The 57671-nt window shown below is 55.0% G+C and carries 53 protein-coding genes (1 of these 53 running past the window's edge); 19 read left to right on the top strand and 34 right to left on the bottom strand.

From position 1 onward, the window contains the following. From acpS to ASE07_RS22990, 22 genes are all read right to left on the bottom strand, one after another. Positions 1–63: the start of a holo-ACP synthase gene (gene acpS, locus ASE07_RS23090; RefSeq protein ID WP_057293175.1), read on the bottom strand. Its footprint begins 330 nt before the window's first position; only the first 63 of its 393 coding nucleotides appear in the window; it begins with the start codon at positions 61–63; the stop codon falls past the left edge of the window. Next, a complete protein-coding gene (gene pdxJ / locus ASE07_RS23085; RefSeq protein WP_057293174.1) occupies positions 60–827 on the bottom strand; it encodes a pyridoxine 5'-phosphate synthase in 768 nt (255 codons plus the stop codon). The genes acpS and pdxJ overlap by 4 nt, the downstream gene beginning before the upstream one ends. A gap of 14 nt (positions 828–841) precedes the next feature. Then, a complete protein-coding gene (gene recO, locus ASE07_RS23080) occupies positions 842–1702 on the bottom strand; it encodes a DNA repair protein RecO (protein ID WP_057293173.1) in 861 nt (286 codons plus the stop codon). A 45-nt stretch (positions 1703–1747) separates the two neighbouring features. Next, positions 1748–2650 carry a GTPase Era gene (gene era, locus ASE07_RS23075; protein WP_057293172.1) on the bottom strand — a complete coding sequence of 301 codons (903 nt, stop codon included), beginning with the start codon at positions 2648–2650 and terminating at the stop codon, positions 1748–1750. After that, positions 2647–3636, bottom strand: a complete 990-nt coding sequence (rnc, locus tag ASE07_RS23070) for a ribonuclease III (protein ID WP_057293171.1) — start codon at positions 3634–3636, stop codon at positions 2647–2649. The genes era and rnc overlap by 4 nt, the downstream gene beginning before the upstream one ends. Before the next feature lie 36 nt (positions 3637–3672). After that, entirely contained in the window at positions 3673–4062 is a 390-nt protein-coding gene (locus ASE07_RS23065) for a DUF4845 domain-containing protein (RefSeq protein WP_057293170.1), read from the bottom strand. Between the two features lie 25 nt (positions 4063–4087). Continuing rightward, complete coding sequence (gene lepB / locus ASE07_RS23060; RefSeq protein WP_057293169.1) at positions 4088–4999, bottom strand: signal peptidase I; 912 nt, start codon at positions 4997–4999, stop codon at positions 4088–4090. Next, positions 4996–6789: a translation elongation factor 4 gene (gene lepA / locus ASE07_RS23055; RefSeq protein WP_057293168.1), complete on the bottom strand. Its 1794-nt coding sequence runs from the start codon at positions 6787–6789 to the stop codon at positions 4996–4998. Before lepA ends, lepB begins: the two co-directional genes overlap by 4 nt. A gap of 165 nt (positions 6790–6954) precedes the next feature. Beyond that, positions 6955–7215, bottom strand: coding sequence for a glutaredoxin family protein (locus ASE07_RS23050; RefSeq protein ID WP_057293432.1), 261 nt, complete (start codon positions 7213–7215; stop codon positions 6955–6957). Between the two features lie 227 nt (positions 7216–7442). Beyond that, positions 7443–8924, bottom strand: a complete 1482-nt coding sequence (locus ASE07_RS23045; protein ID WP_057293167.1) for a DegQ family serine endoprotease — start codon at positions 8922–8924, stop codon at positions 7443–7445. Positions 8925–8943: 19 nt separating this feature from the next. Further along, a complete protein-coding gene (locus ASE07_RS23040) occupies positions 8944–9951 on the bottom strand; it encodes a MucB/RseB C-terminal domain-containing protein (protein WP_057293166.1) in 1008 nt (335 codons plus the stop codon). Between the two features lie 5 nt (positions 9952–9956). Beyond that, the gene (locus ASE07_RS23035; RefSeq protein ID WP_235548582.1) at positions 9957–10640 is read right to left on the bottom strand and encodes a sigma-E factor negative regulatory protein; all 684 of its coding nucleotides are present in this window, start codon (positions 10638–10640) and stop codon (positions 9957–9959) included. A gap of 26 nt (positions 10641–10666) precedes the next feature. Continuing rightward, positions 10667–11269, bottom strand: a complete 603-nt coding sequence (rpoE, locus tag ASE07_RS23030; protein ID WP_057293164.1) for an RNA polymerase sigma factor RpoE — start codon at positions 11267–11269, stop codon at positions 10667–10669. A gap of 89 nt (positions 11270–11358) precedes the next feature. Continuing rightward, complete coding sequence (locus ASE07_RS29100; protein WP_327196070.1) at positions 11359–11865, bottom strand: protein YgfX; 507 nt, start codon at positions 11863–11865, stop codon at positions 11359–11361. Between the two features lie 53 nt (positions 11866–11918). Continuing rightward, a complete protein-coding gene (gene fabF, locus ASE07_RS23025; RefSeq protein ID WP_057293163.1) occupies positions 11919–13166 on the bottom strand; it encodes a beta-ketoacyl-ACP synthase II in 1248 nt (415 codons plus the stop codon). A gap of 31 nt (positions 13167–13197) precedes the next feature. Further along, positions 13198–13437 carry an acyl carrier protein gene (gene acpP / locus ASE07_RS23020; protein WP_040041346.1) on the bottom strand — a complete coding sequence of 80 codons (240 nt, stop codon included), beginning with the start codon at positions 13435–13437 and terminating at the stop codon, positions 13198–13200. 122 nt (positions 13438–13559) lie between these two features. Further along, entirely contained in the window at positions 13560–14306 is a 747-nt protein-coding gene (gene fabG, locus ASE07_RS23015) for a 3-oxoacyl-ACP reductase FabG (RefSeq protein ID WP_057293162.1), read from the bottom strand. Then, positions 14303–15235, bottom strand: a complete 933-nt coding sequence (gene fabD, locus ASE07_RS23010; RefSeq protein WP_057293161.1) for an ACP S-malonyltransferase — start codon at positions 15233–15235, stop codon at positions 14303–14305. The genes fabG and fabD overlap by 4 nt, the downstream gene beginning before the upstream one ends. 35 nt (positions 15236–15270) lie before the next feature. Beyond that, positions 15271–16257 carry a beta-ketoacyl-ACP synthase III gene (locus ASE07_RS23005; RefSeq protein WP_057293160.1) on the bottom strand — a complete coding sequence of 329 codons (987 nt, stop codon included), beginning with the start codon at positions 16255–16257 and terminating at the stop codon, positions 15271–15273. Then, on the bottom strand, positions 16254–17345 hold the full coding sequence (gene plsX / locus ASE07_RS23000) for a phosphate acyltransferase PlsX (RefSeq protein ID WP_057293159.1): 1092 nt from the start codon (positions 17343–17345) through the stop codon (positions 16254–16256). Before plsX ends, ASE07_RS23005 begins: the two co-directional genes overlap by 4 nt. A 146-nt stretch (positions 17346–17491) precedes the next feature. Continuing rightward, positions 17492–17674 (bottom strand): 50S ribosomal protein L32, encoded by a 183-nt coding sequence (rpmF, locus tag ASE07_RS22995; RefSeq protein ID WP_057293158.1) that lies wholly within the window; start codon positions 17672–17674, stop codon positions 17492–17494. A 116-nt stretch (positions 17675–17790) separates the two neighbouring features. Further along, positions 17791–18288 (bottom strand): YceD family protein, encoded by a 498-nt coding sequence (locus ASE07_RS22990; protein WP_057293157.1) that lies wholly within the window; start codon positions 18286–18288, stop codon positions 17791–17793. A 106-nt stretch (positions 18289–18394) separates the two neighbouring features. Here ASE07_RS22990 and ASE07_RS22985 point away from each other — a divergent pair, with 106 nt between their 5' ends. Continuing rightward, positions 18395–19006, top strand: a complete 612-nt coding sequence (locus ASE07_RS22985) for a Maf-like protein (protein WP_057293156.1) — start codon at positions 18395–18397, stop codon at positions 19004–19006. Between the two features lie 22 nt (positions 19007–19028). Beyond that, a complete protein-coding gene (locus ASE07_RS22980; RefSeq protein WP_057293155.1) occupies positions 19029–19781 on the top strand; it encodes an SAM-dependent methyltransferase in 753 nt (250 codons plus the stop codon). A 342-nt stretch (positions 19782–20123) separates the two neighbouring features. Here ASE07_RS22980 and ASE07_RS22975 read toward each other — a convergent pair whose 3' ends face one another. Genes ASE07_RS22975 through ASE07_RS22960 form a run of 4 tightly spaced genes read right to left on the bottom strand, consistent with a single transcriptional unit; the run spans position 20124 to position 23243 of the window. After that, positions 20124–21119 carry a S49 family peptidase gene (locus tag ASE07_RS22975; protein WP_057293154.1) on the bottom strand — a complete coding sequence of 332 codons (996 nt, stop codon included), beginning with the start codon at positions 21117–21119 and terminating at the stop codon, positions 20124–20126. A 23-nt stretch (positions 21120–21142) separates the two neighbouring features. Then, positions 21143–21514 (bottom strand): Rieske (2Fe-2S) protein, encoded by a 372-nt coding sequence (locus tag ASE07_RS22970; protein WP_057293153.1) that lies wholly within the window; start codon positions 21512–21514, stop codon positions 21143–21145. 6 nt (positions 21515–21520) lie between these two features. Continuing rightward, complete coding sequence (locus tag ASE07_RS22965; protein WP_057293431.1) at positions 21521–22180, bottom strand: HAD-IIIA family hydrolase; 660 nt, start codon at positions 22178–22180, stop codon at positions 21521–21523. Between the two features lie 55 nt (positions 22181–22235). Beyond that, positions 22236–23243: an RluA family pseudouridine synthase gene (locus ASE07_RS22960; protein ID WP_057293152.1), complete on the bottom strand. Its 1008-nt coding sequence runs from the start codon at positions 23241–23243 to the stop codon at positions 22236–22238. Between the two features lie 693 nt (positions 23244–23936). On the opposite strand from ASE07_RS22960, the gene ASE07_RS22950 reads away from it, so the two are divergent. The 3 genes from ASE07_RS22950 (at position 23937) to moaA (ending at position 29651) form a co-directional block, all read left to right on the top strand. Further along, positions 23937–26936, top strand: a complete 3000-nt coding sequence (locus ASE07_RS22950; protein WP_057293150.1) for an Rne/Rng family ribonuclease — start codon at positions 23937–23939, stop codon at positions 26934–26936. A 217-nt stretch (positions 26937–27153) separates the two neighbouring features. Next, positions 27154–28500 (top strand): chromate efflux transporter, encoded by a 1347-nt coding sequence (gene chrA, locus ASE07_RS22945; RefSeq protein ID WP_057293149.1) that lies wholly within the window; start codon positions 27154–27156, stop codon positions 28498–28500. Positions 28501–28535: 35 nt separating this feature from the next. After that, a complete protein-coding gene (moaA, locus tag ASE07_RS22940) occupies positions 28536–29651 on the top strand; it encodes a GTP 3',8-cyclase MoaA (protein ID WP_057293148.1) in 1116 nt (371 codons plus the stop codon). Between the two features lie 14 nt (positions 29652–29665). On the opposite strand, the gene ASE07_RS22935 is transcribed toward moaA, so the two are convergent. The 4 genes from ASE07_RS22935 to ASE07_RS22920 form a co-directional block, all read right to left on the bottom strand. Continuing rightward, entirely contained in the window at positions 29666–31669 is a 2004-nt protein-coding gene (locus ASE07_RS22935; protein ID WP_057293147.1) for an acyl CoA:acetate/3-ketoacid CoA transferase, read from the bottom strand. Positions 31670–31837: 168 nt separating this feature from the next. Next, positions 31838–33151 carry a hemolysin family protein gene (locus tag ASE07_RS22930; protein WP_057293146.1) on the bottom strand — a complete coding sequence of 438 codons (1314 nt, stop codon included), beginning with the start codon at positions 33149–33151 and terminating at the stop codon, positions 31838–31840. A 175-nt stretch (positions 33152–33326) separates the two neighbouring features. Continuing rightward, positions 33327–34781 carry a DNA recombination protein RmuC gene (rmuC, locus tag ASE07_RS22925; RefSeq protein ID WP_057293145.1) on the bottom strand — a complete coding sequence of 485 codons (1455 nt, stop codon included), beginning with the start codon at positions 34779–34781 and terminating at the stop codon, positions 33327–33329. An 81-nt stretch (positions 34782–34862) separates the two neighbouring features. Then, entirely contained in the window at positions 34863–35264 is a 402-nt protein-coding gene (locus ASE07_RS22920) for a group II truncated hemoglobin (RefSeq protein ID WP_057293144.1), read from the bottom strand. A gap of 466 nt (positions 35265–35730) precedes the next feature. Between ASE07_RS22920 and ASE07_RS22915 the strand changes: the two genes are divergently transcribed. The 14 genes from ASE07_RS22915 (at position 35731) to ASE07_RS22850 (ending at position 52959) form a co-directional block, all read left to right on the top strand. Then, a complete protein-coding gene (locus ASE07_RS22915; protein ID WP_235548581.1) occupies positions 35731–37092 on the top strand; it encodes an undecaprenyl-phosphate glucose phosphotransferase in 1362 nt (453 codons plus the stop codon). Between the two features lie 129 nt (positions 37093–37221). Next, positions 37222–37626, top strand: a complete 405-nt coding sequence (locus ASE07_RS22910; RefSeq protein WP_162256940.1) for a VanZ family protein — start codon at positions 37222–37224, stop codon at positions 37624–37626. 28 nt (positions 37627–37654) lie between these two features. Beyond that, positions 37655–38653 (top strand): UTP--glucose-1-phosphate uridylyltransferase GalU, encoded by a 999-nt coding sequence (galU, locus tag ASE07_RS22905; RefSeq protein WP_082584437.1) that lies wholly within the window; start codon positions 37655–37657, stop codon positions 38651–38653. A gap of 71 nt (positions 38654–38724) precedes the next feature. After that, positions 38725–39837 carry a GDP-mannose 4,6-dehydratase gene (gene gmd / locus ASE07_RS22900; protein WP_057293430.1) on the top strand — a complete coding sequence of 371 codons (1113 nt, stop codon included), beginning with the start codon at positions 38725–38727 and terminating at the stop codon, positions 39835–39837. 76 nt (positions 39838–39913) lie between these two features. Continuing rightward, positions 39914–40879, top strand: coding sequence for a GDP-L-fucose synthase (gene fcl / locus ASE07_RS22895; protein WP_057293141.1), 966 nt, complete (start codon positions 39914–39916; stop codon positions 40877–40879). Positions 40880–41185: 306 nt separating this feature from the next. After that, a complete protein-coding gene (locus ASE07_RS22890; RefSeq protein ID WP_162256939.1) occupies positions 41186–42622 on the top strand; it encodes an O-antigen ligase family protein in 1437 nt (478 codons plus the stop codon). Further along, a complete protein-coding gene (locus ASE07_RS22885) occupies positions 42609–44102 on the top strand; it encodes an oligosaccharide flippase family protein (protein WP_162256938.1) in 1494 nt (497 codons plus the stop codon). Before ASE07_RS22890 ends, ASE07_RS22885 begins: the two co-directional genes overlap by 14 nt. 11 nt (positions 44103–44113) lie before the next feature. Next, a complete protein-coding gene (locus ASE07_RS22880) occupies positions 44114–45358 on the top strand; it encodes a glycosyltransferase family 4 protein (protein ID WP_057293138.1) in 1245 nt (414 codons plus the stop codon). Positions 45359–45371: 13 nt separating this feature from the next. Next, positions 45372–46133, top strand: a complete 762-nt coding sequence (locus ASE07_RS22875; protein ID WP_057293137.1) for a glycosyltransferase family 2 protein — start codon at positions 45372–45374, stop codon at positions 46131–46133. Next, the gene (locus ASE07_RS22870; protein ID WP_057293136.1) at positions 46130–46987 is read left to right on the top strand and encodes a glycosyltransferase family 2 protein; all 858 of its coding nucleotides are present in this window, start codon (positions 46130–46132) and stop codon (positions 46985–46987) included. Before ASE07_RS22875 ends, ASE07_RS22870 begins: the two co-directional genes overlap by 4 nt. A gap of 494 nt (positions 46988–47481) precedes the next feature. Continuing rightward, on the top strand, positions 47482–48624 hold the full coding sequence (locus ASE07_RS22865) for a glycosyltransferase family 4 protein (RefSeq protein WP_057293135.1): 1143 nt from the start codon (positions 47482–47484) through the stop codon (positions 48622–48624). A 75-nt stretch (positions 48625–48699) separates the two neighbouring features. Continuing rightward, positions 48700–49869: a glycosyltransferase family 4 protein gene (locus ASE07_RS22860; RefSeq protein ID WP_057293134.1), complete on the top strand. Its 1170-nt coding sequence runs from the start codon at positions 48700–48702 to the stop codon at positions 49867–49869. After that, positions 49859–50626: a WecB/TagA/CpsF family glycosyltransferase gene (locus tag ASE07_RS22855; protein WP_057293133.1), complete on the top strand. Its 768-nt coding sequence runs from the start codon at positions 49859–49861 to the stop codon at positions 50624–50626. The genes ASE07_RS22860 and ASE07_RS22855 overlap by 11 nt, the downstream gene beginning before the upstream one ends. A 326-nt stretch (positions 50627–50952) precedes the next feature. Continuing rightward, positions 50953–52959, top strand: a complete 2007-nt coding sequence (locus tag ASE07_RS22850; RefSeq protein ID WP_162256937.1) for an acyltransferase family protein — start codon at positions 50953–50955, stop codon at positions 52957–52959. Positions 52960–53224: 265 nt separating this feature from the next. Here the strand turns inward: ASE07_RS22850 and ASE07_RS22845 are convergent, their stop codons facing one another. From ASE07_RS22845 to ASE07_RS22830, 4 genes are all read right to left on the bottom strand, one after another. After that, positions 53225–53989: a polysaccharide deacetylase family protein gene (locus ASE07_RS22845; RefSeq protein ID WP_082584407.1), complete on the bottom strand. Its 765-nt coding sequence runs from the start codon at positions 53987–53989 to the stop codon at positions 53225–53227. 183 nt (positions 53990–54172) lie between these two features. After that, on the bottom strand, positions 54173–55303 hold the full coding sequence (locus ASE07_RS22840) for a glycosyltransferase family 4 protein (RefSeq protein ID WP_057293130.1): 1131 nt from the start codon (positions 55301–55303) through the stop codon (positions 54173–54175). Positions 55304–55488: 185 nt separating this feature from the next. Further along, a complete protein-coding gene (locus ASE07_RS22835) occupies positions 55489–56625 on the bottom strand; it encodes a GNAT family N-acetyltransferase (protein WP_057293129.1) in 1137 nt (378 codons plus the stop codon). A 647-nt stretch (positions 56626–57272) separates the two neighbouring features. Further along, positions 57273–57671 (bottom strand): glycoside hydrolase family 16 protein (locus ASE07_RS22830; RefSeq protein ID WP_156396921.1); only part of this gene is annotated, 399 nt, incomplete at its 5' end.

Genomic DNA, 57671 nt, shown 5'->3' with positions numbered 1-57671 from the left:
CCGTTGCAGAGCAGATTCAATCCGGGAAATCTGGATAATATCGGTTCCGATGCCGTAGATCATTTCTTGTGAATACCAAGGCGTGCTGCAATCATGATTGCCTTCATTTCCTTGACGGCATTCTGCCAGCCGACAAAGATGGATTGCGCAACAATCGCGTGGCCGATATTGAGTTCTGCAATTTCCGCGATCGCAGCGATGGCCTGTACGTTGGTGTAGTGAAGGCCATGTCCGGCATTCACCTTCAGCCCATAACGCATTCCTTCCAGGACTGCCCGCTGGACGCGCTCCAATTCATGCTGGATTTCAGTGTCGACCGTCGCATCCGCATAGCGGCCGGTATGGATTTCGATCACCGGCGCTCCGCATTCGGCTGCCGCCTTGATTTGCGTCGCGTCCGGATCGATGAAGAGGCTGACCCGGATTCCTTCGCGCTGCAATTGGCGAACGGCCGCCTGGACATCGGTAAAGTACTTGACGACATCAAGGCCTCCTTCCGTCGTCACCTCGTTGCGTCGCTCCGGAACCAGGCAGACATCCTGGGGTTTGATGCGGCAAGCGAAGTCCAGCATTTCCGAGGTCACGGCGGACTCAAGATTCATACGCGTACGGAGTTGCGGAAGGATCGCTTCGACGTCGGCATCGCGAATATGCCTTCGATCTTCACGCAGGTGCAAGGTAATGCAGTCGGCGCCGGCTTCTTCCGCCAGCAGGGCGGCCTGAACCGGATCTGGATAAACGGCTCCGCGCGCATTACGAACGGTTGCGACATGATCAATATTGACGCCAAGGTCAATGACGGGTGTATGGGGATGTAGGAGGCTCATGGCAAAGGCAAGGACTAAAGTTGCATCAAATCTAACAGAATTTGCCGCGTATTGAGCGGCGTACCGCCTAGGTGATGCGACAGCAAGAAGCGCATCAGGAATTTGCTTTGCAACTGAGTCGTCGCATCGGAATAGTCCTCGCCTTCCATGTCGATCAGGGTCTTGCCTGAAACACGTGGAAAGGTATCCGCAGGAAGCGCATGACGAGGACCCCGCTCCGGGTCGACGACGTACGTCTCGTCAGGACTAACCGGCTCACCGGACAGTGCATTAATACTCAATCTGCCGCCGACGCCGGTTTCCTTCAATAGGGCCCGCTCAAATTTACGGAGCACAATTGGCGGTGGCTCATCGTGGGCAAGCTGGTTCAGGGTCGATACATAGTGATCGAACAACGCCGGATGCGGATCATCGCGGGCAAGCAGTTTGACAAGCAGCTCGTTGAGATAAAAGCCGCAAAGCAGTGCTGACTTCTCCAATGGCAAGAGACCGCCAATCCATTCAGCTTCAGTAAGCGTACGAATTTCGGATTTTCCTGTCCATCCCACGGATAACGGCTGGAAAGTCTGCAGTACACCACGAAGTTTCGAATGTGGACGTTTGGCCCCCTTGGCAACCAGTGCTATACGGCCGTAGTCGCGTGTAAATACGTCGACGATCAGACTCGTTTCTTTATAGGGATAACTGTGGAGGACAAAACCCGGCTGACCCGTGATGCGGGTCTCCTTTTCCGCCGGACGGCGTCTTTCTGCCGTTGCGGTACGTCGTCCCCGGCTAGTTTGTGGTGCCTGATCTATGGTCGCCGGGACAGACGAAGCGGTTTGAGCAGTGTCGTCACCCGGTTGTTCATCGACATGTGTTGATGGCAGGGACATCAGGTATCGGTTTGGAGTCGGCGCCCGGACGAGGCGCAAGTCAGGTTATTCGTAACCGTAGGCGCGCAGGCCGGCTTCGTTATCCGCCCAGCCGGATTTCACCTTTACCCAAATTTCAAGATAGACTGGACCGCCAAAAAGTTTTTCCATATCAAGCCGGGCCTGCGTCGAGATTTCTTTCAGACGAGCGCCCTTTTGACCGATAACCATTGCCTTGTGTCCGTCGCGTTCTACCAGAATCGCTGCGAAGACACGGCGCAGGTCACCTTCTTCCTCGAACTTTTCAATAAGAACAGTGCTGGTGTAAGGTAGCTCATCGCCGACGAAGCGAAATACTTTTTCCCGGATAATTTCTGCTGCAAGAAACTTCTCGCTGCGGTCCGTGATGTCGTCTTCTCCAAACATCGGCGCATTTTCGGGTAAATACTTTTCGATTTCCTTTTCAAGGATATCAAGTTGAAAGCGCTGCTTGGCTGACACCGGAACAATGGCGGTAAAGTCACGCTGCGCAGCCACTTGCTGGGCAAAAGGCATCATGACCGCCTTGTCCTTCATGCGATCGGCCTTGTTGATGACAAGTATGCACGGAACATTGGCGGGCAAGAGGTCAAGCACCTGCTTATCAGGTTGTCCGAACGTCCCTGCCTCAATGATGAACAGAATGACGTCAGCAGCCGTCAAGGTGTTGGTCACCGTTCTATTGAGTGTCTTGTTGAGAGCATTCGCGTGTCGCGTCTGGAAGCCTGGCGTATCGACATAGACAAACTGCGCAGACTCCTTGGTCTGGATACCGGTAATTCGATGACGCGTCGTTTGCGCTTTGCGCGACGTAATGCTGACTTTGGCGCCGATCAAGGCGTTCATGAGTGTCGATTTACCGACATTGGGACGGCCAACGATGGCGATATAACCGCATCGGAAACCGGGAGAAGCGTCAGGTAATGTCATGCAGTTTTCGATTCAGGTGATGCTGTGTTCTGACCAGTTGTACTGCCTTTGGGTTGTGCCGATGTGCCGGTATTTTTGCCATCAACAGGTGCGCTTTCGGCTTTGCTATCAGATTTTAAATCCAGCCTGCTTTGCTTTGTATCCGTCTTTGCCTCTGCACCGGATTCCACCTTGTGATCAGACTTGGCAGAAATCTTGGCGGGTTTTCGCGCTTCTTCTTCGACGGGGGCATCAGGTTGGATCGTGGCGATTCCTGCAAGTTTCAGCTGTGAAGCACGGGGACGCGCCTTGCGCCCCGACGCGGTTGTTTTCACAAGCGCGCTTTGTACAGCTTCCAGGGCCAATTTAGCGGCTGCCTGTTCACCTGCCCTACGACTGCCGCCCGTGCCGAACACCTGAATATCAAGCTTCGGGACCAGGCACTCAATTTCAAATTCCTGATTATGCGCCGCGCCATGCGTCGCAACGACGTTGTATTGTGGCAAGGCCAATTTTTTGCCCTGCAAATACTCTTGCAACAGAGTCTTGGCGTCTTTGCCCAAGGTTTTTGGATCGACGGTATCGAGAATGGGTATGTAGAGCGAGCGAATTACATCACGGGCCGCGTTGAAACCAGCGTCGAGAAAGATTGCCCCAAACAAGGCTTCCAGGGTGTCGGCAAGAATCGAAGGACGTCGGAAGCCGCCCGATTTCAGTTCACCTTCGCCGAGTCGCAGGAACTGCGACAACTCAAGACGTTGAGCAATTTCATACAGCGACTGCTGCTTGACGAGGTTGGCGCGAAGCCGGGACAAATCACCTTCGTCGATCTTGTTATAGCGTTCGAACAAAAGCGAGGCGACGACGCAATTCAGCACGGAGTCCCCAAGAAACTCCAGCCGCTCGTTATGCACGCTGCTGTGGCTGCGATGTGTCAGGGCTTGCTGCAATAAAGCAGCATCCTTGAACGTGTGGCCCAGCCGATCTTGCAATAACTTGAAATCCATCTCGCTCCGTCGCCTAATTCCTCTTGGTACTTCTTATTACTGCGCCGTTTCTGCGGCCGGTCCCTTGCCTGTGGAGGCTACATAGTCAATGACCAGGCTAGCAGGCCCGACTAAGGGAATACGTTTCTCATATTCGATGCTGACATCGAATCCATCACCGGTCTTGATAATTTCAAGATCCTTGCCGCTAACCGAATCGATATACGCTGTCGTGCGCTGCTTTTCAAAAGAATCCTGAATTTCACGGGCAGTCGTTCCGCTGTTCTTTGCAGTCACAATTGCCTTCTTGATTGCTGAATACTCGACTACCGTGGGCACGACCTTCAGGCCCAAGACCGCCAGCATTGCGACAATGACAATAACGAATAGAAACCCAATCAACGACAAACCGCGCTCTACGTCGCGTGTGTACGTGCGTACCCTCATTCTCCGCTCCCTAGTTTCGAATTATTTACTGAAAACTACCGATCCGACGAATGTTGCTGAAATTCATCCATACAAAAAAAGCTTTTCCAACAATATTTTCATCTGGCACAAATCCCCAATAACGACTATCGAGGCTGTTATCCCGATTATCACCCATCATGAAGTAATGTCCAGTGGGGACGGTACAGGTGAAGCCTTCTAGGTTATATGTACAACGGTCGTGCATCGGAAAAGGATCCGGGTTTTGTACATACGCTGGAGCCCTGTCGTCATTCAGAATCTTGTGTTGAACTCCTGTCAACTGTTCGACGTATTGCTTTGAGTAGCTCAAATGTTCTTCATCAAGATAATCTGGTAGAGGTTGATAAGAAACTTCTTTACCATTGATAGTTAAACGTTTGTTTTTATAGACGATTTTATCACCGGGAACGCCAATAACACGTTTGATGTAGTCCAGAGATGTGTCCTTGGGGAATTTGAAGACCATTACATCACCGCGTTGTGGGTCGTTGATGCTGATGATTTTCTTATTGATCACCGGAAGCCGAATTCCGTACGTGAATTTATTCACCAGGATCAGGTCTCCAATGACAAGCGTCGGCACCATCGAGCTGGACGGGATCTTGAACGGCTCATAAAGAAAGGATCGCAGGAAAAATACCAATGCGATCACAGGGAAGAAACTTCCGGAATACTCTATCCATGTGGGCTGCCGAAGAATCTCCGCTTCAATCTTCGCGCGACCACTATCGTCAGTTTTGATGCCATCGGCTTTTAGCTTGGCATGCCGGGCATCGAACTCGGCCAACGCCTGATCGGCCTTTGCGCGACGTACGCGGGAGAAATGGAACACATCCAGGAACCAGATAATTCCTGTCGCGATGGTCAGTATGAAAAGGATTAACGCAAAATTGCCGAGAATCGCTTGCAGACTCATTTATCTTCCACTTGTAAAATCGCCAGGAATGCTTCCTGAGGCACTTCAACCGCACCGACCTGTTTCATCCGCTTCTTACCTGCCTTCTGCTTCTCAAGTAATTTACGTTTACGCGAAATGTCGCCGCCATAGCACTTGGCCAGAACGTTCTTGCGCATCGCCTTGACGTTTTCGCGCGCGATGATATTGGCACCGATGGCGGCCTGAATCGCGACGTCGAACATCTGGCGTGGAATCAGTTCGCGCATTTTCGCAGCTACCGCTCGACCGCGGTACTGACTGTTGGCACGATGCACGATGATGGCGAGTGCATCGACTTTTTCGCTGTTGATCAACATGTCGACCTTCACCACATCGGCAGCACGATATTCCTTGAACTCGTAATCCATCGACGCGTAGCCGCGTGAAGTGGACTTCAGTTTGTCAAAAAAGTCGAGAACGATTTCCGCCATCGGCATTTCATAGGTCAGCATGACTTGCTTGCCGTGATAGGTCATGTTGATCTGCACGCCACGCTTCTGCGTGCATAACGTGATCACTGAACCGACATACTCCTGCGGCATGTACAGGTTGACCGTGACGATAGGCTCCCGAATCTCTTCGATCTTGGAGGGATCCGGCACCTTCGACGGATTGTCGACCATGATGATGCTGCCATCACGCTGCACGACTTCATAAATTACAGTCGGTGCCGTCGTGATGAGATCCATGTCGAACTCGCGTTCGAGGCGCTCCTGCACGATTTCCATGTGCAACAAACCGAGAAAGCCACAACGGAAACCGAAGCCCAGCGCTTGCGACACTTCAGGCTCGTATTGCAGAGCCGCGTCGTTGAGTTTGAGCTTTTCCAGTGAATCGCGCAGAGCATCATACTGGTTCGCCTCAACCGGGAACAAACCTGCAAATACCTGCGGCTGCACTTCCTTGAAGCCAGGGAGCGGCTCGGTAGCAGGCTTGGATGCGAGGGTAATGGTGTCGCCAACGCGTGCCGCCTTCAACTCCTTGATGCCGGCAATGACAAAGCCGACCTGACCGGCAGACAGGGACTCCTTTGCCAACGATTTCGGCGTGAACACGCCCACGCTTTCAGCGAGGTACTGAGCTCCGGTTGCCATCAGCGAAATCTTGTCTTTCGGCCGCAGGGTTCCGTTGACGATCCTTACCAGCATCACCACGCCAACATAATTGTCAAACCAGGAGTCGATAATCAGTGCCTGCAAGGGTTGGCTCGCATCGCCCTTCGGCGGCGGCACTTTTGCGATCAAAGACTCAAGCACATCTTCGACACCCAAACCGGTCTTGGCCGAGCAGCGCACTGCATCAGTAGCGTCGATCCCGATCACGTCCTCAATTTCACTGATCGCGTTTTCCGGGTCTGCGGATGGAAGATCAATCTTGTTCAGGACGGGGACGACTTCAACGTTGAGGTCCAGCGCCGTATAGCAGTTCGCCACTGTCTGTGCTTCGACGCCTTGGGAGGCATCAACGACAAGCAGCGCGCCTTCGCATGCCGACAGCGAGCGGCTGACTTCATAGCTGAAGTCGACATGACCCGGGGTGTCGATCAGATTGAGGTTATAGACCTTGCCATCGCGTGCCTTGTACGACAGGGCTGCGGTTTGGGCTTTGATGGTAATACCTCGCTCACGCTCGAGATCCATGGAGTCGAGGACTTGCGCTTCCATTTCCCTGTCCGACAGACCTCCACAAATCTGGATGATGCGGTCTGCGAGGGTTGATTTGCCATGATCGATATGCGCGATGATGGAAAAATTGCGAATGTTGTCCATTGACTAAGTTGCAACTACAAAAAAGGCGCTCTGAGCAAGGGGTTAGCCCCTAAGCGAGCGCCTTATGACAGAAGGTTGTTCGATGTGGGGCATTTTACCGGATTTCGAAGGGGAAAGCCCGTAAAACTGCCTCGGAAAGATGCAGAGAGGTCTGTTTCGAAATGCTCAGGCCTGAGGCGTCGTAACCAGAAATTCCCTTACCTTATGCTCGTCAAGAAAATAATGGCAGAGTTCGATCGCATCGCCTTGGCCTTTCCGACCAAACAGAACAGGAACGAGTTCATCAAATTGCGCAATCAGTGCCTCGTCGGTATCGACGTCAATGATTTCTGTTGTGAACGGATATTCACTACTCAGGGATTGTAAGGCCTCGAGCATATCGTCGCAGAGATGGCAGTACGAGCGGGAATACAGGGTGAAATGAATCACGTTTTACGCCTGTCCAGGTAGAGGGTTATTCCAACCACAGGTTCGATACTTGGTACGTTCCAGTATAACGCCTAGGCCGATATGGGCGACTGACATCATGCTTGACCCACGCCGACTTGGCACGACATTTAAAAATGAAAGGATTGGTAGGTCGCAAACCACGCTTGAATGCGACCTACCGCGAATTTCCAGTCGCTTTTCTGGTTGTCTTCTTTGACGTGTGCTTACTGTCCGTTTGGACGAATAGGAACAAATTGCGATGCGTCACCTCGGCGAACGAGGACGACTGCAGTCTTTTTTGGCTCCAGTTTGGTGACAAGGGCGTTGAACTGCTTTGCATCTTTCACATCGCTGTTGTTTAAACGAAGAATGACATCGCCAGCGCGCAAGCCGGCACGGGATGCGGCACCCTCTGCAGAGTCAACCAGTACACCGCCATCGATCTTGAGTTCTTTCCTTTGTGCATCCGAGAGGTCACTGACCACCAATCCCAGCGCGTTGGCCACCTGTTCCGGCTTTTGCTTGCGCTCTTCCTTCTTGGCCACCTTTTCAGGTTCAAGTTCGGCCACCGACAAGGTCACGTCCTTGTTTGCACCCTTGCGCCAAATCGTCACCGTCGAACGCGTACCTGGCTTAGTGGCACCTACCAGGCGCGGCAGGTCGGAAGACTTTTCAATGTTGGTTCCGTTGAACTTCAGAATAATGTCGCCGGCCTCAAGGCCACTCTTCTCTGCTGGACCGCCCGGCTCGACGCGCTGAATAAGCGCGCCTTGAGCGCGTTGCATGCCGAGCGATTCCGCGACATCCTTGGTGACTTCGCCGATTTGAACGCCGATTCGACCACGCGTTACACGACCGGTCGTTCTGAGTTGTTCAGCGACTCTCATTGCCTCGTCAATCGGCACAGCGAATGAAATTCCCATGTAACCGCCAGAGCGGCTATAGATCTGCGAATTAATTCCAATCACTTCGCCACGCATATTAATGAGCGGACCGCCAGAGTTACCCGGATTGACAGCTACGTCAGTCTGGATAAGCGGTAGATATTCGCCCGTGTCTCGCGCCTTGGCAGAAATAATTCCTGCCGTAACGGTGTTTTCCAGACCGAATGGCGAGCCGATGGCAATGACCCATTCACCTACACGCAGGCGGTTTGGATCACCGATAGTGAGGCGAGGCAAATTATTTCCCTCAATCTTGACTACCGCTACATCCGTGCGTTTGTCGACGCCGATGATCTTGGCCTTGAACTCACGCTTATCGGTCAGCGTAACGTACATTTCGTCGGCCCCATCTACAACATGTGCATTAGTCAGCACATAACCGTCGGGTGAAATAATGAAGCCCGATCCGACGCCACGCGGCACCTCCTCTTCCTGTTGTGGCATCTGCTTACGACCATTACGCGGCGTTTTGTCCGGTTGCTGTTTGGGCATGGGGACACCGAAGAAGCGCCTGAAAAATTCCTGCATTTCTTCGTCATCTGCACCAGGGATGCCTCCCTGACCAGGTTTAATCCGTTCAGTGGTGCGAATATTAACAACAGCCGGCCCTGTCTTCTCGGCCAAATCCGCAAAATCAGGCAGACCAGCAACCGATGCCACCTGCGCCGTGGCAAGACTCATTGACGGCGGATAAACCAAGCTGCCCAAGGGACTAAGCAAGGCTGCGAGCACGACGTTACGGGCGATGGAAACAGTTTTCATGGAATCCTATTATTGTTGGCTATTTAGATTTGAATTCAATGGAATTGGCGACCTGCCTAATTGCTGTTGAGGGTACCTCACCAACAATGGTAAGCCAAAAATCACCGTGTCGCTTGCCGATAATGTTCATTGCACCCTGCTGCGTCGAACCTTCCGTCCTACTTTGCGTGCCTGGTTCGATAAAGACAGAAATGGCGGCAATACCGTCGGAGTAAACCATTTGCAGCACTTCCCGTGGCGATGGCTGGCCTGCTCCAGCCGGCTCTTCGGATAACGTCCTTTTAACTTCACGAATCTTGCGAAAGCCAGGGGGCAGAAACTTGGCGGCCCAACCGGATGAAGTAGTGGACGGGCTCATCACAGCGTTTTCGACATGCCAGCCATGCGTATTGGAGATGCTGGGCCGAACACTGTTACGGTCTATGCCGCCGATGGCAATTTGTGTAAAGGAAATCTGCTCCACGACTTCACTTTTTTCGTTAAGAGTCTGTGCCCGCAGCAATAAGCCGCTGCCTTTCTCGGCCCATAGTTTGTACCCATAACGCAGATTGTCTTTGGGTTCGAGGACGATTGCCTGGCAATCATGCCCGGCAATACGCCCCGATTCGTCCTTACGGACATTGTAAAAGTCGCTCAGTTCGCTCGGGTTGGTTGCGAGAATGGCTGGAAAAACATCATGCGTAACACGTTTTTCGACAAAAAGCGTCTTTGCGTCCGGAACGTAGCAAATAACTTCGTCGTTATTACGAATGTATTCTCGCGGCTTTCCGTCAAGAATTTCGAGCTTTTCTAACTCGTTCTTGCCATCAAGGAGATGGGTGATGCGCGACGTGCGCATCTGGTTTGCCTGTTGATACACAAAGGTGCCGGAGTAATTGAGTTTTTGCGCGGCTACCTGAATTTTTTTGAGCCAAGCTTGCGCATCCCTGCGTTCCGATACTTGGTCAGCATTTTCCGCCGAGGCGGAAAATGCGAAGCACATCGAAACGGCGACGACAAACCTAATTAAAGCATGTGTTTGCCGCATACAGATTATTTAGTGGATTCGGTTGCAAATGTCGCCGAACGCGCATATTGCGCAGTGCTGTAGAGCGATGGAGAAAAACGCTGGTGCGCAAACAGGTAATCGTCAATGCGTGGATCACGCATAACAACCTCACCCGAGTCTGAGGCAGCCGTAACAATTGCACTGCCTGCGGCACTCGGCTTGTCCGCGCTGACGCTTGCGATGCTGGTTTCAGCGGAAGTAGGATTGCCATGCATGGCAACCATTAATTGCGGCGTTGCAACAAATGCAACAGCTGCCATGGCGGCAGCTGCGGCCATGCCCGGCAAAGCCCAGCGCTTTGCATTGCGTGAGTCCTTTTGTACGGAAACCTTATCACTTCGGGCTTCTCTACTCATAAGACCGCTGGTGAGAGTGATATTGGCTGCCGGCGCAATTATGGTCGGCTCGGCTTCGAGGCGAGCTGCGAATCGCGCACTGAAATCGGGACTCATGTTGAGTGCCATGTCGCTTGAACGCAACACATCGCCGATCTGGTGGTACAGTGCCCAGTCTGCGCAGGCATTGCCTTTCTTTAGCGTGGCGAGAGCGAGATCTAGTTGCTCATCCGTGATCTCCCCGTCTGCCAGAGCAGAAATTTTTTCCCCAGACATCTCATTCGTATTCATACCTACCCCGTTCAGGTTGCGCCAACCCTGTTTTTGCTTCAATAACGCTGTTTTACTTATCCCTGCTACTACCAGCGCTTGTCGATCGCGGTTCCTAGCAATGGCCTCAATTTTTCTGCGATAGCTTCGCGAGCACGGAAAATCCGGCTCCGAACTGTTCCGATCGGACAACCCATCGCTTCCGCAATTTCATCGTAGCTCAACCCTTCGATTTCACGCAATGTAATTGCTATGCGCAACTCATCGGGAAGAGCATCCATTGCAACATTCACCGTTTCGGCGATCTGTTTTGTTGCGAGCATTGATTCAGGCGTATTGATGTCCCTGAGATGCTCACCGTCATCAAAAGTTTCTGCTTCTTCAGCATCGGCCTCAGTAGAGGTCGGTGCGCGCCGACCCTGCGTCACAAGGTAGTTCTTCGCGGTATTGATACCGATCCGATATAGCCATGTGTAAAACGCAGAATCGCCCCTGAACTGAGGTAGTGCCCGGTACGCTTTAATGAACGCTTCCTGGACTACATCCTCAGCTTCTGCCTGGTCGCGGACGAGCCGCGATACAAGACGCATGAGCTTGCGCTGATATTTGCTTACCAGCAGCTCGAACGCCTTTTTATCGCCGCGCTGTACTCGCTCGACAAGCAGTTGATCGATATCGCGTTCTGTCGTCAATCCCCGGTCCCTTGTTTCATTGCAACATCTACGCGGCTTGTGTAGTTGACGTGTGGAAATGCAATTGGTTCAATATTTGCAAATAAAAATTACTTTCTTTCCGGCCCCGATGGTTTGTTTTGAGTCGCAATCCATCGACATGCTGCCGATAAAGCCCGAAAAGTGTCCCGCGAAACGCTATCGGGCAAGACCGGCACTGTGATGATCCTTCCACTTTCAGCTTGCAGCCTCAGCAGCAACGCGTAGGCGAATAAGGTCGAATCGCTCATTAAGACAAACGCTTCACCATACAGGTCTACATGCGGCCATTCCTGCTCTCTGCAAGGTCTGAAAGAGTCAACTTCAGTCAGCCAAATTTGACCCGTGCCGGAGATACTCAGTTGTATGGGTTTTTGGCTACGAGTGCCATGATAAAACCCAAAAAATGAGAGAAAAACGATTGAAGATGCGAGGGACCATCGCAGGAGCGGGGATAGATCAACCACCAGGCCCGCAGCAATTGCTACGCCACCTGCAAGTACGATGGAAGACATTGCACCCACAAGCGAAGAGAGCCACCGGGAGGGCTGTACTATTGCGGATACCGCGATAGACATGCTAATGAGGGTCTAGAGAGCTTTCCCTTCCTCTCAGAAGGGAAAGCTTGGGATCAGACTTTACCGAAAATCAGGGTACCGTTGGTACCGCCGAATCCGAAGGAGTTCTTCACTGCGATGTCGATCGTCATATTACGCGCAGTGTTGGCGCAGTAATCAAGATCGCAGGCAGGATCCTGGTTGAAGATATTAATGGTCGGTGGAGATACCTGATTGTGCACCGCAAGGACGGTGAAAACAGACTCAAGCCCCCCGGCACCGCCGAGCAAGTGACCAGTCATCGACTTGGTTGAATTGACCACGATCTTGGGCGCATGATCGCCAAGGGCACGTTTAATCGCTACCGTTTCGGCGATATCGCCAAGCGGTGTCGATGTGCCATGGGCGTTGACGTAGTTAACCTGGTCTGCATTGATGCCGGCATTTTTCATCGCCGAGATCATGCAGCGCCTTGCGCCGTCCCCATCTTCAAGTGGTGCTGTCATGTGGTGTGCGTCTGCGCTCATGCCAAAGCCAAGCACTTCTGCATAGATTTTTGCGCCACGTGCTTTTGCATGTTCATACTCTTCAAGCACCATGACACCAGCACCCTCGCCGAGGACAAAACCGTCGCGATCTTTATCCCAAGGCCGGGATGCAGTAGCAGGGTCGTCGTTGCGCGCAGAAAGTGCACGTGCCGCGGCGAAGCCGCCGACACCCAACGGGGAAACCGTAGATTCGGCCCCACCCGCCACCATCACATCCGCATCGCCATATTCGATCATGCGTGCCGCAGCGCCTATACAATGAAGGCCTGTGGTACATGCCGTGACGATGGCGAGATTCGGACCTTTGAAGCCATACTTGATTGACAAGTGGCCAGAGATCATATTGATGATGGATGCTGGTACGAAGAATGGGCTAATACGTCGTGGACCACGGTTGGTCAACTCGGCATGAGTTTCTTCAATCAGAGGCAGGCCACCAATACCGGAACCGACAATCACGCCGATTTTATCGGCATTTTCTTCGGTAACGGCCAAGCCACTGTCTTGAATCGCCTGGATCCCCGCAGCCATTCCGTAATGGATGAACGTGTCCATGTGGCGTGCTTCCTTACCAGGGATGTAATCCTCGATATTGAAGCCCTTTACTTCACCCGCAAAACGCGTAGAAAAAGGCGTGGCGTCGAATTTTGTGATGGTCGCAATGCCTGATTTGCCTTCGATTAGCGCAGCCCAGGCGTCGGCGATGGTATTGCCGACAGGGGATACGCAACCGAGGCCAGTCACTACAACACGACGTTCACGTGAGCGGCTCAAGCGGTTCTCCTGGAATCATTCAAAAACGGAATTAGGCTTTGACGTGCGCTTTGGCGTAATCGATTGCCTGCTGCACTGTCGTGATCTTCTCGGCCTGCTCGTCCGGAATCTCCATTTCGAACTCGTCTTCGAGTGCCATTACGAGCTCGACCGTGTCAAGCGAATCAGCACCGAGGTCATCGACGAATGAAGACTCGTTCTTGATGTCGGCTTCGGCGACGCCAAGTTGCTCGGCGACGATCTTCTTAACGCGTTGTTCGATATCGGACATATTATCCCTCCAATGGGTTGCAGAAAGTGCGCGCATTTTATCAGGTTTGCGCAATGAAAATTCACTTTTGACTTCTGTTTTCAATAAGGCCGAAACGTCTGCCAAAAGCGTCGAAGTATTACTTAACTCATGTACATGCCGCCATTGACGTGCAGCGTTGTACCTGTAATGTAACCTGCTTGCGGCGAGGAAAGAAACGCAACAGCTGACGCAATATCTTCTGGCAGGCCAAATCTGCCAAGGGGAATTTGCTGCATGAGCGCCGCGACTTGCTGTTCGCCGAGTTCGCGTGTCATATCCGTATCGATGAAACCTGGAGCAATGCAGTTAACCGTAATATTGCGACTTCCGATTTCGCGCGCAAGCGCCCTACTCATGCCTGCCACGCCAGCCTTTGCCGCCGCATAGTTCATTTGGCCTGGATTGCCTGCAGATCCCACGACTGACGTGATATTGATGATACGACCATGCTTGGCCTTCATCATGCCGCGCAGCACTGCGCGTGAAAGTCTGCCAACGGCTGTCAGGTTGGTGGCGATGACGGCATCCCACTCTTCTTCCTTCATCCGCATCGCGAGCTGATCTTGTGTAATACCGGCGTTATTGACCAGGATGGAAAGGCCTCCGAACTCTTTTTGCACCTGTTCGACCGCTGCATGGCAAGCTTCGGTATTGGTGACATTCAGCACGACACCTTTGCCGCAGCCTGGTCGCACTGCCTCAAGATATTCCGAGATGGCGGCCGCCCCGGATTCGGATGTCGCCGTGCCGACAACCCTTGCGCCTTGCCGTGCAAGTTCCTGGGCTATCGCCCGGCCGATACCACGCGATGCACCAGTGACCAGCGCTATTTCATTATTCAAATTCACTTGAGAATCTCCAGCACTTTATCGAGAGTGGCCTGATCAGTGATGGCTTCGCCGACCAGTTCGCCATGAATACGCTTTGTCAGGCCGGCAAGAACTTTGCCGGGTCCGCATTCAACGACATGCGTAACACCGTCGGCGGCCATTTTTTGGACTGTTTCCACCCAGCGTACGGGGCTTGCAGCCTGGCGCACCAGCGCATCTTTGATTAAGGTCGGATCAGTAGCCATTACCACATCGACGTTGTTGATCAGTGGAATTGCAGGCGCACTAAACATCAGCTTTTCCATGTATTCACGCAAGCGATCCGATGCTGGCTTGAGCAGCGAGGAGTGGAATGGCGCGGAGACCGGTAAAGGCAGCGCGCGTTTCGCGCCTTTTGCCTTGGCTACTTCGCAAGCGCGCTCCACCGCAGCTTTATGTCCGGCAATGACTACTTGAGCGGGTGCATTAAAATTGACGGCTTCGACCACTTCGCCTTGTGCTGCTTCTACGCAGGCAGCACGGACATCTTCATCGCTCAACCCCAGAATGGCAGCCATTCCGCCCTGCCCAACAGGCACCGCCTCCTGCATCGCCTGCGCACGGAAACGCACGAGGGGCACAGCATCTTTAAAAGGAATAACGCCCGCCGCGACAAGGGCCGAGTATTCTCCCAAGCTGTGGCCAGCCACAACGGCGGGTGCCTTGCCGCCGGCGGCGATCCAGGCACGGTACATTGCAACTGCTGCGGTTAGCATGACCGGCTGGGTATTGGTAGTCAGGTCAAGCGCTTCTTTCGGCCCTTCGGAAATCAGTTTCCCCAGATCGAATCCTAATGCCTGGGATGCCTCTTCGACTGTTTCCTGTACCGTCGTATTGGCGGCGAACCCGTTCAACATGCCGATGGCCTGCGATCCCTGCCCTGGAAATACAAATGCGAATTTGGTCATGCTTGCTAGCGTAAAAAGTGTTTAGTAAGGTGTGATCACATGCGTGCGAGAACCGCACCCCAGGTAAAGCCGCCACCGACTCCTTCCATCATGACATTCTGCCCAGGTTTGACGCGTCCATCGCGTACTGCTGCGTCGAGCGCCAGTGGAATGGATGCAGCCGAGGTATTGCCATGCTGGTCAACAGTCACAACCATCTTCTCAAGCGGCAAACCAAGCTTCTTTGCCGTCCCCTGCATGATACGGATGTTTGCTTGATGAGGAATCAACCAGTCGATCTGCGCAGCTTTCATGTCGGCTGCCTGCAGCGCTTCATTGGCGACTTTTTCCAGGACCGAGACGGCAAGTTTGAACACGGCCTGACCATCCATGTGAAGGAATGCGCTGCCTTCGACGACGCCTCCGCTAACACTACCCGGGATACACAAAATATCGCCATGGCTGCCATCCGCATGGAGCTTGGTCGCTAGAATGCCAGGTTCTTCAGAGGCTGTGAGCACAATGGCGCCAGCACCATCGCCGAAGAGCACACAAGTGGTGCGATCTTCAAAATTAAGTATGCGTGAAAAGACTTCGGTGCCAATGACGAGAGCATTTTTATGCGCACCCGACTTAATGAAGCTATCTGCTACAGATACGGCGTAGACGAAACCGCTACAGACAGCCTGGACATCGACAGCCGCGCATCCATTATTGATTCCCAGCTTTCGCTGCACGACGCACGCGGTGCTTGGAAAGCCACCAAAATGATCCGGTGTTGAAGTGGCGAGAATGATCAGGTCCACATCGTTTGGCGCGAGGCCGGCCATCTCGATTGCTCGCTTTGACGCCTCGACGGCGAGATCGCTTGACTGCACTTCGGGCTCCGCATAATGCCGGGCAGAAATGCCGCTACGCGAGACGATCCATTCGTCGGAAGTTTCGACGCCTTTTTCTGCCAACTGGGCCGCCAGATCGCTATTCGTCACGCGTTTCGGGGGCAAATAACTTCCTGTACCTACTATTTTGCTATAGAGAGTCATGCCGTTTTCTGTTGTGTTGGTTCCGGGGTGGTGACAGGCGCTTCACCAGCACTTGCTCCATCATCCTGAGGCATCAGTGCGGCAATGGTCGTGGATATCTTGGACAAAACGTCATGGTTGGCTGCGTCGTATGCGCGCTTGATTGCCCACTCATAACCATAAGCGTCTTCTCCGCCATGACTCTTGAATACCAGACCACGCAAACCAAGAAGACTAGCGCCGTTATAGCGCGAAGGATTCATCCTTTGAGAAATCGACTTGAGTGCACCTTGTGCAATTATGGCACCGAGCATATTGATAGGGTTGCTCTTGAACTCGCTTTTCACGATGCTTTTCAGGAAGCGCCCCAGGCCTTCGGATGCCTTCAATACAACATTGCCGACGAAGCCATCGCAGACGACGATATCCGTCGTGCCTTCGAAGATATCGTTTCCTTCCACGTTTCCGTAGAAATTGAGGATACCTTTTTCGTGGTCGGCGCGCAGCAATGCCGCAGTCTGCTTGACCACTTCATTACCCTTGATATCCTCTTCGCCGATATTCAGCAGACCAACCGTGGGCTGGTCCCTGCCTTCGAGTGCGGACACCAGCGCCGACCCCATCAGTGCAAACTGATGCAAATGCTGCGGCTCGCAATCCACATTGGCCCCGAGGTCCAACATATAAGTCGGGGAGTCCTTCTGATTCGGCATTGGAAAGCAGATGGCCGGACGGTCAACACCAGGAATGGTTTTGAGCACATAGCGGGAGACCGCCATTAGTGCACCGGTATTGCCGGCCGAAACGCATGCCTGAGCCTTGCCCTCTTTGATCAAGGCGACAGCGACACGCATGGAAGAATCTTTCTTGCGTCGCAAAGCGACTTCAATTGGATCATCCATCGTCACCATTTCCGTCGCATTCACAATGGAAATGCGCGGATGCTGTGATGCGCCGAGCTTGTTGAGTTCCGCCGCAATGACGGATTCAAGACCGACCAAGATCAGTTCAGCGTCAGGTTCGTGATTAGCGAAGGAGACGGCCGCAGGAATAGTAACTGACGGGCCATGATCGCCGCCCATGCAGTCAATAGATATTTTTATTGTCATTGTTTTGACTCAGTACCTCGCTCTAACCGCCTAGCGGGCCAGATCTGGCGTGATTCAAAATGACGCGAAGTGCTTGTTCAGCATATGAAAAAACGGCGCCAAGTCAAACTTACTGCGCCGCTTTTCGCTTCGGATGATGACCGAGATTACTCGTCGTTTTTGGTCTTCAGGACCTTGCGACCACGGTAGTAGCCGTTCGGGCTGATGTGGTGGCGCAAATGTGTTTCACCGGTAGTTGGTTCGACTGCCAGTGGTGGAACGCTCAGGTGATCGTGCGAACGATGCATACCGCGCTTCGAGGGAGATTTTTTGTTCTGTTGAACGGCCATGATGACTCCTAAACCTTAAGATCTGAAATTTTAACATATTCCAGCCCGTCAATTTCTTGCCGACTGGGAAACTTTGCTGCACTTGTTCTTCGGCGTGCATCATGGCCGCTTGCCACTTATTGCTTTAAGTTCTTCAGCACTGCGAATGGCGACACCTTTTCCACTTCCTTCTCCGGTTCCAGAGCTAACTGGTCCGGGCAGGTTTCATGTTTTGGCGACAACGGTATTGTCAGCAGTGCTTCGTCCTCAATCAGTTGCCTGATATCGAAAGTCCTGCTCCCCACAATGACTTCAACCTCTTCATCGGCAAGCAAGGCATCGATTTCGTCGGCACTACCCTCGTCCGGCGCCAGCACCAGAACGGAATCCGATTCAATCATGAACTCGAACGGCGTCAGGCAGCGCTGGCACATCAACTTCACCGAACCCGTCACAGACAAGTTCAACTGAGGATGTCCGTGCATATTGGCGCCGCCTTTCAGCGCCCAGCGGACAAAGCCCGACTGGTCGACCGCTTCCTCCGCCAGGCGGGGAAGTTCAGCGACTTTCAGTTCGCCATCACGGTGTTCTTTGATACGACAGAACTCAAAGGCGTCGATCACATAAGCATTCATAGATCAAGCCGAACCCGGAAAACCTGCGATAATAACAGGCTTTTCCCTTATTCGTCAAAGCGTTAGGGCGCTTTTCTTCAGCTTACATTCAATTCCCGTCTAGACAATGACTGATCGGCTAGTTCTTCCTCATTTGATCCTCGCGTCAAGTTCTCGCTATCGACAGGAATTGCTCTCGCGCCTGCGGCTTTCTTTCGAGGCGGTTTCACCGGACATCGATGAAAGCCCGTTAGCCAATGAGCTTCCCGAACATACCGCCGTAAGGCTGGCCCAGGAAAAGGCCGCAAAGATCGCATCTGATCGGCCGGATAGCCTGGTCATCGGCTCAGATCAGGTCGCAACGCTTGACGGTATGCAAATTGGCAAACCTGGCAATCATGAGAATGCCTTGCAACAACTACAGATGATGCGTGGCCGGGAGGTCATTTTTCATACCGCACTCTGCCTGTGGGATTCACGCCGCCCACCGGATGAGGCGGCGCAAGTAACCAATACACTGACCTTTGTACGCTTTCGTGACCTGCCGGACCATGAACTCGACGCCTATTTGCACATTGAGCAGCCTTACGACTGCGCAGGCAGTGCCAAGAATGAAGGCCTGGGCATTGCGCTGATTGAGAAGATTGACAGCTCGGATCCCACCGCCCTCACCGGCCTCCCCCTCATTGCGCTTTGCTCCATGCTGCGACGGGCCGGAATTGCATTTTTCACCGGATAACCCTTCGAACATAAAAATATATATGGCCGGCATTCTTTATCTAGTCCCCAATACCCTGGGCCCTGCTGACGGCGCAGGCCTGGATCCACTAGCCTTTGTCATACCACCGGATGTCAAGGCGATCACCTCGCGCCTGGACTACTTCATAGCCGAAAACGCAAAAACCACTCGCGCCTATCTCAAGTTGGTGGGACAGACCCTTCCATTGTCACGTCCGCTGCAAGAAATCCAGATCAGTGAACTGAACATCAATACGCCTGCCGATGCACTTCCCGCTTTACTGGAACCATTGCTGGCCGGCAGAAACGCAGGACTTATCTCGGAAGCCGGCGTGCCAGCTGTCGCAGACCCGGGCGCAAACCTAGTCAGGCTTGCTCATGCCAAAGGCATCACGGTCCGTCCGCTGGTCGGTCCTTCGTCGCTGTTATTGGCAGTGATGGCAAGCGGCTTGAATGGCCAGAGCTTTGCATTCAACGGCTACCTCCCTACCGATGCCGGACAGCGCATGAAAAGGCTCAAGACATTGGAAGAGCGTTCCCGTAGTGAAAAGCAAACGCAACTCTTTATCGAGACGCCTTACCGCAATAGCGCGCTGCTGGAAGCGATCGTTGCAAGCTGCAGCCCTTCTACTCTGGTAAGTGTGGCAACTGATCTGAGCCTGCCGTCGGAATCGATCAGGACTCAGACAGCGACGAAATGGAAAGCGGAACTGGCTGCCGGGACAATGCCCGATTTTCACAAGAAGCCGACTGTATTCCTGCTTCTGGCCGTCTGAGATTTAAGCTCGAATTTTAAAACCTCCAGACGCGCAAAACGGCGGTATTGCGCCGCCGTTTTGCATGCCCCTTGGGCAGTTTATGAGTAAGCCTAAGCCTCTCAAAGCCGCGTCCGAGACGTGGCGCTTTATGCCCGGATCACGAGTTTTTCCCGATTGCATATTCTTATGCTGTAAGGATCGAAACTGATGCCGGACAAGTGCAGTATAAAGCCCCATTCTGAAGATTCAAGCGCGTTCTTCGACTTTTTTCTTTTTTCCCCAGAGCCAATTCGCGATGACCCAGTGCATTTCTACGGTGAAATCACGCCCTTTGCATGTGCAGCAAATTTTTCTATTCACTTACCGCAAAGACGGCTTCTCGAGCCTGCTCTGCAGACTTGCCATCGCTGCGGTACCGACCGCCCCACCGAACTTCTTCAGAAGGCGCTCAGATAGCCCTTCGTGCTGCGTGTAGTCGATGATATCTTCAGCCTTGAGTTCGTCACGCGCAACCGTGTCGACGGTGCCATAGCCATCTGCAAGGCCGATTTCAACCGCTTTCGACCCACTCCAGAACAGCCCCGAAAAGGTTTCCGGCGTTTCCTTCAGGCGCTTGCCCCGGCCCTGCCTCACCACGTCGATGAACTGTTGATGCACCTCGTTCAACATATCCTGTGCATAACCTTTTTGCTGAGCCGATTGAGGGCTAAAAGGGTCCATGAAGCCCTTGTTCTCGCCGGCAGTCATCAGGCGACGCTCAACGCCGACCTTGTCCATTAGTCCGGTAAAACCGAAGCCTTCCATCAGCACACCAATCGATCCGACGATACTCGCCTTGTTGACAAATATCTTGTCCGCTGCCGCAGCGATGTAATAGCCGCCCGAAGCGCAGATCTCGTCAACCACCACATACAAAGGCTTCTTCGGATAGGCCTTCCGCAGTCGGGTGATCTCGTCATTGATCATCCCGGCCTGCACAGGACTACCGCCCGGGCTATTGATGCGCAATACGACGCCGACGGCTGTATCGTCCGTATAGGCGCGATTGAGCGCCGGAATGACGGCATCGGCGGCCCCCGACGTGCCGGCCTCGATGGTGCCGTCGATCTCGATCAATGCAGTGTGCGGACCAACGATTTCATCTTCGTTGTTGGTCATTCCGAACGCCATCCAGATGCCGACGGCAATGACAGCCAATGTCAGAAAGCGGAAGAAGATATTCCAGCGCCGACGTGCGCGTTGCTCCGCTAGTGTTGCAAAGGCAAGCCTTTCGAGCACATCACGCTCCCAACCTTCATTGCGTCCCGGGTTAGACGGTGTGGACGCCCTGTTTTGTTCGTAGTTGTTTTCGTTCATTGTTGATTGCTTTACAAGGTAATTCAGGCTCTCGCCGGTCTAACGTAATCATCTGGTTCCCAGAAAACCTGTCCACCCCTTTCGAATACCGTGATCGGGCGCAGGCGTCCGCCACGGCAAGGTCCCCCGGCGCAGCGGCCATCCTCGGGAGTGTAAAGGGCACCGTGGGTGGAACACATTAGGTAAAGCCCGCTCGATTCGAAGAATTCTCCCTCATTCCAGTCGAGCTCAATCGGCACATGTGCGCATCGGTTGAGATAGCCACGCACGATGCCTTCGAAGCGCACGACAAATCCGGTGCTGTCATCTCCACCAGCCGTCACCGGAAAGCGTACGCCTTTGCCGCCTTCTTCAAGCTGTCCGGATTCACAGACCGGGATCGCGATATCGTCCATAAGCAATTATGCGTTATCGTTAAGCCATGCGTGCAGATCAGGAACGGAGGTTGCCGCATAAATCGGGTTCAGCTCCTCCAGTTCCCGGGGCGCGTGTGCCCCATAATGCACCGCGATACCGGTAGCCCCTGCATTGATCGCCATTTGCAAATCATGAGTGGTATCACCGACCATCACGGTTCTTGCCATGTCCTGACCGAGTTCTCGCGTCAACTCCTGTAGCATTGCCGGATGCGGCTTGGAAAAGGTTTCATCAGCACAACGGGTCGCGTCAAACAAGGATAAAAGTTTGGCAGAGTCGAGCGCGCGATTGAGGCCAACCCGGCTCTTGCCAGTTGCCACGGCAAGAAAATATCCTTGCTGCGACAGGTCGGTCAGCATTTCCCTTACTCCATCAAACAAGGTCAGCCCCTTATCCTTGGTCAGGTAATGAAAACGATAACGCTCGACCATGTGTGGGTAGTCCTTGGCGTCCAGACCCGGTAGCACGGTCTGCATCGCCTCATGCAGCCCTAGACCGATGACGTACGCGGCTTGCTTGTTGCCGGGTACGGGCAGGCCCAGATCCTTGGCAGCAGCCTGGATGCAGGTCACGATGGTCGCGGTGCTATCCATCAGCGTGCCATCCCAGTCAAACACGATCAGATCAAATTTCTTTCTTGCCATTGTCTCCGGCAGCATTGACTGCTGATTATCTGATATTCATTCGAATGGTCCGCGATCAGGCGGATGCTTTTTCAAGACTTTTCAGGAACTGCTCGCATTCTGTCGCAAGTTGAGCCCTTAATGTTACCGGCTGACCACTGTCCGGATGCCGGAAAGTAATCTGATGCGCGTGCAAAAACATGCGCTTGAGCGCGATGCGTGCGCCTTCGGGTTTTTGCAGCGCACGATTGAGACCGAAATCACCGTACTTATCGTCCCCGGCAATTGGAAATCCAGTCGAAGCAAGGTGCACACGAATCTGGTGGGTCCGGCCAGTCTTAAGTTCGGCTTCCAGCAGGACAAAATCACCGAATCGCCTTACCAGATTGAAAACAGTATGCGACGGCATCCCGTCCGCCTGCACCCGGACACGGCGCTCCCCATCCGGCGTGTTGTACTTGAACAAGGGCAATTTGACGTGCTGCCGGGAGTTTTGCCAGTCGCCATGCACCAGGGCCAGATAGCGCTTGTCCGTTTCGCCATCCCGCATCTGTTCATGCAGGTTGGTCAGGGCCGAGCGTTTTTTTGCCAGCATCAGGATGCCTGAGGTTTCACGATCCAGGCGGTGCACCAGTTCAAGAAATTTCGCGTCGGGCCGTGCGGCGCGCAACTGTTCGATAACCCCATAGCTGACGCCCGACCCACCGTGAACCGCCACACCCGCCGGCTTGTCGATTACTAGCAAATGATTGTCTTCGAGCAGTATCCTGAACTCGGCGCCGGGTACCGCATGGGCGGCCTTCTCCGCAACCCTGATCGGCGGGATTCGGACAACATCGCCCTCCTTCAGCCGATACGTCTGGTCGATACGGCCTTTGTTGACACGCACCTCTCCGGACCGCAGTACACGGTAAATATGGCTTTTGGGAACACCTTTACAGATGCGCAATAGAAAATTATCAATACGCTGGTCGGCTTCTTCGTCTGAAATAGTCACCAGTCGGACCTGAGCGGGAAGCCGGGCAGACTGGTCAAGCGCAGAAGAAACAGTCCGTTCCCCAGAAAATCTCGCTAAGTCCTTCATTTTGAATGATATACTTTGTTTCGCACTGGTTACAAACCTGGTGCGCGTGTAAGAATAAAAAGCACATTCTACACAGGGGCGTCTCCATCGGCCTCGCCGAATTGCAAATTCGATGGAAAAGATGTGTATGCACCATCCTTGCGCGAGTCAGGGTTGCACCGCTGTTGCAATCGGATAGCGCGCATCGATGTTGAACAAGATTGCTTGAAATTTATAGGATAAGTCCGGCAAGCACGCCTGTACGGCAGGATTCGTTGGCGCATACGGGACCAAAGTCGGAGGAGACGCGCCGCCATGCACAAGGTATGGCGGGCATCGCTTCAGGATTGGCTCAAGCGCGGCGCGAACGCTGCTGTTGACAGGTTGCTCGCTGGTTGATGTGGTTGACCCCTGTTTGCCGATTCTGCTTGACCCATGATGTGTTTGGCTCAAATTTACTGCTCGCTGCCCGCCGTTGCGCTCGACTCGTTCGACATGCGCAACGCGGATGAAGCGTGCGTTCGGCAGGCTGTTCAATTCCATCCGCGCCCCGTTGTGGTCCCAGCGCATTTGTGTCTGTATCGCGCTCCCGCACACTAAGGCTTTACCTCTCTCAAGCTCTCCGTTCTCGCGTACATCCCTGTACCTTGGCCACGTTGGCGACTTCGCCGGATGTGGCACTAAAAATGACCTCAGAGTCACGGAGCACAAAAAATGAAACGCATGTTGTTTAACGCTACGCAGCAGGAAGAACTGCGCGTGGCGATTGTCGATGGGCAGAAGCTCATCGATATTGATATCGAGACAACGGGGCGCGAGCAACGCAAGTCCAATATCTATAAGGGCATCATTACCCGTATCGAACCCTCGCTGGAAGCCTGCTTTGTCAATTACGGCGAAGAACGTCATGGCTTCCTTCCCTTCAAGGAAGTAGCCCGTAGTTATTTCAAGGATGGCGTCGACGTCCGTAACGCCTCCATCAAGGAAGCGCTGCGCGAAGGCCAGGAAATCATGGTCCAGGTCGAAAAGGAAGAGCGCGGCAACAAGGGCGCCGCACTGACCTCCTTCATTTCGCTGGCTGGCCGCTACTTAGTCCTGATGCCGAACAACCCCCGAGGTGGCGGCGTCTCGCGCCGGGTCGAAGGAGAGGACCGCCAGGAATTGCGCGAAACCATGGACAAGCTGGATCTGCCGTCCGGAATGTCCGTCATTGCCCGTACCGCCGGGATCGGCCGCAACGTCGAAGAACTGCAGTGGGACCTGAATTACCTGATGCAATTGTGGCGCGCCATCGAAGGCGCCGGCAAATCGGCCCCAGGCGCTTTCCTGATTTACCAGGAGTCCTCGCTGGTAATTCGCGCGATCCGCGATTATTTCCAGCCTGATATCGGCGAAATCCTGATCGACACCGATGACATCTACGAACAGGCCCAGCAGTTCATGAGCCACGTGATGCCGGACATGGTGCACCGGGTCAAGCGCTACCGCGACGACGTGCCGCTGTTCTCCCGCTTCCAGATCGAACACCAGATCGAAACCGCCTACTCCCGCACGGTTCCCCTTCCCTCCGGTGGCGCTATCGTCATCGACCACACCGAAGCCCTGGTGTCCATCGACGTCAACTCGGCACGCGCGACTCGCGGCAGTGACATCGAGACAACTGCACTCCATACCAATCTTGAAGCCGCCGACGAAGTTGCGCGCCAGTTGCGCCTGCGCGACCTGGGTGGCCTGATTGTGATCGACTTCATCGACATGGAGAATGCCAAGAACCAGCGTGAAGTAGAAACCCGCCTCAAGGACGCCCTGCGCTATGACCGCGCCCGCGTTCAGATGGGCAAGATTTCCCGTTTTGGCCTGATGGAGCTTTCCCGTCAGCGCCTGCGTCCCTCACTGTCCGAAGGCAGCCATGTGACCTGTCCGCGCTGCAACGGCACTGGGCATATCCGCGATACCGAATCCTCCGCATTGCAAGTCCTGCGCATTATCCAGGAAGAGTCGATGAAGGAAAATTCCGCCGCCATCCACGTTCAGGCGCCGGTTGACGTAGCGGCATTCCTGCTGAACGAAAAACGTGGCGAAATCCTGAAAATCGAAACACGCCATCGTGTGACGATCATCCTGATTCCCAACAAGCATCTCGAAACTCCGCATTACAAGCTTGAACGGATCAAGCATGACGATCCGCGCCTGGAAGAAGTGCAGGCCAGCTACGATATGGCTGAGGAAGCTGACACCGACATCAGCTATGAGAAGCGCCAGAAAGAAGAATTGCGTCCGCGCCAGGAAGCCGTGGTCAAGGGAATCACTCCCGACCAACCGGCACCGATCGTCGAACGCAAGCCGGTCCAGCCTGCTCCCATCCCAGCCCCGGTCATGCAGCCGGCCGAAGAAGGTTTCTTCAGCCGCATGTTTGGCTTCTTCCGCAAGAAGCCGGTTGCCCCGGTCGCCGCGCCGGCCCCGGTGGTCGAAGAAAAGCCCCAGCAAAGCCGTGAGCGGAATGACCGCACTGGACGCAATCGCAATCGTGGCCGCGGCCGTGGTCGCGACCGCAATGAGGAGCGTGAAGAAACCACAACTAAACAGACGGTCGCACCAGCAACCGACGTGCAACCGCCACAGCGTGAACCACGCCAGCCTCGCCCACCACGCGAGCCGAAAGAGGGACGCGAACCGAAAGAGGCACGTGAGCCACGTGAAGGCCGCGAGCGTGAAGCCCGTGAAGGAAATGAAGGAAAACGTGAGCGTGGTGAGCGTCAGCAGCGCCAGCGCGAAGAGCGCAAGGAAACAGCAGCACCCGAAGAACTGTTGAACGTCGCTCAGGCGGCAGGCATTTCTGCGGCAGTTCCCCTTGCCTCGGTTGATCTCACCGCTTCCGACGTTGAAACATTTGCCGGCCTGGAAGGTGGCGAAAACGAGTCAGGCGAACAAGGCGAAGAACGCCGTCGCCGTCGCCGTCGTGGCGGCCGCAACCGTAACCGACGTGAACGCGAAGGCATGGAGTTCAGCGGAACAGGCAGCGAGCAGGAAAATGCGGACGCAACTGTAACTGCAACTGCAGCTACAACGGACGAACAACCGGTTCAATTGGAAATTACCGAAGTGACCGAGGCGACCTCGCCGGTCAAGGTTGCCACCGTGACCCCGGTGCCCGAAGTTCAGCGGGTGGACCATGCAGCGTCCACATCGGCCTTTACCCTGCCAACCAGAACTGCAGGCAGCGATACCGCCGCCGCTGAGCAACCGGTTCAACCGGCCGAAGCAACGCCTGTTGCCGAAGCGTACTCCGCACCGGCTGAACAGGTAGTCACTCCGGCCCAGACCATTGAAGCGCCAGTCGCTGCAGAGTCGATGGCCGAAGCTGCCGCGGAACCAGCACCAGCACCGGCTCCCGTACCTGAGCCTGTTGCCGCCCCGACCCCAGTTCCTGTACCTGTCCCGGAACCTGCCCCAGTGCCGGCTCCTGTGCCGGTGCCGGAACCTGTCGCCGCGCAAGCGCCTGTATCTGTCGCGCCGGCGTCGATGCAAGCGGATAGCTTGCAAGACATGCTGGCGAAGGCTGGACTGACGCTCGCAGTAACCGATCCGCTCAAACTGCGTGCCGCACAGGAAGCCTCGGCAGCAATTGCTCCCGCCCCGCATGTGCCGCGTGAGCGTAAGCCGTTGCCGCCAGTGTCGAACGAACCGCTGGTTCAGGTAGAAACACGTCGCTGATAAAGTCGGGAATTCCATTGATTAATGGAATTCCCCGGCTTTGTTCGCCGAATGATCGTTCCGAGCCAAAAGGAAGTCGAGCCGATATTGGCCGGAATACACAATTCGATGCCTGCAAATCTGAAAAAAGGGAGCTGCGCTCCCTTTTTTCTTGCCTGAAGGATAAATCGTCGCGCAATATATGCGGCGTTCGCCACGTATCTTCTTGCACTGCGTTATGACCTTACCCCACCACCTCAGTCGTCCCGCTGCCGTTTCAGTCCAGGAAGCTTTCTGGTACTGGCTGAAACTTGGGTTCATCAGTTTTGGCGGTCCGGCTGGGCAAATAGCCATCATGCATACTGACCTGGTCGAACGAAAACGCTGGATTTCCGAGCAGCGTTTCCTGCATGCGCTTAACTACTGCATGCTCCTGCCTGGGCCGGAAGCTACGCAGCTGGCCATCTATATCGGATGGTTGATGCACCGGACCTGGGGTGGTGTGCTTGCCGGCGTCTTGTTCGTACTGCCATCGCTGCTGCTTCTCGGCGTGCTGTCATGGATTTATCTGGCTTTTGGCAGCGTCCCGGTGATTGCCGGTGTCCTCTACGGAATCAAACCGGCGGTTGTCGCCATCGTCCTCGCCGCTGCATGGCGTATCGGGTCGCGTACCTTAAAAAATGGCGTACTAATCAGCATCGCCATCGCCGCATTCCTTGCCATTACCGTTGCGCGCATCCCCTTTCCCCTGATCGTCCTGGCCGCCGCCGTCATTGGTTTTGCAGGTGGGCGCTGGCATCCTGAAAAATTCCGTACGGCTGGCGGGCATGCCAATTCGGTCAAGACGTCATATGGCCCGGCACTGATAGACGACACGACACCAACACCGGATCACGCCAGATTTTCCTGGGCCAAGCTGGTTGTAGTTGCAGCATCCGGTCTGGCCCTCGGTCTTGCAGGCTGGGCAATGCTGGCCAGCCGTTTCGGTATCGACGGTGTATTGACTCAAATGGGCTGGTTTTTTACCAAGGCCGCGATGCTGACCTTCGGTGGCGCCTATGCCGTCCTTCCCTATGTTTACCAGGGCGCCGTCACCAACTTTCACTGGCTATCTCCGGTGCAGATGATTGATGGTCTTGCCCTTGGTGAAACGACGCCGGGACCCTTGATCATGATCGTCGCCTTCATCGGTTTCGTTGGTGGCTGGACCAAGGAGATATTCGGCCCGGGAAGCACTCTGCTCGCCGGATGGGCGGGCGCCTCGGTGGCGACCTTCTTTACGTTTCTACCCTCTTTTATTTTTATCCTGGTGGGCGGCCCGCTCGTAGAATCCACCCGCGGCAATATTCGGCTCACCGCGCCCCTCACCGCAATTTCAGCCGCAGTGGTCGGCGTAATCGTCAGCCTTGCCGTATTTTTTGGCGAGCACGTCTTTCGCGTTGCGCAGATGCCCGGCGGGTGGGACATTTCCGCAATGCTGATTGCCCTCACAGCAGCCGTGGCGCTCTTTCGCTACAAGGTAGGCACAATCAAACTAATCGGAGCCTGTGCAGTCGCGGGGCTCGTGGTATCTTATCTGCACTAGGAACCGCCTGAAATCCTTACAACGCAACGAATAGCATGGCTGAACGAATCATTCCTCTCGCCGACCACCGCCTGCTCAATACGGCGCCGGTCGTCCCGTCGACGCTGGAAGCGCCGAATGGCCTGCTGTCGGACACGCTTGCGCGCCCATTGCAGGATCTGCGGATTTCAGTGACCGATCGCTGTAATTTCCGCTGCGTCTACTGCATGCCGAAAGAAGTGTTCGACAAGAACTATGCATTCCTGCCGCATTCTTCCCTGTTGTCGTTCGAGGAAATTACCCGCATTGCAAAGATTTTTGTGGCACATGGTGTTCGCAAGATTCGTCTGACCGGCGGCGAGCCGCTCCTGCGCAAAAACCTGGAAAAGCTGATCGCGATGCTGAGCGACCTGAAAACACCCGACGGCGCGGCGCTCGATTTGACCCTGACTACCAACGCATCCCTGCTGGCACGCAAGGCGCAAGCCTTGAAAGACGCCGGTCTGCAACGCGTCACGGTATCGCTCGACTCATTGGACGAGGCCACCTTCCGCCGTATGAACGATGTCGACTTCCCGGTTGCCGATGTGCTGCGCGGCATCGAAGAAGCCCACCGCGTCGGCCTTGGTCCGATCAAGATCAATATGGTCGTCAAGGGTGGCATGAACGATCAGGAGATCGTTCCGATGGCACGCTACTTCAAGGGCTCGCCTTTCATTCTTCGCTTTATCGAGTATATGGACGTGGGCGCCAGCAACGGCTGGAAAATGGACGAGGTCATTCCCTCTGCCGAAGTGGTACGCCGCATCGGTGCTGAGATGCCATTGCAGGAAATCGAGCCGAACTATACCGGGGAAACGGCGGAGCGCTGGCAGTACAAAGATGGCAGCGGTGAGATTGGCGTCATCTCCAGCGTCACGCAGGCATTCTGCCATGACTGTACGCGGGCACGCCTGTCGACCGAAGGCAAGCTCTACACCTGCCTGTTTGCAACGAGTGGACATGATTTGCGTGCACTGGTGCGTGCCGGTCGCAGCGATGAAGAAATTTCAACTGTGATTGCGCACTTGTGGCGTGCACGCTCGGATCGTTATTCCGAACTTCGCACCGCCAGCACGGAAGGCCTTACACAGGCTGTACGCAAGGTGGAGATGTCTTACATCGGTGGCTGACCGCCTTTCAGTCCCTACCTCTCGTTCAGATGCGAAAACGCTTCTTCCTGGCTCGCATACAGTGACGGCTCGGCATCATGCCGTTTGAACGCGCTGCCAAAATAGCTGCGCATGAAAGCGCTGCTGGTATAGCGGGTCACACGGCTGTAATAGCATGCCGACAGTTCGTGCACCATATCGACATAGGTATCGAGCAACTCGGGCGTGATTGCAAAGTTGTCATAGTTGATGACGGCAGGCACTTTTTTGCCTAACGGCGCCAGCAACGCGCAGACATGTTCACGGATCGCTTCGATATCCGCGACGTTGCGTACTTCGAAACCTTCGAAGTTCACAAAGAAGATATTCCGTTTTTGGCTGTACGTTAGCCGTTGCGCTAGCGGCAGGTAGAGAATGTCATTGCGCAGTCCCATCGGGTTCGGCCTGAAAATTCTGGCGTCCATTAACTTCAGGTCGGGACTGACTACCGGTCTGAAGTTCATCTGCGACAGCACATCGCGTTCAAGGTCGATGCCCGGTGCAATCTCGATGACTTCCAGTCCGGCATGCACCAGACGGAACACGCAACGCTCGGTAATGTAGAGCACTGATTGGCCACGCTGCATCGCATAGTCGCCGCTGAAGGTGCGGTGCTCCACTTCCTCGACAAATTTTTGCGCCACGCCTTCACGCCGGATGGCGAGCTTGCCATCCGCGATCGCGATATCCAGACCGCCGGCGGTAAATGTGCCGACAAAGACGACCTTTTTGGCATTCTGGCTGATATTGATGAAACCGCCGGCCCCGGCGAGCCGGGGACCAAATTTGCTGACATTCAGATTGCCGTGGCGATCGGCCTGGGCCAGTCCGAGGAAAGCGACGTCGAGTCCACCGCCATCATAAAAATCAAACTGATAAGGCTGATCGATAATCGCCTCGGCATTTGTCGCGGCGCCAAAATTCAGCCCGCCTGCGGGGATGCCGCCAATGACCCCAGGCTCTGCCGTGAGGGTAACGAGGTCTAGCACCTTTTCTTCCGCGGCGACGGCAGCCACGCCTTCCGGCATGCCGATACCGAGATTGACGACATTGTTCGGCTTGATTTCCAGAAGTGCGCGGCGGGCAATAATCTTGCGCTCGCTCATTTCCATTGGCTGGATCGATGACATTGGCACCCGCATTTCGCCGGCAAATGCCGGACTATAGGGTTCGACGAAGGTCTGCATCTGGTATTCCGGCTTTTCCGCGACGACGACGCAATCCACGAGAATTCCCGGGATCTTTACCTGGCGTGGATTGAGCGAGCCGCTTTCGGCAATACGCTCCACCTGTACGATCACAATGCCGCCGGAGTTGTGCGCTGCCATGGCAATGGCCAGAGCTTCCAGCGTCAGCGCTTCTTTTTCCATGGTGACATTACCGTCGGGATCGGCGGTAGTGCCCCGGATAATGCCCACGTTGATTGGCAAGGCTTTGTAAAAAAGGTATTCCTTGCCGCCAATCGTCATCAACTCGACCAGATCTTCGGTGGTCGATTCATTGATCTTGCCGCCGCCATGTCGTGGATCGACGAAGGTGCCGAGGCCCACCTCGGAGAGCACGCCCGGTTTGCCTGCTGCGATGTCGCGGAAGAGATGGGTAATGACACCCTGTGGCAGGTTGTACGCTTCGATTTTATTGGCAATGGCCAGCTGCTGAAGCTTGGGCACCAATCCCCAATGCCCGCCGATAACGCGCTTGACCAGGCCTTCGTGGCCAAGGTGATTGAGTCCACGATCTTTACCGTCGCCCTGTCCGGCGGCATAGATCAGTGTCAGGTTGGACGGTGTGCCTTTACCGAGCAGTTCTTCCTCGCTTTCGAGGAAGCGTTTTTCCAGTGCAACCGCAATGTTTTCGGCAAAGCCGATTCCCACGAAGCCGCCGGTCGCGATGGTATCGCCATTGTGAATCAGACGCACCGCCTCGGCGGCGGTGACAATCTTATGCCGGTGCGATGGCCGGGATCCTCCCGACATCGGGTCGGAGATGCGATGTACCATGGGTTCCTCCGTGGTGGACTACATGCGGTATGCGGCAGATTATGCCGTAAGCAACAGCATTTCGGCGCGGAGCAATTACGATAGCAATCGACGATATTGACAACACGGCATGGTTATGATTTTGGCAACCGCATGGCAGTTCGTGCCGCGCCGGGTTTGGAGGGTTCTCTACGGTTCGGGCGTGGCAACTGATTCAGTCTCAGCCTGTTTTGGCGTCGCAAGAACCTTATCAATCCGTTTTCCATCCAGATCCATGATCTCAAAGGTCCAGCCTTCCCATTCGCACTGATCCGCCGTCGCCGGAATGCGTCCGAGCAGCAGCATCATCATCCCGCTCAGGGTGTTGTAGCGTCCGCGTTCTTCTTCCGGTACGCCCTTAAGGCTTAACCTGTCCTTGAGTTCCGGGATTGGAATCAGTCCATCCAGCAGCCATGAGCCATCTTCGCGCTGCACGGCCCAGGCATCTTCGGCGCGATGCGTCTTGAACTCTCCGGTGATGGCTTCCATCACGTCCTGCAGGGTGACGATGCCCTGCACTTCACCGTATTCATCCACGATGAACGCCAGCTGCACACCTGAGTTTTTGAAGTTTTCTAACAACTCCATCCCGGTCAGCGATTCAGGCACAAACACTGCAGGTTGCAGGCTGGTATCGAGGCTGGGTTTTTCGCCGCGCAGGCTTTGAGCGAGTAACTGGCGTGCATTGGCAACGCCAAGCACTTCATTCCATCCGCCACGCACGACCGGATAGCGAGAATGGTCGCTGCGTTCGAAGCGCTTGAGGTTTTCCTCTAGCGGCTGTTCAACGTCGAAGTACACAATGTCGCTGCGTGGAACCATCAGCGAAGCGATCTGGCGATCGTCCAATCGGAACACGTTGCGTACCATCTGGTGTTCATGATGCTCAATTACCCCTGCGCTGGACCCCTCGGCTAGCATCAGGTTGATTTCTTCTTGTGTAACGCTCGGTTCGGTATTTTCCCGAACACCGAAAAAACGCAGCATCAGTTGCGTAGAACCCGACAACAGTTTGACGAAGGGCTTGGTGATGGCGGCCAGCCATAGCATGGGCCGGGCGACAAGACGTGCAATCGGTTCCGGGCTGATCTGTCCCAACCGCTTAGGAACGAGTTCGCCGAGCACAATCGAAAAATACGTGATGCAGACAACCACCAGGCCGGTAGCGAGATACTGCGAGGTCGGAGGCTCAATGCCCATCTTGACCAGCCAGTTGCCAAAGGGTTGCGCCAAGGTTGCTTCACCGACGATACCGTTGAGCACACCGATTGAGGTAATACCGATCTGCACCGTTGACAGAAACCGATTGGGATCGTCGCCAAGCTGAATTGCCGCCGCGGCTGCCGCATCCCCTGCGTCGGCAAGCCGCTGCAGTCGTGCCCTGCGCGCCGTCACCAGCGCAATTTCCGACATCGCGAAGATGCCATTGATAATAATCAGGCCAAATAAGATGGCGATTTCCATAGGCTACGGACGTAAAGACGCAAGAATTGGTGGCAGTGGCCACGTGCCGCGATGCAATGATGCAATGATGGATAGAACTTATCACAAAACACCGACGAATACAGACGCGTCGGCAGACCGGCGGTTCATCGCTTACGCCACAGTTTTGCGCTGATCAGCGTTAAGGGTCCGATTTCTATTCTTCCGCCATGTCGGACGTAGCGGTCCCGAGCACGAGTTGTGCCGTTTCGGAAGGTAAAGCTTCCACCGACTTAAGCTTGCGCGTCATCTGGCGCGTCCTCGTCTCGGCCTGTTCGATATTCTTTGCCGCGCGCTCCAGCGTCGTTTTGGTAGCCGCAAGGACGTCGCCGAATTTGCCGAACTCCGTCTTGACCGCGCCTAGCACCTGCCAGACTTCCGATGAGCGCTTCTCAAGCGCCAGCGTGCGGAAGCCCATTTGCAGGCTGTTCAGCAACGCCGACAACGTGCAAGGGCCGGCGATCGTAACTCGGCATACACGCTGCAATTCATCGGCAAGGCCGGGACGACGCATAACCTCCGCGTAGAGTCCTTCGGTCGGCAGGAACAGGATGGCGAAGTCTGTCGTCAGCGGTGGCGACAGGTATTTCTCGGCAATGGTTTTTGCTTCGATGCGGATTGCACGCTCCAGGTCGCGCCCGGCGGTCGCCACGCCATCGGCATCAGCGTGCTCGGCTGCTTCAGCTAGACGTTCGTACTGTTCCTTCGGAAACTTGGCATCGATTGGCATCCATACCGGGCGTGCGGTATCGTCCTGTCCTGGCAGACGGATGGCAAATTCAACCCGCTCTCCGGTGCCAGGCACGGTTTCTACATTCTTCCCGTACTGATCCGGCGTCAATACTTGCTCAAGCAGCATCCCCAGTTGCACTTCGCCCCACGTTCCCCGGGTCTTTACATTGGTCAGCACACGCTTGAGGTCACCCACGCCAATGGCGAGCTGTTGCATCTCGCCCAATCCCTGGTGGACTTTCTCCAGCCTGTCCGAGACCAGCTTGAAAGATTCACCAAGACGCTGTTCCAGCGTCGCATGCAGTTTTTCGTCGACCGTCCGGCGCATTTCTTCAAGGCGCGTACCGTTGTCAGTCTGCAGATCGCGAATTTTTGCTTCCAGCGTGGCGCGCACTTCTCCCATGCGTTGCGAATTGGATTCGGTCAGCTGCGCCAGCCCCTGGTTCAGGGAATCGCCGAAGCGCTTGAGTGAACTAGCCTGCTCTTCACGCGCGGCATGTGCCTGTGCCGTAATCGCCTGACGCATGGCCTCAAGTTGCTGCGCATTTGCTTCATTGAGCTTGGCAAGTTGTTGCGCAAAACTGTCGATCTGGCTGTTCTGCAATCGTGCGACGTTGGTGAACTGTCCCAATAGCGCCTGCTGGAATTGCGTGAAGTTGCCGCCCATTTCCTGTCGGGTGCTTTGCGCGGCAGAACGTACTTCATTACGAAGCTCACGTTCCAGCCTTTCGCCGGTTTGCTGCTGATGACGCTGCAGTTCATTCTGAAGATGCACGAGTTGCGCCTCGCTCTCGGTACCGCGTGGACGCAACAGGATCGCAAGTTGTAGAAGCACGATCACCGTTGCCGCAATCACGAGGATCAATTCAGTGGAAGTCATGGGTGTTGACCCTGCAAGGGTGAAGAAGTTGAATGCAATTGCACATCGCAATCTGCAGAATGCAAATTGCGGCCTGTCGAATCAGCCAGCCTTGTTACGCATCCAGTCGGCAGTCTGATGGAAGGAATGCAATAGCCGGTCCCGCAAACCTTCTTCGATGCCGACATCCTGCATGGCGAAGGCCATGCAGCGCAGCCATTGATCGCGTTCCTGCGAGGCGATCGCGTAAGGAAGATGCCGTGCGCGCAGACGCGGATGACCAAAGCGCTCGACATACATATCCGGCCCGCCGGTCCAGCCACAGAGAAACCAATAGAGTTTGTCACGCAAACCGTCCATTGGTGTCGGATGCAATCCGCGTATCAATGCAAATTCGGGTTCGAGTTCCATCAGGTCGTAAAAGCGATCAACGAGTTCGCGGATTTTTTCCGCCCCGCCGATGCGTTCGAACACGGTCGATTGTTGCGTTTCTTCGGTAGTCATAAGTTGAATGATAACGCATTCGAATGTCCTGACGGAATTGAAATCAGCCCATTCTCATCGCCCTGAATGTTCCGTCAAGCAGCGTTAATTGCCGCGCGCATGCACGCTTCCATATGGAAATAATGCCTATTTTTTAAGCACTTGTTGCGTGTTTTTGATACTTCGCAACAGCAAGTTTGACGTGTGGCAACCACTGCTTTGAGGCTTCGCAAGTAAAGACTACTTAGCAATTTCCCCTCTAGTTTAATGATTACCATTGTTTAAAAGGTAATACGGAAACACCACCCGAAAGGGATTTCCGGGCAACTTATTTCCAAATGAAAAGAGCTCGGCCGACAGCTCCGGAACGTGTGCAAAGCATAACGCAACGGGCGATCAGAGGCTTGAGATTGTTGTAATCGACATACCTGGTAGAAACACCATGCGAGACTTGATGATCACGAATTCTTCCCGGTTGGAATTATCCATGCGTCTCATGGATATCCTGATACTGGAAATCGCTGGTGGGCTGGCAAGCCTGATCCATTTCCATGTACCCCTGGCGGACACACCACCGATCCATACCGTACTGCTGCATTTCTGCAGCGCCCTTGCTTTCCTGCTGTTTCCTCAGTTCGAGTTGTACACATCCTGGCGCGGACGTTCGCTGCCCGACATGTTTGTCCGCCTTGGCGCAGCCTGGGGAGTTGTTCTGCTGATCGGTCTGTTCTTCAGCTTTCTGGTCCACCACGTCGGCAATGTATCGCGCTTGTGGATGTTTTACTGGTATGCCAGCGGGTTGGCGTCGCTTGCGCTGTTCCGATTCATCGTCTACTACGTCCTGCGCTATCTGCGCGCCAAGGGACTCAACAACAAGCGCGTAGTGATCGTCGGCTATGGCAACACAGGTAGGGAAATGCATCGCCGCGCTTTACAACAGGACTGGACCGGCTATGACGTCAAGGCCGTATGCGCAGATCCGGAAGACGTCGACAAGATTCTCGATCCTTCCATCACTCGCATCAACGATGCCAAGCAAATCCACGACTACGTGGTTGCCAACCATATCCATGAAATCTGGATTACGTTGCCGCTGATGGCATCGCCGCGTCTGCAGGAATTGCAGTACCAGTTACGCAATACCCTGGTTGATATTCGTTGGGTACCGGACATCCTCGGCCTTCACATGCTCGGCAACAAGATGGGTAACTTCCTCGGCCTGCCTGTCGTCGACCTTAACCAGCCCATCTCCAGCGGCGTGAATGGCATTGTCAAGGACCTGTTTGATCGCACCTTTGCCATCGTTGCACTCATCCTGCTACTGCCGCTGTTCGTCGTGATCGCTATTCTGATCAAGCAGAGCTCGCCGGGGCCGGTGTTGTTCCGTCAGCCTCGTCTCGGCTTGAACGGTCGTGAATTCAAGGTGTACAAGTTCAGGACCATGAAGGTACACCAGGAGCAGAACACCGTGACGCAGGCTACCAAGAACGACCCGCGCATCACGCCCATTGGCGGTTTCCTGCGCCGCACCAGCCTGGATGAACTTCCTCAGTTCATCAACGTCCTGCTAGGCGACATGTCGGTCGTCGGTCCACGCCCACATGCCCTGCAGCACAACGAGATGTACAAAGACCTCCTCGAAACCTACATGTTGCGCCATCGAGTCAAGCCCGGGATTACCGGATGGGCACAGATTCACGGCCACCGTGGTGAAACCGACACCGTCGACAAGATGGCCCGTCGCGTCGAATTCGATCTGCATTACATCCAGCACTGGTCGCTCTGGATGGATGTGCGGATCATCATCTGGACCGCGTTTAAGGGATGGACCGGCAAGAACGCGTACTGAGTCAGGACCACATTCTGACCTTGCGAGCTGCACCATGGTGCGACTTACCCACCAGACACCACAATGGACAAGCAAACATTTATGCAAAATTTTGAACGCAATGACACCGCGGGGACAGCTTCTTCAAGTATGTCGCAGAGATCTTGCCTGATCGCCGCCATCGCCTTCTTCTGCGTGCTGGTCGCTATCGGTGCCGTGTCGGATACAGCAAACGCGCTGTCGGCTGTCTTCTACGACAAGCTGTTGCACTTCACTGCTTATGCGTTGATCAGCACGCTGGTGTACGCCGGCTTGCGTGGCGCGCCGGCGGCTCGCGCATTGCGTACCCTGGCTTTCATCTTTGTTCTTGGCTGCATCGACGAAATGATCCAGCTTGCCCTTCCATATCGCAATCCGAACTGGCTGGACTGGAAGTTCGACATGCTGGCTGCCTTGACCTGTGTCGGCATGCTGATGCTTCTTCATCCGGTCATCACGGCGCGCCACGCTTTGCGTATCGAGCGAATTAACTACCGCCCGGCGCGAAAGCCGTAACTCCATGTCCTTTCCGAACAAGAACATTATGCCGAAGAAGATTACCAAAGCGGTATTTCCTGTTGCGGGCGTAGGCACGTCCTTCCTGCCCGCCACCAAGACCAGTCCGAAGGAAATGCTGGCGATCGTCGACAAGCCGCTGATCCAGTATGCAGTCGAAGAAGCCATTGCCGCAGGCATCACCGAAATGATCTTTGTCACCGGGCGCAACAAGCGTGCGATCGAAGACCACTTCGACAAGGCCTTGGAACTGGAAGCAGAACTCGAAGCACGAAATGAAGAGACCCTGCTCCACATGATCCGAAGCATCAAGCCGGAGCACGTCGAGTGTTTCTATGTACGTCAGGAAGAAGCGCTTGGGCTTGGCCACGCAGTACTGTGTGCCGAGCGCCTGATCAAGGACGAAGCGTTTGCCGTCATTCTCGCGGATGACTTGCTCGATTCCCAGACACCGGTGATCAGCCAGATGGTGGCGCAGTATGAAAAGCTGGGTAACAGCGTTATCGGTGTCGAAATCATTGCGCGCGAGCATAGCCGCACATGCGGCGTCATCGCAGGCAGTACGCATGAAGAACGTCTGATCAAGATGCACGGCATCGTGGAAAAGCCTGCGCCAGAGAACGCGCCCTCAACACTTGGCGTGGTAGGCCGCTACATTCTCACGCCTGCCATCTTCGAACATCTGCGCAATCTGCGTCCGAGCCCCAGTGGCGAGTTACACCTGACAGATGCTATCGGCAGCCTGCTCGCCAGCGAGCAGGTAATGGCCTATCAGTTTGAAGGCATCCGCTACGACTGCGGCACGAAGTTCGGTTATCTGCAGGCGACTGTGCAGTTCGCACTTCGGCATCCGGAAGTACGTGATGAGTTTCGCGCCTTCCTGCAGCACCTTCCATTCGGACACGCCGTGGAAGCCATTTTTTCTACGGACACAACAACGCCTGGCGCGCCGGCAAACCACCGGCCTAACCCAATGTCAATACCTATACCAATGCCAATGCAACAGCCACTGCAGGTTAAATCATGAACACCAAGGAATCCCCGATGACAACCAATCCGCAAGTACCAGATCATCTGGTGCCGACACGTTCCGAACCGGTGCGCAAGGTAGCACTGATCACCGGTGTCAGCGGACAGGACGGCGCCTACCTCGCCGAGTTCCTGCTTGGCAAGGGTTACATCGTGCACGGTATCAAACGCCGCACGTCGAAATTCAATACCGAGCGTATCGATCATCTGTATCAAGGGCCGCAGGAAGAAGAGCGACGTTTCATTCTCTACCACGGTGATATGACCGACTCGACTTCACTGCTGCGGATCATCCAGGAAACACAGCCAGACGAGATCTACAACCTCGCAGCGCAAAGCCATGTCGCGGTATCGTTCGAGGAACCGGAATACACGGCCAATTCCGATGCCTTGGGGCCGCTACGCATCCTCGAAACACTGCGGCGTCTCGGGCTGGAAAAGAAAACCCGTTTCTATCAGGCGTCGACGTCAGAAATGTACGGCGACGTACACGATGCGCCTGCATCAGAAGATACCCCGTTCAAGCCGCGCAGCCCGTATGCAATCGCCAAGCTGTATGCGCACTGGATGACGGTGAACTACCGCGAAGCCTATGGCATGTATGCCTGCAACGGCATTCTTTTCAACCATGAATCGCCCTTGCGCGGCGAGACCTTTGTCACGCGCAAGATCACGCGCGGCCTGGCGCGCATTGTGCTCGGACATCAGGACTGCGTTTATCTCGGCAACCTGAACGCACGGCGCGACTGGGGTCATGCAAAGGATTATGTCGAGATGCAGTGGCGCATGCTGCAACAGGACAAGCCGGAAGACTTTGTCATTGCCACAGGCATTCAGCACAGCGTGCGCGACTTTATCAATGCCGCCGCCAGTGAACTCGGCCTGCGTATCGAGTGGACGGGGGAAGGTCTCGAAGAAACCGCCGCCGTTGTTGATCCCGGCACGCATAAAGGCGTAGCCAAGGGGCAAGTCATCGTACGCATCGATCCGCGTTACTTCCGTCCCACGGAAGTCGACAGCATGCTCGGCGACGCGACAAAGGCCAGGGAAAAGCTTGGGTGGAAACCCAAGGTGAGTTTTGAAGAACTGGTAAGGGAGATGGTCCGGGCTGATCTCGAGTCCGCAGGGAAGGACCATTTCTTCCAGCAGCACGACCATGCATCACATGCATACAACGTTTGATTGATCGCCACATCGGTTGTGATCCACCCGCTCTCAACCGCTACAGCGATTGCGATTAGCCATCAAAAGGAAGCACATGAAAACCAATCTACAAAAACGTATTTACGTCGCCGGACACCGTGGACTTGTTGGTTCCGCCATTGTGCGCGCACTTCGCAAGCGCGATTACACCAACATCATTACCCGTACCCATTCCGAACTTGAACTGACCGATCAGGCTCAGGTTCGCGCTTTCTTCGCGGAAAACCAGATCGATGAGGTTTACCTCGCCGCTGCGCGCGTCGGCGGCATTCATGCCAACAATACCTACCCTGCCGAGTTCATCTACGACAACATGATGGTGCAGGCCAACGTCATCAATGAAGCTTACCATGCCGGCGTCAAGCGTCTGCTGTTCCTCGGTTCGTCGTGCATTTATCCGCGCCTTGCAGAACAACCGATTCGCGAAGAGTACTTGATGAACGGCCCGCTGGAACCCACCAACGAACCCTACGCAATCGCAAAGATCGCCGGCATCAAGATGTGTGAAAGTTACAACCGTCAGTACGGCACCGACTACCGCAGCGTCATGCCGACCAATCTCTACGGTCCCGGCGACAACTATCACCCTGAAAACAGCCACGTGATCCCGGCCCTGATCCGCCGCTTCCATGAAGCAAAACTGAGCGGGGCGAAGAAGGTCACCATCTGGGGTACCGGTACGCCACGTCGCGAATTCCTGTATGTCGACGACATGGCGGATGCCTGCCTGCACGTCATGGAACTGGACCGTGATACCTATGAAAAACACACCACACCAATGTTGTCCCACATCAATGTAGGCACAGGCGAGGACGTCACAATACGTGAAGTTGCTGAAGTCATAAGAAAAGCAACCGGCTTCCAGGGTGACATCGAGTTTGATACGAGCAAGCCAGACGGTACGCCGCGCAAACTGATGAATACAGCCAAGCTCACTGCGCTCGGCTGGCGACCCGGGATGCGCTTGGGTGAAGGCATCAAGGAAACCTACGCGCACTTTCAGGCAGACTACAAGGGATAGGCGTAATGCCCCTTCCCGTCAAGCAAACGACGACAAGTACAAAGCCTGGATGGCGGGACGGAACAAAAACGGAAACTGAAACAAACACTGCGGCGGATCGCTGCCGCGGCGGTACTAGGACCAAGTCGCCGCAGGCAATGCCGCCTGCGGCGCAACACGGAGAAACGGTAGCAAGGAAGTCGAACAGCAACTGACACTGCAGTCGTCATCATCTCGGCCGACACCAAGCCCAAAGCCATGTCGACGGCCCGGCGCAGGACGTATGCCTGTCTCAGGATGCCGCGCTTCCACTCATCGAGCATAACCATGATTACACCACCACCGCTTTCACCAACAGAAGTCATGACCAATGTGATCGGGGCATTGATTGTCATCCCGATCGTATGTGGATTCGTTATCAAGGCGCCCAAATGGGTTGTCCTCGGCTTTCTAGTGGTTCTGTTCGGCTTCGCCGATTCCACCTGGGGACAGGTAGAGGCGCAATCCGGCAATATCTATTCGCGCGGCGTGGGTCTGTTTTATTTCTCGCTGCTGAACCTTGTCCTTCTTACCGCAGGACTTGCCCTGTTCATCAAGCGGCTCGCCAATCCGTACGGGCCACAGCTGGCACCGCCCATGACTAAGTATTTTGCGGCCTTCGTCTTCATGCTGGCCGGACACGTTGTCGTAGGGCTCATGATCGGCAAGGACCTCAATGTCATCCTGGGACTGAACGGGTTCTTCAATGTACTGAACATGTTCGTATTCATGTTCCTTGTCATCAGCGCGTTTGAAAAAGATCGCGACATGACTACCCTGATCTTCATGATTCTGTCGATCGCCGTGATACGGGGCGTGTTCGGCGGCGTTCGCTATTTCCTGTTCGATGGCGACACAGCCAATCCTTACCGGAATTTCGAAGGCCTCAATATCAAGATTTACTTTTTCGACATCAGCGATAACTACGTTGCGGCTCTCGCCGCGTTCTGCTCGGCATGGCTGCTGACGACGCCACAGGTAAAACTGAACATCTTCACTAAAGTCCTCCTGCTCGGCGTGGTGGCACTTGAAGTCGCGGCCGTTGCGCTCTCGTTCCGCCGCTCATCGCTGATCGGCCTCGGCCTGATGTTCGTGTTTCTTTTCCTTCGTCTTCCGGCTCGACGCAAGCTGTTCTTCGCGATAGCCGCCGCCGCCCTGCTGGCCATGGTCGCTTCGGTATTCTTCCAGCACCGCCTGCAGTTCAATACGGCAAGCGGTGGAGGCATCCTGCAATCGCTGATCTACGACATCGCGCCATCGCGTGGCAGCATCAAGGACAACCGTTTCTATGAGCTGTACGCAGCGGCGCAAAGCATGGAAGGCCACTGGCTGTTTGGTCGTGGCACGTGGGGTACCTTTACGGGCGACCGCGAACTGCTGTCCTACCACGGCGATGACTTCGGTTTCGTGCACAGCGGCTTCGGCCACCTGATCCTGAAGAGCGGTTTGTTCGGCGTCGGCCTGTTCATCGCGATGCTCGTCACCTTCATCACCTTCTACCTGCGTCACAGGAAGTCGGTCTTCGGCAATGCGAGCCTGCTGGCTGATGCAGGCTTCGCAGGGTTCCTGTTCTGGATCCCGACCTTGCTGATCGGCACGCCGATTATCGAATTCCGAACCATGATGCTGTTTGGCCTGACGCTGGCAATGCCTTTCGTCGCAGTCGGCCTGCAACATGCGCAGGTTCGTACCTATCAGATGCGGACACAATATGCTGTTGCGTAATTCTCTCTGGAACCTGAGCGGTTCCGCAATCCCCATGGTGGTGGCCCTGGCCACCGTGCCGCTGCTTATCGGCGCACTCGGCGTCGAGGGTTTCGGTATTGTCACCCTGGTCGGTTCGCTGATTGGCTACTTCGGCGTGCTGGACATCAACCTGAGCGCGGGTTCCATCAAGTACCTCGCGGAGCATCATGCAGCCAATGATCGCGAGCGCTTTGCGGAAACATTCTGGTTTGGGATCATGTTCTACGGCTGCCTCGGCCTGCTCGGTGCATTCGGCATTTTCTTTGCTGCCGATATGCTGGTCGCACGCTTTTTCGAAGTGTCTCCGGCAATGCGCGAGCAGACCATCCTGGCGTTCCAGCTGGCCGGTCTCGGGTTTGCACTCACACAGGCCCAGAACTACCTGCTGGTGGTGCCACAAGCCTTGCAGCGCTATGACCGTTCGGCACAGAGCGAAGCTTTTTTCGGCATTCTGGTTAACCTCGCTTCGGTTGGCGCCGCAGTGGCAGGCTTCGGCGTTGCCGGCGTCATCATTGCGCGTGTCAGTGTTTCCGCGTTGAACATTCTTTACCTGGTCTGGTTGATTCGTGGCTTCGACCTGGCTCTATCTCCTCGCTGGCCGCGACCGGACGTGCGGGCCGCACTGACGTCATTCAGCGCATACGCCTATCTCAGCAAGATCGCGTCTACCTTGCACCAGCATGCCGACAAAGTCATCGTTGGTGCGATCGCCGGTCCAGTTGCCCTCACCTTCTATACCGTTCCTGTGACCCTCGCCGGACGCATCCTCGGGTTGACCTATCGCTTGTCGAGCGTCATCTATCCCCGCGCATCCGCACTGGCCGGTGCTGGCCGCATCAGTGAGCTGCGCCCGGTCTATCTCGGTGTGACCCGCTACGTAACCTATATCAATCTTGCAGCCCTCGGTGTCATCGTCCTTGCCGGTGATGAATTCCTCCGCCGCTGGGTGGGAGAAGAATTTGTCTCCCAGGGATACCCGGTACTGGTGCTGATGACGCTGGCCCTGCTTGTCGATTCGCTGACCAACGTACCGTCGCTCGTCAACGACGCCCTCGGTCATCCGCGTGTCACCGGCCGCTTCGCGCTCGCCAATGGCATCTCGGGTGTCGCAATGGTCTATATCGGTACACATGTTGGCGGAATCATCGGTGCGGCCACCGGACATCTGCTGTCTTCATTGGCGCTGGGTGTCGGTTTCCTGCTCTTTGTCCATGGCCGTACCGTGCCGATCACCTTTGTCGAAAGCCTGCGCAGCGGATTTGGACGCAGCCTGGCGATAGGCGCGGCGATCATCTGCGTACTGGTTCCGTTGAAGTGGATGATCCCCGGCGGTCTGGTCAGCACCATTGCAATCGTGTCCACCGCGCTGGTGACATTGGGACTGGCAGGCTTATTCTTTATTGTCAGCGTCGATGAACGTGCCGCGATGATGTCGATGGCCCGCCGTCTGCGTTCATGAGGTCAGGCAACATGCGTATCCTCCTCGTCAGCGAAGACATTCCGTATCCAAACATGGGCGGCCTCGCCAAACATGTGCTGAACCTTGCAAGAGCGCTCGTGCGCGCAGGGCATCAGGTGGATTTGATGGGTAACGACGAACATCCGATCTCGGTGTGCGGCGAAGAAGGCGACTTCGGCGGACGCTTTTTTGGCGAACTGAATGGACATCATGCCGGCTGGAAGGAAATCAGCTTCGGTATGTTCATGCCGCCCAAGCGCACCTCGATCGCAAAAAACTTTGCTCAGCTCATCATGCGCCGCGCCGGACAATATGATGTGGTGCACTACCATGGCCATATTCCCAACGTCGCGAAGTTTCTGCCCGCCGATCTTAACTTTGTGCAGACACGACATGATCAGGGTAGCGATTGTTTCAAGCACACCCGCTTCCGCAATGGCGAAGTCTGCAGCACATCGGACCCGTCTGTATGCGCGGAATGCATCACCGCCAGGCCCAATCCTATCCAGCGTGCGGTTTCCACCGCCGCAGTGGTGCGCTATCGCAAAGAGGTAGCGGAAAGCTTCAGCGCGCATAAAACCGTCTTTGTTTCAGACATGCTGTTGCGCAATCTATCGCGCACACTCGGCAATGGCGACTGGGGTGTCACCGTCCACAATTTTGTCGATCGCGCCAAGCTGGAGAAAATCCGCGAATCCGCGGCATTGTTACCCGCTTCGGAAAGCTTCCAGATTTTTGTTGCGGCAAAGCTTTATCCCGCCAAGGGTGTAGAACCTTTCCTGCGGATGCTTGCGCCCAGGCTTCCCTCGCACATGCGTCTTACCATCGCAGGAGATGGCCCAGATGAACCGCGTCTGCGCGAAGAATTCGCAAGCAGCCAGATCGAGTTCCTCGGCTGGTGCTCGCCCGAGCAGACGCTCAAGCTTGCTGCTTCAGCGAACGCAGTGGTGGTGCCTTCGGTCTGGGAAGAACCGTGCGCGACGACCGTGCTGGAAGGTCTCTTTCTCGGCAAGCCGACCTTCGCGCTGGAGCGCGGCGGCACGCCGGAGTTGTCACGTTACGGCGCGGAACCTGGACAACTGCGACTGCATCGCGACATGGAATCGCTGGTCGATGATCTGGTGAGCTTCGACCCGCATACCCGATACGGCTATGCGCTGGAGGGCCTGGGATGCGCCGACAGCGCAGCCATGCAATTGCTGGAAATTTACCGTATGCCTTCCCGCCATCCCGTTAGTGTTAGTTCTACCAGTTGAAAGGCCCTGCCTCATGGCGCTTACTTTTTCCGTTATCACCTGTACCTGGAACAGCGAGACTTATCTCCAGGAATCGATTGCTTCAGTGCTCGCACAAGACCATCCTCATATCGAATACATCTTCGTCGATGGCGGCTCCACCGATGGCACGCTGGAGCAGATCCGTGCGCTCGACCGCCCTTACCAACTGCTCGAAAACGTGCGCGGCGGGGTGAGCCGCGCAATGAATGAAGGTTTGCGCGTCGCCACCGGCGATGTGATCGCCTATATCCATTCCGACGATTACTATCTGCGCCCCGATATCTTGTCGACTGTCGCGCGTCACCTTGAGGAAACCGGCCGGCAATGGCTGTTCGGTCGCACCATGACGCTGCTCGATGGCAAGCTTTATCCCGATGATTATGTTTCGCCTCGTTTCAGTTACGCCAATCTCCTGCGCGGTAACTTCATTCCGCATCCGGCGACCTTCGTCAAGCGTGAACTCATGTTGCGTGCCGGCGGCTTCTCTACTAGCCTGAAGTATGCAATGGATTACGACCTCTGGCTGAAGCTGGCAAAGATGGCCGATCCGGTACAGCTGGACGAGGCACTTGCTGCTTTCCGTGAACATGAAGGCAGCTTGTCGAGTTCTTCACGTACGCGACTGGCCGCCATGGCGGAAGATTTTCGGGTCCGGCTTGCTTACAGCAGCAAGAATCCAGTCGAGCGACTCGCTCATTACGCACGTTATTTTGTACGCCGTCAGCGCGTTATCCATGCCAAGGGGAATGCATGAGAACACCGGATATTTCGTTGATCCTGGCCACTGTCGGCCGCACCGATGAACTCGGCCGTCTGTTTGACTCACTTGCCGCACAGACTTACAGTAATTTTGAAGTCATCGTTGTGGACCAGAATGACGACGACCGCCTTTTGCCACATCTGGACCGCGCACGTTACCTTGGCATCGCGGTCCGCCATCTGCGCCACCGCCCGGCCAACCTGGCTGCTGCGCGTAACGTCGGCATTGAAGCCGCCACTGGTAAATGGATAGGTTTTCCGGACGATGACTGCTGGTATTCGCCACGCTTGCTGGAACGCCTCGCCACGCGCTTTGGCTGTGCGGATGAACCGGCTGGCATCATCGTGCGCTGGGTCGAGCAGGATGAGCAACCCTTGTCGGCCGCAGACCTGTCCTGGGAGCGCTCACGGGCCTTCCGCGATATTCCGGTGAGCTCGATCACCCTCTTCTGCAGCCGTGCGCTATTCAAGGAAATTGGCGGGTTCGATAGTCGCCTCGGCGTCGGCCAATGGTTCGGTGCCGGAGAGGAAACCGATTTCGCGCTGCGCGCACTGCGCGCCGGCGCCTTCTTCACCTACGAACCGTTGGGTGAAGTCCACCATGCAGTCAATCCGCACAAGCCGCAAGCCAACAGTCAGACCAAGCTGGCCGTGCGTCATCGTGCCCGCGGTACCGGTGCGCTCTATGCCAAACATCGCCTGCCGGCCTGGGTTATCGCACGTGGCCTTGCTGCTCCCTTGTTACGGCCTTTGCTCAAAGGCTCTTTCGGCGCTGAGCTCTCGCTTGGCTACGCCACCATGATGGGCCGCATCGACGGCATGCTTGGCTGGCGACGCATGCATTCCTGATCCTTTCATTCAAGCCAGATACGCCGCCGCCTCACACAGGTAGCGGCGTATCTGTTCGTCTGCGCGCTTGATCTGCCGTTTGCGTTGCTTACGCCAATACACAGGCTCCGCTATGTGTGTGCGAATGAAGATCGCGTTAAATAAAGTTACAAATGAGTCGTGTGGAAATGCCTTTCATTTGATTTTTCGCCGATTGCGATGCGTTGCCGCCTTCACAATAACTGCATCACGGCAATCTTCGAATTGTGCGATTGATTGTCAGCGCAGTGGATCAAGCAGGACCTGTGACGATAGACAGCGCCAGATTAATGCGTCGCCTATCCCGACTACCGGCCAGGCAACGCAAGCACAGTTCTTGCAACGCTCAGAATTGGACAGGATCCCCTTACACGACCAATAACTCGAATATGGAAGATCGAAAAAATAACAGGTCGCACATCGCGCCAGTAACGGAACTTAAACCGCATTGCGCGAGGTCCGGGAAAGGTGCGTCCTTGAAGGTCGCATTGATCACCAACCATCCGCCGCCCTTTCGCATCCCCATTTATGAGCGGGTAGCGAAGACGCCCGGTATCGATTTCTCTGCCATCTTCTGCAGTGAGCGCGAGCCAAACCGGCATTGGGATTTACCGCCGCTGCGTTTCAACCATGTATTCCTGAAGGAGCGTTTCGTTACTCGCGGCGATAATTTTATTCACAATAATCCGGACGTACTGTCTGCACTCGGCAAACTGTCACCGGACGTCATGGTGACGACCGGTTTTAACCCGACCTTCCTGTATGCCTTTGGCTATGCAGTAGCAAAGAGCATCGCGTATGTACCGATGACCGATGGTACCGATATATCGGAGGAATCGCTATCGCGCTGGCATAAGGCAATCCGCCGCATCATTTACCGCCGCTCCAAGGCCTTCATCGCGGCGAGCCATGGCGGTCTCAAGCTGTATGAGAGCTATGGCATTCCTCGTGAAAAATGCTTTCAATCCTGCCTTTGCATTGACAATAATGCCTATTCAGAGGCGGCGAACGCGGCAAATGCGACCGGGAAAAGTTTCGACCTGATCTTTTGCGGACGCATCGTGCCGGACAAGAATCCCTTGTTCGCGCTGGATGTCGCTGCCGGCGTCGCTGCCAGACTGGGCCGCAAGGTCAGCATTCTTTTCGTTGGCAGCGGCGAACTGGAGCAAGAGCTCACCCGACGGGCAGCATTCTTGTCCGATCGCGTAGAAACCCTTATCAATGGCCACGCGCAACAGGATGAGCTTCCGGCTCTGTATGCCTCCGCACGGGTTTTCCTTTTCCCCACCGCGCGCGATGTCTGGGGAGTGGTCGGCAACGAAGCGTGCGCCGCCGGCCTGCCCATCATTGTTTCACCGGAGGCTGGCGTAGCAGACGAGCTTGTTCTGGAAGGCGAAAACGGTTTTGTCTGTGGCCTGGAGCTAGAACAGTGGATCGATCGTGCGGTGTTATTGCTGAGCAACGACGCGGTGTATCAGCGTTTCTCGCAACGCAGCCGCGCACTGGCATCCCATTACACCTTCGACCACGCCGCAATGGGAATCGTCGATGCCTGTCGCTACGCAGTCGGTCTGCACCGCGACGTCACGCCAGATTTGTCAGACTGGAAAGTAGGGTAAATAAATGATTCTGCGCCCTCTCTCCTGCTATTACTGCTGCTCCCGCTGCTCCTGCGGTTACCACGGGGTCTGCCGATGAAGATCCTGGTTGCACACAATGCTTATCAGCATCGTGGCGGCGAGGATGCCGTTGTCGATGCCGAAGTCGCCTTGCTGCGATCCCGCGGCCACGCGGTCGAAGTCTATCAACAGCACAATGATGCACTGAACCACATGCCGCGCGCCGTGGCTGCCGTCTCCACGATCTGGTCGCGGCGCTCCGCGAGCGATATCGATGCGCTTTGCGATCGCTTTGTGCCAGATGTCATCCATGTCCACAATACCTTTCCATTGATCTCTCCTTCCCTGTACTGGGCAGCGGGGAAACGGCGGGTGCCAGTGGTTCAGACCTTGCACAACTTCCGGCTGTTATGCCCGCAAGCGATTTTTCTGCGCGAAGGGAAGATTTGCGAGGATTGCATCGGAAAGGTGCCGTGGCGCTCGGTCACACGTAAGTGCTACCGCGAATCCGCGATGCAGTCGGCAGTGCTCACCGGCATGCTGACAACGCACCGCGCCATCGGGACGTATCGCGATCGGGTAACGCGTTACATTGCCTTGAACGAGTTTGCCCGCGCCAAATACATTGAAGGCGGCCTTCCTGCCGATCGCTTCCGGATCAAGCCGAATTTCGTGCCCTCGGCCGCGGAACCTTCCTGGAACGCACGCAGCGGCGGTATGTATGTCGGCCGACTGTCATCGGAAAAAGGATTGGATGTACTTGCTGACGCGGTTCGCCACGCGCCTTCAATTGGCGTTGACGTTATCGGCAGCGGCCCGCTGGAAGCGCTTGCACATGAGGCATTCGGCGCGCGCTACCTGGGCTTCCGACCGCTGGAAGACATCATGCACAGGATGGGCACCGCGCAATTCCTGGTATTGCCGAGTATCTGTTATGAGAATTCGCCGCGCACCATAGTCGAAGCGTTTTCATGCGGCTTGCCCGTTATCGCGAGCCGGCTTGGAGCATTGGTCGATATCGTGCAGGAAGGCGTCACAGGACTTCTATTTAATCCGGGCGATGCCGCGGACCTTGCGCAAAAAATGGCATGGGCGACGGCACATCCTGAGCAGATGACACGCATGGGCCGATCCGCTCGTGCGGAATACGAGGCGAAGTACACGCCGGATCGCAATTATGAAATGCTGATGGACATATATGAAGATGCAATTTCCACACTTAGAAGAGAACGTCATGCCGCGTAAGGGCCAAGCCGTGCTGGAAGCTTTCATCGACGCTTTGACCTGGGACGAAGCCGTAGGGCAGATCACAAGATGGGGAGCGGCACGCGAGTCGCGCTACGTCTGTATCTGCAATGTCCATTCCGTGGTGACGACAACCAGCGACGTCGAATTCAAGATCGCCGTGAACAATGCTGACATGGCGACGCCGGATGGCGCCCCGATTGCCTGGGCGTTACGGCAGTTCGGCTATGCTTCGCAAGAGCGTATCAACGGCCCTGATCTGATGTTGAAGTATCTGGCGGAGGCGGAACGGCTGGGCCAGACCGTGTTCTTTTATGGCAGTACCGATGCAACGCTCGCCAAGTTGCGTGTCGCGTTGGACAAACTGTTTCCCGGCCTGCGCATCGGCGGAACGTATTCGCCTCCGTTCCGTTCCCTGTCGCTCGAAGAGGACGAAGAGATCGTTGAAATGATCAATGGGTCAGGCGCAAATGTTGTCTTTGTCGGATTGGGATGTCCAAAGCAGGAGAAATGGATGGCCGAACATCGCGGACGGATCAACGCGGTGATGATCGGTGTTGGTGCCGCATTCGATTACCATGCTGGTGTCATCAAGCGGGCGCCGATCTGGTGGCAACGCAACGGCCTTGAATGGCTCTATCGCCTTGGATCCGAACCACGTCGTTTGTTCAAGCGCTACATGGTGACTAACACCTTGTTTGTGGTTGGCTTCCTTCGCCAGTTCGTCATCGCCAAGCTGCCACTCGGCGACACATGATGCTGCATTGAAGTAGCAGGTGCTGGAGATAGCAGCGCCTGCTACTAAAGATCTCCATTCCGCGCTTCCTGCCCTTCTCTGCATCGCCATCCTGCATCACATATCCCGCAATTGCCTTAAATTATTTCTTTCGTGTCTCGCCATTACCACGCTTATACAAAGTCAACATGGTCCTTTATGGCAAATCAAATCGACAAGGCACTACAGTGCAATGATAGCAATCAGGCAACATAAGCCGGGTAGCTGCCTGAAATCGAGGCGCTGGTCGCTTCATCACTGGGGTTTCCCCTGCTTTGTTCCTCTTACTTTTGTTTTTCGACATGACGATGAATCCATCTGCTCATCCTGTTTACCGTCCTGATATCGATGGCCTGCGTGCCATCGCGGTACTTGCGGTCATCGCTTTTCATGCGAGCTCAACACTTGTTCCGGGCGGCTTTGTCGGTGTTGATATTTTCTTCGTGATTTCAGGGTTCCTGATTACCGGACTGATTGCCAAAGCGCTGGATGCCGACAGCTTTACCTTCACTGAGTTTTACACCCGGCGAATCAAGCGAATCTTCCCGGCATATATTCTTGTGGCGGCGACCACGCTGGTAATCTCATCGTATCTGCTGATTCCAAACGACTACATCTTCTACACCACATCGCTCGCAGCGTCGTGGGCGTTTCTATCCAATGTGTTCTTCTCCATGCTTAGCTGGGGTTACTTCGGACAACGGACGGAAGAGTTTCCGCTGCTGCATACCTGGTCCCTTTCAGTCGAAGAGCAGTTCTATTTTATTTTTCCCGTTCTGCTGATTCTTCTTTACCGCTATGCGCGAAAGCAGGTCGTTCCTGCGCTGGTGGTTCTCGGTATCGGCTTCGCCGTGCTGTCGGAAATGAAGACCGGCGAAATCAAGGCCTACTTTCTCTTGACCTCACGCGCCCATGAATTGATCATCGGCGCACTGACGTACTTCATTTCGCAGAAGTCGCCGGTTCGTTCGGCGGCAGCGTCCAACGCGTGTGCAAGTCTCGGGTTGGCGTTGATGCTGGGTTCGCTGTTCATGATTAACAAGGGGTCGTCCTTTCCCGGGGTCAATTCACTCTACCCCTGCATCGGCACCGCTTTGGTGATCTATGCCTGCACCGGCAGCAATGCAATCAAGCTGGTCCTTGGCAGCAAGCCCTTCGTCGGCGTCGGGCTCATTTCCTATTCGCTTTACTTATGGCATTGGCCAATCTTTTCCTTTCTCCGTTACCGCCGCATCGAGATCACCTTTTGGGTAGGCATCGCTGCCGTGGCGCTCGCCTTCCTGCTCTCGTGGCTGACATGGAAATTCGTGGAGACACCGATCCGAAAAAGCAGATCGATCCAGTTCAAGCGTGCTTTTGTGCAGATATACCTGCTCCCTGCCATGGCCTTTATGGCGGTCGGCCTGGCGTCCTACGTCACTGAAGGCGCACCGCAGCGTTTCTCAGTCGAGATCCGTGAGCTGATCGCAAGCTACTCGTTTGAACGTGACCTGACACGTTCCTGCTCCATCCGGTCCGAGGATTACCGCAAGATCACGATGGACTACCTGCTGGGTAATTGTGCCTTCGGCGACACGACCCGGGGCAAGGCCGATGTCTTGCTGATGGGAGATTCGCACGCACACCACTTCAAGCCCTTCGTGGATGAACTGGCGAAGGCTGCCGGTCTCAAGGCGGTCTACCATGTTCAGGGAACCTGCTTCCCGACTGCTTTTCAGGTCACGGATAAGCATCCGGAAGAAGGGCCATCGACATGCCAGCAGCGCAATGTGGACCTGCTGGAGTTGGCCCACCAGGTCAAGTACGTGGTCATGGCCGGCTTCTGGGCATCGGAACCCTGGCGCGACCTGGAAAAAGAAATGATGTACGCGACCGGCAAAGTCGTCGACGCGGGCGCAACCCCTGTCATTTTCAAGGACAATCCATTCTTTGAACCAGACCTCTCACAGTGCATCCTGCATCGTACGCGCGGCTGGCTTCCTGCGGATCGCAATTGCAATATTCCGCTCAGCTTTGTGAAGGAAACCCAGACCGGCGTCGATGAGATTATCGACAAAGTAAAGGCGAGATACCCGAAGACGGTGATCATCGATCCGAAAAAAATCATGTGCACCACGGAGGAATGCGTCACTTACATGGGCAAGACCGCTTTGTACAAGGACGCCAATCACATCAATACCAAGGCGTCGCAGCTGCTGGGCGCCCGATATCTCGCCAAGGTAGGCAATCCTCTTGCTGGTCCTGTGCCCTTGGTTCCCGCAAGCGAGCACGCGCACGCAGAGATGGCGCAGGCACATGCGGAACCGCTGAAGTAATACCAATCCCACCCCATAACGCACCATGAGATCGCGTCTTTTCCCGTCTGGCCGCGTTGCACTCGTCGTCAATAGCCCGCTATTGACTCCTCCTGCGCCTTGCCAGTCAAAAAAATCCATCGATCTCATTCGTTACGTTACAGGTTGGGATCTCCTGAACGGGGTGCGATTTTTATTTGCCGGAGCCATTACGAATAAGCCGGAAACCTGTAGGCAAAAAAAAGCGGCCCTGTTGAGGCCGCGATGTTTTGAGGATAGTGAAACTTCAGGCAGGCCCTACCGCTCTGGCGGTACCGGGCACCCACAGCGAGCGGACGGCAAGTTCTTCATTGGTAAGGCGATTCTGGCTTGAAACGGCGCGAGCGACATGCGCAAGGAAGGCATCAAGTTGTTGCCACGCGTTGAGCTCATCGAATTGCTTCGAATGTCCCCATAGATGGAAGGTGCCATTGCTACGCACTGCATGGTCAAACATCGCATATAGCCGCTTCATCCAGTCACCATGCTGCATGGCAAGTTGCAACCCGGTCGTACGCCTGAACCAGTTGCCCGATCCGGCGAAATTACGCAAGTACACTGCACGGTCATGAGGGTAAAACTGTACGGTGGTCGGCATTTCAAAAGGCCGCTGACCGGCGTCGAAGCACAAGTTCATCGTCGTACGTGCGTAACTAAAACCGCAGGCACGCACAAGTTCGACATCGCGAGCCAGATACCGACCGCCCGGGTAGCAGAAGCCGTTTACCGGCATGCCCAGCACGTCCTCCAGGTATTTCTTTCCATCATTTATCTGATGGTAGGCCTGCCAGATATCGACTTTTTTCAGATAGCGATGGTCATAGGTATGCGAGCCGATTTCGAATCTTCTGCCGATCTCCCGGATCTGCGCATCCGGCAAAACCTCATCGCCCTCGCAGTTTCGGATCGGTACGAAAAACGTACCACTCAAGCCATGCTTGTGCAAAAGTTCGGCAGTCTTCATATCGGACGGATGGCCATCGTCGATAGAACACGTAAATAAAGGACCCATCATTGGCTCCACTCGATTTTCTCCTTCAGCCTCCGGCGGCATTCCCTTGGGAAAACCGGAATCAACCGCAGAGGAATTGCTTGTGCGGGAACGGTGGTCCGTAGAAAGTACTGCAGCCATAAGCGGATCCCTATTGAATCGTCGACGCAGATGTTCTGCTTCATGCCCTTATCCCGTTCTGGATCAGGAGCTCATCGCCCTGCTCGCCTTACGTGACGCACCGGACGACAACGCATAACGACAAGCATCGGCGACACCCATTGCGGCGTTATCGAAACTATATTCTCTCACCAGCGTCAGGCTACGGCGAGAAAATTTCTCCCACATTGTCTGGTCCCTGAGCAGCGACGTTGCGTGATCGGCCCATCGTCCGACATCGAGTTCCGCCACAAAACCGTTTTCTCCATGGACGACAAGTTCGCCAGCTGCCCCGGCATACGGTGTGACGATCACCGGCAATCCAGCGGCGCAAGCTTCATTAGCAACCACACCCCAGACATCTGCATGTGTGGGAAACAGAAAAAGTCGGGCTGAACGGTACAGCGAAGGCAGTTCCCCCTGCTTTGCAAAGCCATGGAAATACGCCACGACACGGCTCTTCTTGCCTTCTGCGGCAGACTTCACGCGTTGTTCTTCGCTTCCTGAGCCGACGAAAAGGATACTGGCCTTACGCCCCAGGCGACGAGAAACTTCTTCGGCGACTTCCAGCGCAAACATCGGGCCTTTTTCCGGTACCATGCGCCCACAAAAAATCAGGTCGAACTTGTCACCCTCGTGTTGCGGCGTGGACTGGTAGGCATCGTTATCGATACACAGATACGATTTAAAGCATTGTTCGGGGACGACACCATAGCTCTCGAAGAGGCGTTGTCCGCCCATGCTCGCCGACAGATAAGCTTTTGAACGCCCGTAGACAATTCGACGAATCAGCTTGTGCACTTTACTCAAATTCAATTCAGATTCGTAGGTGCCGTCGGTCAGCGGTACATGCGGGATACCCTTGACCATGGCATAGCCGAAGGCGTAAAGCTGGGTCGGATTCAACCCGTCTGTAACTATCACGTCCGGTCCGAAACGTTTGAGCGCAAGGACTACATCCGGATTATTGTGGATGTAACGACCTTTGACTGTCGTGATCCGCTCATTCAGAAAACAATGGTCGAATTCAAATGCCGGCAAATCCCAGTGCCGGTTTGGCTCGCGACGAGCACAAAAAATCACTTGCAAGGTGATCCCGGGAATACGCGCAATGCGGTTAAATACAGGGATGCGATACGGCGGCGGCTCGTTGGTAATAAGGGCAAGTCTTGTCATGGGTAAATGGTAATGTTTGTAGAGACACAGCAACTGAGCTAAATCATGAAAGAGGCAAAACCAGTCCAGCAGCCTGGGCTCGATATTAGCTGGCCGGTTTCGTTACACCCTTGAGTAATACCAGACGCTTGGTAGCCGGCGATCTGCGTTGAAGCAATAAACGTGCAATTCCGGCGGGTTGAACATCAGTTCTCAGGAGCAGACTGGATCAAGCCCGGCCTTTTTCCCCGAGAAAGATCCTGGGCAGCATGCTTTGCTTTTCGTAGATGTTGCATGAGCTGACGGGCACGTCGCGACATCGCGGTATCGCCATACTTGAGCCAGAGTTTGGCCTGCCGCGCATAGCCGTCCCTTGCCTGCTGCAAAGCCAGGTCGGCATGGCGTGCCACATGCATCCATGACCGGTACAGCGTCACATTGTCGAGATCGCGCCGTACCGCACCCAACGTGAACTTGTAGTCATACCGGCCCCACAGAAAATGAAATTCCGTCCCTCCACGCGCGATGCACTCGCAAATGGTCCGATAGCAGCATAAAAAACCGACCCAGTAATCGTCATAGCACGGAGCATGCGCCAGGACATTCAGGAAATAATTCGTGCCAGCACGATAGCTCAGCGCGCCGCCCGCGACCTGGCCATCGATGGTCATGATGCCCATCAGCCCGCAACCCTTTACCAGACGAATGATGCGCCGGGTCTCGTCCTCATCGATGACAGAGACAATATGCTTGTCAGCCATGCGGTCATGATTAAACTGAATCAGCGCTCGCACGTCCTCTTCGCGCACGGAACTGCCTTCATAAATCTCGAAGCGACAGCTTGGGAAGGTACGCATGAGACGGTCCGTATAGCGCTTGATGTTGCGCCGCGTATTCTTGCCGAGGCTGGCCAGATACTGTTCGGTGGAGGCAGGCAGGCGCAGCGTGATGTCTTCAAGATGATTGAAGCGCTGATGGGGAAAGCTCAAGTCATCGCCGTCGATCTCGATCGCCTTGAACGAAATGGTCTGCACATCCGGATAACGCTGGAAAACAAAATCGGCAAAACGCTGGATGTCGTCTCCTTCGAGACGGATGGTTTCGTTGAGCACCTGGATACGACCATGGTCTCGCTTGAACATTAACAGTGTGATGATCTGCCCACCGCAGCGGACGACATAGGTGCTGGTGGTGCCGGCCACCCAGCCATAGACGCGAAATTCAAGGAGCGAGGAAAAGATATTGCCGTACAGGCGGTCCATCTCGGCTTCGACAAAGGGCGGCACTTCATTGTCGTAGCACGTGATGCTGATGTCGTGATCGATGGTGGTTGCTACGTTCATGGTTCACCTGACAGTGTGATGGAAGAAGAAGACTGGCGACGGTATTAAAACAGCCGCCTACTGCAGGGAAAAAACTTACCGGACGCATCTGCCGTTGCTGGAAAAGCTTGCATTGCTTCTTGTCTCTACTGAGGAAGTTATGTTTCTTCTGTCATACAAAAATGCGTCAGCGGTCTTGAAGTGCCCATGGTGCTTTAGCCTTCGGCCACACATTTACTTGTTACAGACTCTTAGCAAGACATGGACCAACTGCATTTATAGCTGTAACGCACTGGTTTTCCATCCCATGTCCTTCCGCGTTTCGACATCATGTGCAACTCAGTATTCCGAGAAACACCTCTGCACCTTTGAGTAAGGCCAACCTTGCTGATGAATTTGCGGCGTGTAATGCAACGCCATGTGAATGAACAGCGCATTTGCGATATTTCAGATCGAGATTGGTGGCCCAATCATTCTTGGGAACAAACGTTGAACAAAGAAAAAGCCGGCTATTCAGCCGGCTTTTTCTTTGTCGCGTAGTGACGCAGTTACATGCTTGGGAAATATTTTCAAGATCACAGCATATTTAACACGCCTTGGTTCGTGAGAGGGATGTGTCTCACCTCACTCACGGTCACTATCGATATCTCAAATTTCACGCTTCTGTCTTATTTGAACTGCCATGCGCGAACGTAATTGACTTCGAAGGAGTTGGTCTTGCCCTGCGGCGTCGAATCATCCGGTGTGCCGGAAGCGCTGCCATACCACAGGTCCAGCATCAGATACATCGGATCGCCCATGCTGACGTTCAACGTCAGGACTTCCTTGCCATCGAAGTAGTAGGTCTGCTTGTTCGGTTCCCACTTGACCGCATACTTGTGGAAGCCGGCCGACAGGTCCATGCCCGTGTCGTACTGGCGCGAACCAACCAGCTGGCCTTCCTGGTCGCCCTTCCATACTGTCGGTGCATACGCTGTCGGATGCGCAACGCCATCAATGTTCTTGCCCCATGGTGCGGCGCCGCCTGCGTACGCTTCCATGACATCCATCTCGGGACGACGGCTATC

Source organism: Noviherbaspirillum sp. Root189, from assembly GCF_001428545.1.
Taxonomy (GTDB): domain Bacteria; phylum Pseudomonadota; class Gammaproteobacteria; order Burkholderiales; family Burkholderiaceae_D; genus Noviherbaspirillum.
This window is presented reverse-complemented; position numbering and strand designations above follow the sequence as displayed.

Coding starts and splice junctions, on each gene's coding strand:
- ASE07_RS22970 (WP_057293153.1), bottom strand. CDS start 21,514: ATGGACGATATCGCGATCCCGGTCTGTGAATCCGGACAGCTTGAAGAA.
- ASE07_RS22870 (WP_057293136.1), top strand. CDS start 46,130: ATGAGAACACCGGATATTTCGTTGATCCTGGCCACTGTCGGCCGCACC.
- ASE07_RS22990 (WP_057293157.1), bottom strand. CDS start 18,288: ATGAATGCTTATGTGATCGACGCCTTTGAGTTCTGTCGTATCAAAGAA.
- galU (WP_082584437.1), top strand. CDS start 37,655: ATGCCGAAGAAGATTACCAAAGCGGTATTTCCTGTTGCGGGCGTAGGC.
- ASE07_RS29100 (WP_327196070.1), bottom strand. CDS start 11,865: ATGTCTATCGCGGTATCCGCAATAGTACAGCCCTCCCGGTGGCTCTCT.
- ASE07_RS22930 (WP_057293146.1), bottom strand. CDS start 33,151: ATGGAAATCGCCATCTTATTTGGCCTGATTATTATCAATGGCATCTTC.
- moaA (WP_057293148.1), top strand. CDS start 28,536: ATGGCTGAACGAATCATTCCTCTCGCCGACCACCGCCTGCTCAATACG.
- ASE07_RS22980 (WP_057293155.1), top strand. CDS start 19,029: ATGGCCGGCATTCTTTATCTAGTCCCCAATACCCTGGGCCCTGCTGAC.
- pdxJ (WP_057293174.1), bottom strand. CDS start 827: ATGAGCCTCCTACATCCCCATACACCCGTCATTGACCTTGGCGTCAAT.
- fabD (WP_057293161.1), bottom strand. CDS start 15,235: ATGACCAAATTCGCATTTGTATTTCCAGGGCAGGGATCGCAGGCCATC.
- ASE07_RS22965 (WP_057293431.1), bottom strand. CDS start 22,180: ATGGCAAGAAAGAAATTTGATCTGATCGTGTTTGACTGGGATGGCACG.
- ASE07_RS22950 (WP_057293150.1), top strand. CDS start 23,937: ATGAAACGCATGTTGTTTAACGCTACGCAGCAGGAAGAACTGCGCGTG.
- ASE07_RS22835 (WP_057293129.1), bottom strand. CDS start 56,625: ATGAACGTAGCAACCACCATCGATCACGACATCAGCATCACGTGCTAC.
- ASE07_RS22840 (WP_057293130.1), bottom strand. CDS start 55,303: ATGACAAGACTTGCCCTTATTACCAACGAGCCGCCGCCGTATCGCATC.
- fcl (WP_057293141.1), top strand. CDS start 39,914: ATGAAAACCAATCTACAAAAACGTATTTACGTCGCCGGACACCGTGGA.
- ASE07_RS22915 (WP_235548581.1), top strand. CDS start 35,731: ATGCGTCTCATGGATATCCTGATACTGGAAATCGCTGGTGGGCTGGCA.
- ASE07_RS23045 (WP_057293167.1), bottom strand. CDS start 8,924: ATGAAAACTGTTTCCATCGCCCGTAACGTCGTGCTCGCAGCCTTGCTT.
- ASE07_RS22850 (WP_162256937.1), top strand. CDS start 50,953: ATGAATCCATCTGCTCATCCTGTTTACCGTCCTGATATCGATGGCCTG.
- lepA (WP_057293168.1), bottom strand. CDS start 6,789: ATGGACAACATTCGCAATTTTTCCATCATCGCGCATATCGATCATGGC.
- ASE07_RS22845 (WP_082584407.1), bottom strand. CDS start 53,989: ATGGGTCCTTTATTTACGTGTTCTATCGACGATGGCCATCCGTCCGAT.
- acpP (WP_040041346.1), bottom strand. CDS start 13,437: ATGTCCGATATCGAACAACGCGTTAAGAAGATCGTCGCCGAGCAACTT.
- rpmF (WP_057293158.1), bottom strand. CDS start 17,674: ATGGCCGTTCAACAGAACAAAAAATCTCCCTCGAAGCGCGGTATGCAT.
- ASE07_RS22910 (WP_162256940.1), top strand. CDS start 37,222: ATGTCGCAGAGATCTTGCCTGATCGCCGCCATCGCCTTCTTCTGCGTG.
- plsX (WP_057293159.1), bottom strand. CDS start 17,345: ATGACAATAAAAATATCTATTGACTGCATGGGCGGCGATCATGGCCCG.
- ASE07_RS22985 (WP_057293156.1), top strand. CDS start 18,395: ATGACTGATCGGCTAGTTCTTCCTCATTTGATCCTCGCGTCAAGTTCT.
- rnc (WP_057293171.1), bottom strand. CDS start 3,636: ATGGATTTCAAGTTATTGCAAGATCGGCTGGGCCACACGTTCAAGGAT.
- recO (WP_057293173.1), bottom strand. CDS start 1,702: ATGTCCCTGCCATCAACACATGTCGATGAACAACCGGGTGACGACACT.
- ASE07_RS22860 (WP_057293134.1), top strand. CDS start 48,700: ATGAAGATCCTGGTTGCACACAATGCTTATCAGCATCGTGGCGGCGAG.
- ASE07_RS23065 (WP_057293170.1), bottom strand. CDS start 4,062: ATGAGGGTACGCACGTACACACGCGACGTAGAGCGCGGTTTGTCGTTG.
- ASE07_RS22855 (WP_057293133.1), top strand. CDS start 49,859: ATGCCGCGTAAGGGCCAAGCCGTGCTGGAAGCTTTCATCGACGCTTTG.
- ASE07_RS22890 (WP_162256939.1), top strand. CDS start 41,186: ATGATTACACCACCACCGCTTTCACCAACAGAAGTCATGACCAATGTG.
- ASE07_RS22935 (WP_057293147.1), bottom strand. CDS start 31,669: ATGGTACATCGCATCTCCGACCCGATGTCGGGAGGATCCCGGCCATCG.
- rmuC (WP_057293145.1), bottom strand. CDS start 34,781: ATGACTTCCACTGAATTGATCCTCGTGATTGCGGCAACGGTGATCGTG.
- lepB (WP_057293169.1), bottom strand. CDS start 4,999: ATGAGTCTGCAAGCGATTCTCGGCAATTTTGCGTTAATCCTTTTCATA.
- ASE07_RS22920 (WP_057293144.1), bottom strand. CDS start 35,264: ATGACTACCGAAGAAACGCAACAATCGACCGTGTTCGAACGCATCGGC.
- chrA (WP_057293149.1), top strand. CDS start 27,154: ATGACCTTACCCCACCACCTCAGTCGTCCCGCTGCCGTTTCAGTCCAG.
- ASE07_RS22880 (WP_057293138.1), top strand. CDS start 44,114: ATGCGTATCCTCCTCGTCAGCGAAGACATTCCGTATCCAAACATGGGC.
- ASE07_RS22975 (WP_057293154.1), bottom strand. CDS start 21,119: ATGAACGAAAACAACTACGAACAAAACAGGGCGTCCACACCGTCTAAC.
- ASE07_RS22875 (WP_057293137.1), top strand. CDS start 45,372: ATGGCGCTTACTTTTTCCGTTATCACCTGTACCTGGAACAGCGAGACT.
- ASE07_RS23005 (WP_057293160.1), bottom strand. CDS start 16,257: ATGACTCTCTATAGCAAAATAGTAGGTACAGGAAGTTATTTGCCCCCG.
- ASE07_RS23040 (WP_057293166.1), bottom strand. CDS start 9,951: ATGCGGCAAACACATGCTTTAATTAGGTTTGTCGTCGCCGTTTCGATG.
- ASE07_RS22885 (WP_162256938.1), top strand. CDS start 42,609: ATGCTGTTGCGTAATTCTCTCTGGAACCTGAGCGGTTCCGCAATCCCC.
- ASE07_RS22960 (WP_057293152.1), bottom strand. CDS start 23,243: ATGAAGGACTTAGCGAGATTTTCTGGGGAACGGACTGTTTCTTCTGCG.
- era (WP_057293172.1), bottom strand. CDS start 2,650: ATGACATTACCTGACGCTTCTCCCGGTTTCCGATGCGGTTATATCGCC.